This window comes from Gemella haemolysans, assembly GCF_901873445.1.
GTDB lineage: Bacteria > Bacillota > Bacilli > Staphylococcales > Gemellaceae > Gemella > Gemella haemolysans_C.
On the sequence record NZ_CABFLN010000064.1, the window covers coordinates 1 to 57,671 of the forward strand.

Here is a 57,671-nt window from a genome sequence, read left to right on the forward strand (position 1 = left end):
CTTATATTATAGATATTAAAATAATACAATACTAATTTTAAAGTCTTTCTATACTTTTGTCAAGCGAGTTGCATGAATTTTAAGTTCATTTTAAGTAATTATAAAAATAATATTAATAATAATAAAATTATGTAAAACAACATTAATTGGAAATATGAAAAAGAGATTTTTTTACTCAAACACTGTAAATTTCGCGTAAGAAAAAACAATAGCTTTTTCATAGCTATTGTTCTAAAATTTTCTTTTCTAAATAATCACAATATTTCATCTCTATATTCTGAATATATAAATTTGGTGCTTTATTTTTTATTTTTCTAGCTTCTTCAATTAGGAGCATAGCTTTTTCATCATCTAATTTTATTCCCCATTCATATGTCGCGAGTATATTTTTTGTCTGTGGATTTTTTTGTTTAAGTCGAACTTTCAAATTTTTATCATTTATTAGTTCTTCCAATAATTCATCTTCAGGATTAACCAAGCTTATTAATTTCACTAATAATGCCATAAGTTCAACTTTATAAACTGGCAACAAATCCTCTCTTTCAATATATAGTTTTCTTGATTCATTATATAAAGCATCAAATTCAAAAAAATATTCTAGTCCATCTAATTTAATAAATTCTAATGAATCAGTTAGATAATTGGTATTGATTATTTCTAATGAATTTATTTTCTCTACTACTTCTGGTTTTTCTATCAGTAAATTCTTACCAATACTTTGATAATATACGTATTCTAATTGTAAGTATAAAACAAATCTAGTAGTTTCATCTTTACTAGCGTGATAAAAAGTCATACCATCGTTGAATCCCATTGGAATCAGGTTTAGAAAAGCTAATGCAAATCCTATTAAGGCGAATAATAATATATAATAACTTGGTAAAACTAACCAAAATACAATAGAAAATACTAGATTAAACGTTACTCCACCTAATAAATAGAATTTATACTTAAATTTTCCTTCAACATATTCAGGAGCCCTCAGCAGACACTGACCACCAGTTCCTGCCAGTCTTTCAAATCTAAGTTTAAGTTTTCCGTTTTCGTCCCTTATAATTTTGAAATCAAACACTCTAAAACTTATAAATTTATATCCTGATAGTAATCCAAAAACTAAATGCCCCACTTCATGAACTATGACTTGTAAAATAAATGCTATTACTCCTGCTATTAATAACGATATGATATTTGGAGTATCCACTTTCGAAAGTGAACCAACCGCAAGTTTTCCTACACAGTATCCAACCAAAGCACCAATAGCCGTAATTCCTACTATTTGTAGAAGAGCACTAATAATCTTTTTCTTCACAAATTATCCTCCTATTCGTTTTTTTCATGAATATATGTCATCATTTCACTAAGTTTTTCAATTTTCTCATCTACCAATATATATGCCCATTCCCCCATAGCTGTTGCAAATACTTCCGGCACTCTATCAATTAGACGAAGTTCTTCAGAATATCTATTATAAATATCTTCATTAGAATATTTGTAAGTATATTTATCACGTCTTGATAAAGCGATACCATTATAGTTGTTCTGGACTTTTTTCGGTGAATTACCAACTACAACATCAGCATACATTTCAAACAAATCGCATTCGTAAGTATGGTTATACAAATCAACTGTATATCCTCCCGCTATTCGATTATTATATTCTAGCGCAATATAATCGTTATTCGGTAATTTGAAAAATTCAATATGGAAGAACCTTTCCTTCATTCCAAATTCTTTAACAATTTTTCTACCGTATTCTTTTAGTTTAGGATTAATTTCTTTAGAAATTATATTTCCATAATCTAGACTGTCATTTAGTAAATCTAAAGTAGGTTTTGTATAATAAAAACTTGTCTCAAATACAACTTCACCTTTGGAATCGATTAGACCATCGTATGTACAAAGGATACCGTTATCTACATAACTTTCAATAAAGTACACAACATCTTGAGTCCATTGAGTTTTAAAATCTTCTACATCTTCTTTTGATAATAGTTTAAATGTATTATTTGCTCCTACTCCATTATCCGGTTTAGCTATTACTGGTAAATTAATTTCTTTAATCGCTTTTTCTAGTTCTTTAATATTTTTTACAGCAATTCCCTTGGCTACTGGAACATTAGCTTTAATAAATCTTTTTTTCATTTTTGATTTATATTTAGTAAAATCTAATTTTTTGGACTTTACACCTGGAATATTAAATTGTTCACGAATAATTGCATCCAACATCAGCCAATGTTCATTATTAGATTCAACTCTATCTATAACACCATGTTTATAGATTAAGAATGCTACACCTCTTAATACTTCTTCATAATTTTCTAAATCATTTACTCTGTAATATTCAGTTAAAGTATTTTTTAAATCATTTGAAAGATTATCATAACTTTCACTACCTATTCCTAATACTCTAACTCCTTTTTCAGCTAACTTCCTTGCAAAATTTTCTTGAGAAGTTGGAAAATTTGGTGATACTAATAAATAATTCATAATAATCCCTTCTTTCCTCATTTTATACATTAGTTTACCATAAACTTCACTAATTTTCCAATGAAAAAATAAAAAAAATATGAATCATCTTCTTAACGTTCGGAAAATGATTCATATTATATTTTATTATTTTACATTTACTGTTAGATTTTGTAGATATGTCTTAAATGTTGAGTTAACCTCTTCACTTAACCCTTTTGTCGCATTTAAGTCTACTATAATTTCTACTTTTTCGTTATATGTTTGTGTCATAATAATATTACTTAATACACAGATATTAGAAACTAAACCACAAAATTCCACTTCTTTATAGTCACTACGTGAGATATAATGCGCTAAATCAATACTACCAAAAGATGTTTTATTAAATACTTTTTTCGCATAACTTTCATAATTAGCAACCTCTCCATATAAATTATGACCTTCACTATCTATAATACAATGTTCGATTGGTAAATGTTTACCTTCACGAGTTGAAAGATAGTTTGTGTAATGTGTATCTTTTGTAAATATTACATCTTGACCAGCTTTTAGATATTCATCAATTTTATTTGCAATAACTTTATCAAGTTGATCAGCAGTTTCAAACCCTAATGCACCATCAACAAAATCTTTTTGATAATCAACAACTACAAGTAACTTCTCAGATGTATCATGTTTTAAAGTTACTCTTAGATATAGTAAAAATGCTACAAAGGCTAAAAATCCTAAGCAATAAAAGATTATATCTGATTTAAATTTTGGATGAGCTCTTTCATCTAATACTACAAATTTCAATAATACAGCAGCCTCTACAATTAAAAGTACCACTATATATTTAATTCGTTTTTTAAAGAACACCGCAAAATCTTTTGCACCTAATTTTTTAAATATTAAGTAAATAAACAACGCAGCAATACCTACAATGAACAACATTGTTCCATATTTATGTAATAATTTGAATGCATGCGGAGCACTAGGCCCTAATACATATCCTAGCGTAATAAACACTACTACCCAAAAGATACCACCAACTGTTGAATATACATGGAATCTTTTAGCATTAATACGTGAAATACCAGAGAAATATCCAAGTATGTGTCTAACTCCTGGTAAAAAGTACGCAATTACTATTACTACGTTACCAAATCTATTAAAAAACTCAGCTGCTTTCGTCATTCTATATGGTGTAAGTCCAATATATGAACCATACTTATCAACTGCCTTAGTTCCTAACCTTCTACCAACTTCATAAGAAAATTGCATCCCTAAAACAGTTCCTAATGCACTTGCAACAATCATCCCTATATAACTTCCATGATTATTATATGCCATTATTCCAGCTACTACCATCATCGTCTCACCTGGTAGAGGAAGGGCCGCAAACTCCAAGATAAGCGACACAAATAATATTAAATATACATGTTCAGCTAATAGTTTAAATAACATTTCCATATATAAACTATTCTCCTTTTTATTTATTTTCTAATAAATTATATCATATTTTACTTTCACTTAAAAGCTAAAAAGGTAAATTCTATATGATAAAAATAATATTGAAAATTATCTTATCACATAAAACTTACAACTAGTTTAAATAATAACTTTTGTAATTGTAGTAAAGCAATTTAATAAAAAACTAGAGTCATACTTAAAGTAAAACTCTAGCTCTTATTTATATTATTTTCTTTCTTCAATAACTCTTACTAAGTCTTTGATTTCTACAATGTTTTCTGCATCTTCATCTGAAAATTCAAAACCATATTTTTCTTCAATATCCATTACTACATCTGCAACATCAATTGAATCAGCATCTAGATCTTCGTTTAGTCTTGATTCTAACGTAATTTTATCTGCATCAACTTTAATATATTTAGTAATAATTTCTTTTACTTCTTCGAAAATTGCCATTACTTTTATTCTCCTTTTTCCATCGTTTCTATCATTATATCATAAAGTTTTGTTTTGTGTATTTGTTTTGCTTGTTGAACTGCATAATATAATGCATTTTCATCGGCCGAACCATGAACTTTTATACTTGGTTTCTTAATCCCTAGTAGGAATGCTCCCCCGTATTCACTATAATCAAATTTCTTTTTAAATTTTGTAATTCCACTTTTTACAAGTAATGCTGAAATTTTTGTTTTTATATTCTCCATAAAGATTCCTTTTATCATAGAACCTAATGTACTAGCGACACCTTCAATTGTTTTTAATAAAACATTACCAGCAAAACCATCCGCTATGACAACGTCATATTTATGTTCAAGTATATTTCTAGCTTCTATATTCCCTTTGAAATTAGAAATATCTTCTTTGATTATTTTATGAGCTTCTTTATATACTTTATTACCTTTACTTTCTTCAACTCCAACATTTAATAATGCAACAGATGGTACTTCAATTTCATATATATATTTCATATATAGTTGACCAAGTCTAGCATAATTTACCAGATCATCTGGTTTTGCTTCGACATTTGCACCTAAATCTGTTAATAAGAACTTATGGTCTGTTTTGGTAGGTAACATAGAAGCTAATCCTGGTTTTGAAATTCCCTCTATGCGACCTAACATAAATAGTGAACTCGCCATGAAAGCTCCTGTACTTCCACCAGAAATTGCTACATCAATAACACCATTATTCAAATCAGATAACATTCTGATCATTGAGGCATCTTTTTTCTTTCTGTGAACACGTGCTGCATCATCAGACATCAACACCTCTTCTGTACAAATATTCTTAATAATATTTTCTGTTTTAGTTATTTGTTTTAAGTTATCTTCAAGACCATAAACATAAAGTTCAACTGCATTGTCTTTATAACCATTTACAAAGTTAATAATTCTACCAGGTTCATCAACACCTAATATATCAATACCTATTTTCATAATATTATGCACTTTCTTCTCCTATTAATTTTGCTTCAACTACAAATCTGCTTTCCCATTCACCAGTTTGCGGATTAAAATTATCACATGTAAATAATTTTAATATTTTTGGCTCATTTTCATGTTGTTCTAAAATTTCTACTTGTGTTGGTACTACATCATAAAGTTTATTTACTTCATATGTACGTAACTTATCTTTTGAAATAATTTGAATCTTAGCTCCAGTTTTTATTTTATTTAAATTATTAAATCTTATTCCCACACCTTGAACACTGTGTCCAGCTATTACAACGTTTTGTGCGTCTAGAGTTGATGGCTCTTGTGATGTTGCTACTCCATTAATTAAGTTGATTTCAGTAACATCTTGGAAAATTGGCTCTTCTATTTGTACACTATCAATTTTTAAAATTCCTAACATTGAATCAGTTAGTTTAATTTTTGATTCGTTATCTGTAAACATTTTTTGCCACCATGGTATGTCTACTTCACCTTTACCATTTTTATAAGCTGTTATTATCTTATCGTTAGCATTTCCTGTTAAATATTCTCTAATTTGATTTTTGAATATTAACACTACTGACGTACATAGCAATACTACAATAAGAATATTTAATATTGTATTTTTAAATTTTTTATTCATTGAATCCTCCTAAATTATTGTCTCTTCTAATCCAACATACTGTAATAATCGTTCTTTATTATCGGTTACTTCAATAATTTTCACCGCTAATTTTTTAGCCAAATACATTAAATCTACGTCATTTATTAAATCTGCAACTTTAAAACTAGGAACACCACTTTGTTTCGTACCAAAGAAATCTCCTGGCCCTCGTTGTTTTAAGTCAAATTCTGCAATCTTAAATCCATCATTTTCCAAACACATAATATCAATTCGTTCACTCTTAGAATCTGTCACTAAGATACAGTATGACTGATACTTACTTCTTCCTACTCGACCACGAAGTTGGTGTAAAGTAGCAAGACCAAAACGATGAGCGTCTACTATTATCATAAATGTTGCATTAGGCACATTTACTCCAACTTCAATAACTGTTGTGGAGACTAGTATATGTATTTCTTTATTTAAAAATTTTTCAACAATTGCATCTTTTTCCTTATTACTCATTTTACCATGAAGTATTGCAATTTTATAATCATCTGGTAGATAATTTTTAATATTTTCATATGTTTCTTCAACATTTTGAAGATCCATCTTCTCAGATTCTTCAATCAATGGACAAACAACATAACCTTGTTTTCCATTATCAAGTTCCATTCGAATATTATCTAGTACCTTATAAAAACTCTTATTATTAGCTTTATAAGTCTGAACTTTTTTTCTACCTGCTGGTAACTCATCTATTGTTGAAACTTTAATATCAGTAATTAAAGTGATTGCTAAACTTCTTGGTATTGGTGTTGCTGTCATCATCAATGAATTAACAGCTTCACCTTTATTACTTAATAATTGACGTTGTCTTACTCCGAAACGATGTTGTTCATCTGTAATTACATATTTTAAATTATTAAACTTTACATCTTCTTGAATTAAAGAATGAGTTCCAATTAATAATTCTATCTCACCTACTTCAAGTAGACTTAAAATAGTGTTTCTTTCTTTCTTAGGTGTACTACTTGTCAACAACGCTACTGAAATATTCAAATCTTTAAAAAACTCAAAGAATGTTTCAAAGTGCTGATTTGCTAATATTTCCGTTGGCGCCATAATAGCTGTTTGATATCCTGCTTTTATTGTTGCATATAAAGTTGCCGCTGCAACCGCAGTTTTACCACTACCTACATCACCTTGTAACAATCTATCCATTTTATAAGGTTCATTTAAATCCGTTACTATTTCATCAATAACTCTACTTTGTGCTCCTGTTAATGTAAAAGGTAAACTATCTTTAAATTCTTTAATATCTTTCTCATTGACACCTACAGAATATCTATTATCTTCAATTCTACTATTGATATTTTGAAGTTGCAATTTCAACTGATAATTAAACAACTCATGAAAAGCAAACATCTTTCTTGCTTTATCAAACTCTTCTGAATTTTTTGGGTAATGTAAAGTGTAAAGTATTCTTTCTAACTTCCAAATCCCTTTAAAATTTTCAGGAACCAAATCTAATATTACATTTTCACCATCTATCATTTTAAATGATTCTTCAACAAGTTTTATAAACTTTTTTTGTGTAATTCCTTGTTTCAGATGATAAAAGACTTCGATAGTATCACCTTTAGGTTTTTCTTCAGTTATATTGAAACTTACGCTAGAAGCAGTTATCGTACTATTAGTTGCATTATATGTACCTTTAACTACTACATCTCTACCTTCAACAAGATTTTTTTTCAAATAATGCTGATTAAAAAATACTATTTTAATACTTCCCGATGAAGTTGACAATGTAAAAAAAGATCTACTTCTTCTATTTCCATAAAACTGTGTACTTACTCTAGTTTCTACTTTTCCTGTAGTTATTACTTTCTCATTATCTTTTACAGAAGAAGAAAAATCAGTAGAACTAGATACTCTGTAAGGAATATTGTACAGAATATCACGAATTGTATATATTTCTAATTCATTTAAAGTCTGTAAATATTTCTTTCCAACACCTTTTATAGTTTCTACCGATTTTTCTAAAATATTAATCATTACCGAATAATAAACTCCTATATCTTTCTCCAGTTTTTGTGATTGCTAAACCACCCTTAGCAGTTTCTTTTAATGTAGTAGACATTTCAAGTCCTATCTTATACATTGCTTCTAACACTTCATCAGCTGGAATACGACTTTTTATTCCTGCTAGAGCTAAATCTGCTGCCATTAAAGCTGTAGAAGCTCCAGCCGCATTTCTTTTTACACAAGGTACCTCTACTAATCCTGCTACTGGATCACAAACAAGTCCTAACATATTTTTTAAAGCAATGGCGAATGCATGAGCACTCATCTCTGCATCCCCTCCCATAGCTTCTACTATAGCTGCTGCTGCCATTGCGCTAGCCGAACCAATTTCAGCTTGGCATCCACCTTCTGCCCCTGAACATGAAGCATTATTAGCTACTACAAATCCAAATGCACCAGCTGTAAATAACATTCTTAACTGTGTTTCTTCATCAATATTGAATTTCTCTTTAAGAGCATGAATACAACCAGGTAGAACTCCCGCTGATCCTGCAGTAGGAGTTGCACAAATTAATCCAAGCGAAGCATTTACTTCGTTTGTTGCTATTGCTGCTGCAACTCCATTTAAAAAATCACTACCTGTGATTGACTCACCACTATTGATGTATTCTTGTAATTTCTTAGCATCTCCACCTGTTAGTCCTGTTTTTGAACTTACTCCAGCTAAGCCTTCTTCAACAGCTTGCATCATAACAGCTAAATTTCTTTTCATCAATTTTTCAACTGCAGATCTAGTTACTCCATTCACTTCTATCTCTTGCTCAATCATTAATTCAGAAACAGGTTTTTGTTCTAATTTTGATTTTTCTACGATTTCTTCTAAACTAGTAAACATTTCTGTACCCTCTACAATTTATCTGCAAATTTTACTTCATTAACAAATTCTAGTTCAGTTAATTTATTTATACTTTCTTCATCTAACTTTTCTAGCGACTCAACTACAAGTAAATTAGTTCCCTCTAAAATAGAACTAGAGTACTTCTCACTTACTTTTTTATCACCGAATACTTCATCAATTTTCATAGAAAGAGTTTTTTTATATTCATCTTTGAACTTATAAAAAATGAAATAAGTTGGGAAGTCTCCTGATAAATTCACATCAAAACCTAATAATTCAAAAATAACCATCTTACCTCCACCTATTGATTTACCAATAAGATCGAGACTATATCGACCAGCTTGAACTTCGATTTTCGCTGTATTCGGATGGATATGTTCAATTCCACTTTCAATGAACTCGAACTCCATTCCTACTAATTTTGCATCATCTATACTTGTTCTTATACGTTTGTCAGATGTATTATATCCTAATAAGCCTCCAATAAGAGCAATATCTGTTCCGTGCCCTTTATATGTTTCTTTAAACGAACCATATAATGTTATTTTTACATCTTCTGGTTGTCTTCCAAAAATATATCTCGTAAAAAGACCTATGCGGACTGCACCAGCCGTATGTGAACTTGACGGTCCTACCATTACCGGACCTATAATATCAAATACACTTCTGTATTTCATATTTACACCTCCAATATTGTTGGTAAAATAACAGGTTTTCTTCCTATCTCACTTTCTAAAAATTCCCCTAGAGATTCTAAAATTTGTTGTCTTACTTGGTACACTCCACATTCTTCGCTTGATAATGCTGATAAAACAGCTTCTTTAACCACTGCTTTAGATTGTCCAAATAATTCCATCGACTCATTAACATTAACGAATCCTCGACTTATTATATCCGGATTATTCATTAATTTTTTATTTTCAAAGTCGATTGCAATTGAAACTACGATAACACCTTCTTCAGATAGTTCTTTTCTATCTTTAATTACAACACTTCCGATATCACCAATTCCAAGTCCATCAACATAAACATCTGATGCATCAAACTTACCAGCTACTCTTGCACTATCACTTGTTAATGCTAATACTTCTCCATTTTCCATAATAAATGAATTTTCTAATGGAATATCACATTCTGCTGCTGTTTGAGCATGAATAACCTGCATTCTATATTCACCGTGAATTGGCATGAAGTATTTCGGCTTAATAAGTCTAAACATTAATTTTTGTTCTTCTTTCGAACCGTGCCCAGACGTATGAACATTGTTAACACTTGATGTAATAACATTCGCTCCAAGTTTTGATAATAAATCTATATTTTTATTAATAGAAAGTGTATTCCCTGGAATTGCCGAACTCGCAAAAATTACAGTATCCGTTGGCATTATTGTAATTTTCTTATGTGTTCCATTTGCTATTCTACTTAACGCTGCTAATTCTTCTCCTTGAGTTCCAGTACATAAAATAAGTAGTTTATTAGGATCTACTTGATTTAAGTACTTACTATTTACAAATGTTTCCTTAGGCGCTTTAATATACCCTAATTCTGTACCAATTTTAATAGCTTTCTCCATAGAGCGACCAAATACAACAATCTTTCTGCCATGTTCAATACAAGCTTCAACAACTTGTTTTACACGATATACGTTTGATGCGAATGTTGCAAATATTACCCTATGTTTTTCTTTACGAAGAATATTAGAAATAGTTTTACCTACTTCTTTTTCACTTTGAGTAAATTCTGTTCTTTCTGAGTTTGTTGAATCAGAAAGTAAACACAATACTCCTTTTTCTCCTATTGCTGCCATTTTGTGTAAATTTGATCCTTGCCCAACTGGAGTAAAGTCAAATTTAAAATCACCTGTATGAACAATATTCCCTTGTGGAGTATTTACAATAACTCCAAATGAATCTGGAATAGAGTGAGTTGTGTTATGGAATGATACTTTTAAATATTTAAAACTTAACACAGTATCTTCATCAATAACATTAAGCTCAGCCTTAGCCAGTAGGTTATGTTCTTCTAATTTTGATCTAATTAATCCTATTGCTAATGGTCCACCATAAATCGGTAAATTAACTTTTCTAAGTAAAAATGGTAATCCACCAATATGATCTTCGTGACCATGAGTAATAATCAATGCTTTTATTTTATCGACATTCTTTTCAATATATGAGTAATCTGGTATTACATAGTCAATTCCCAGTATATTATCTCCTGGGAACTTAACTCCAGCATCGATTATTATTATCTCATCTCGATATTGGATAGCATAGGTGTTTTTCCCGATTTCTCCTAAACCACCAATAGCAGCTACACCTACTTCATTTTTTTTAATGATTTTATCCATTAACTTTCTCCACTTTAAAGTCTTCAGATTGTTTTTCGAACTCTAAGTATGCTTCACTTAATTCTTGAACAAGTTCTACATTGTAGTTTCTGTCATCTAAATACTTTCTTACTGCTGGTACTCCATCAGCTTCAACATATAACACTTGTGTGTTTTCTCTTACTGGGATTTCCTTTGAATTTTCTTGGTAAAATACTTTAAATACTGCCATTAATAATCTCCTATCATTTCTTTTAATATATTTAATGTGTAATCTAATTCAGTTTTTGTTGTGTTAATATTTATAAATGAAAACTGTATAATATTTCTCTCTTGAAGATATGAACTCTTATAATGAATGAAAATATTATTTATTGCCAATGAAGCCCCTACATTTAGCGAGCTAATGTTTTCAGGTAATTCTACTGTTACAATTACCGGTGAAACTTCTTTTTCTTTAATTTTCATAATTGGCAGCCCTAATTCTTTAAGTCCAGCCTTCATGTACGAATATTTTTCTTGAACCTTTTCATATCTTTCATCTGTTTTAAAAGCATCTAAAGCTGTATTTAATGCTTCCATTAAAATAGATGGTTGAGTAAAAGGTATTGATGTCATTTTATTAGCATAGTGTAAATCTAGATATAGCGGAGTGTTTCCCAATGGAACTAACTCGCAATTAGTACCTACAATTGCCAATCCAGCCACAGAACAAAAAGCCTTACCTGATGAACATGCTACATAATCAACATCTTTATAACTATATTTAATAGCACCTACTGCAGATACTGCATCAACTGCAAGCACTAAATTATTTTGTTTAACAATTTTTGTTATTTCTTCTAAATCATTTAATATTCCAACACTAGTTTCATTATGAACTAAATAAACAAAATCATAATTTCCTGAGTTTAATTTTTCTGCTAAAATATTTAAATCAAAGCTTTCTCCAAACCCTACAGAATAACAATCAATATTTAATCCATGACGTTTTGTTTCACGAACTAGCCTATTACCAAACTCACCGTTGGCTAAAACAAGACCATTATTAAGGTTTCTTCCTTTTAATTGTGCCATTATAGCTTCATTAGCTAATGTAGCTGATCCATGTAATATAGTCGCTGTTTTAACATCTAAAATATTCTCTATTTTTGAAAGTGTATTTTTGGTCAAACTAACAAATTCATTACTTCTATGTGAATATAACTGCTTAGATAGTTTTGCTATTACATCCTGTGATAAATCTACAGGTCCTGGTAAAAAGTTAATTCTTTGAGCTTTCGCCATTCTATCAAGAACCTTATTTTCACTCTTAAATGAAAGATACATCGGCATATATTCAGCATCTTTAGTTCCTACGTTTTCATGGAATTTTGTAAAACCTAAATGCTTGTAAAGTTTCTCTTGTCTAGTTGTGCCTGAAATAAACACAATATCATAGGCATTCTGAATAATATAATTAAATGTTCTTTGTAATAATTCTGTAAAAACTTTAGTTTTTCTATATTTTTCTTTTATTGATAATAATCTTATTTCTACAGGTTTTTTATAACTGCCTTTGTAATATTTATCTATATCATTAAGTTTTAAGTCTAAAGAAAACGGGCGTTGATCTGATAATGCAATCATACCAACTACATCGTTTTTCTTTTTGGCTATTATATATATGTTTTTATCATGAAATTTATCTTTTAATTTTTTAGTTTCATTTTTTTCATGTTGAGGAATTTCTTCGACAAATGTTTCATAGTTTAACTTGAAAATTTGTTCATATTCTTCCGCTGTATTTGCTATTTTATAAATCATAATTTTTCCCCATAACTTTATTTGGTTAAATTTTCTCTACACTATATCTTACCATAATTACAACTATTTTTCAAATTAACATGGTTGAAAAGTCAATAAATAACAAATTTATCAATTTATATTTTTAATATTGAATTTATAATACATTACAAAATAAAGAAGACTCAAATTTACTTGAGTCTTCTAAACAAACATATTTAATAAAAATATTATTAAAGAATACGTTGATTTTTAAGTGCTGTAACGAAGTCTGTTAATTCGTAAATTGCTTTAGCTTCGATAATTTTTTTAAGTTTAGCAGCTTTGAATCCTTTAGCTTTTTTACCACCCATAACATCAGCGATTCCATCTTTGTGTCCTAATGAACATACGACACCACGGTTGATGTATTTGAAGTCTCCAACTTGTTTCCCGCTAATTCTAGCTCCTACGTATGCTCCCATTTGGTTAGCGATTTGAGCTGTTGTTGGGTAAGGTCTTTCTTGACCAGTTTCGATGAATGCAGCACAGTCACCTACGATGTAAATCTCATCGTGTCCTGGTACTGTTAATTGTTGTGTAGTTACTAGACGTCCACGTTTAGCAAGTTCTGGGAAAGCTTCGTCCATAAGTTTGTTACCACGAACTCCAGCAGTCCATACTAGTGTAGAAGCATATAAATCTTTTCTTTCCCCATCAACTTCGATAGTGAAACTATCTTTAGTAGCACCTTTAATTCCAGCACCTAGAATGATTTCAATTCCATTGTCTTCTAAGTATTTTCTTGCATAGTCACTATATTCTTTAGTGAACATTGGTAGTAATGTTGGAGCAGCATCTAATCCGTAAATTTTAACTAATTTTTCATCAATTCCGTATTTAGAACATAATTCTTTTTTACGGTGAACAAGCTCACCAAGGAATTCCATACCAGCTAATCCAGTTCCACCTACGATAACTGAAATATCTTTTACATCTTTTTCTTCACTTGTTGCATATTTTCTAAAGTTATCTTCTAATGTAGCAGCAATTTTTTCTGCAGCATTAACATTAGCGATTGGTAATGCATTTTCAGCCATACCTTCAATTCCAAATGTTTCAGGTTGGAATCCTAATCCAACAACTAGTACATCATAGTCAAGTTCATGTTTTTTAGTTAATACTAATTTTTTCTCTGTATCAATTTTAATTACTTCATCTTGAACAAATTCCACACCTGGAGATACTAAATCTTTAATATCGATACAAATATCTTTTGCTGGAATATTTCCAGCTGAAACTTCGTGTAAGTTTACTGTATCATAGTGGTAAGAGTTTTTATTTACTAAAGTAACTTTCACCTCTCCAGCTTTAGCAGCCTTTTTTAATCCTTTTAATGTCGTAAGTCCTGCGTATCCAGCACCTAAAATAACTACGTTTTTCATAGTATTAATTTCTCCTTTTATCTGTTATTTTGTATTTTATCCACAGCAGCAACCGTTTCCACAGCAACCACCATCTTCGTCATCATAAATTTCAATCATATTTGGATTATGTAGTGTAAATTCACTTCCAAATTCATCTTGAACATAATCGATTTCAAGACCTTTTAAAAGAAGCTCATCTTCTTCATTAACAAGAACTTTAAGGTCTCCAAAGTTAAGTACTTTATCACCGTCTTCTAGTTCATCCTTAATATCAATAGCGTAATGCATTTGTGTTCCTTCTAAAGCGATAGAAATTTTTAAGAAACTATCACGTTTATCAGCATCAAATAACATTTCTTGGAATTTACCAACCGCTACATCTGTTATCAAAATTAATTGATTATCTGTATTAGCCATAAAATGTTTCCCTCTTTATTTTTTATTTTCTATTTATTATTATAACTGTTTTTCTAATAAAATAACAGTATCTTGCTTATATTTTATAAAATAATTTGTGAATATTTTATGAATTTTTTAAAAGCAATTAAATTTACATAATTCTATTTTATTAGTATAGTTACTTATGCTATTTAATAGGTTTCTATTAATATTAATTTCTAATACCAATTACATCAAAATTTACAATTGTAGGTATTTTTTAAAAAATTTGTTTTTCTTTAACTATACATTTAAATATTCACCTTTATCGTTGACTTCCCTCACAATATTATTCTATATTATTTCTATAAAAGATTCTACTACATTCTATTTAATAAAACTTTATCCTTATTTAATATTTATATGTAAACTATTTTGAAATTGTTTGCAATATCAATTATTTATGTCTTCATGCTTTATTGACTTTTTTTGGGGGGACCAGTATAATATCTATAGAGAGGTGGATTCGTTTTGAATAAAGAGTATTATGAAACTGTTGATAAAATTAAATTTGAGTTAGAAAAAATACGCCCTAAACTTATTAAAGATGGTGGAAATATAGAATTTATTAATTTTAAGAATGGGATTTTAAAAATTAGATTTTTAGGTGAATGTGCACATTGCGAACTATCACACATTACATTAAAATATGCAATTGAAAAAACTATTGTTGAAAAAATACCAGAAGTGAATAAAGTAATAGAAGTAAAAATGAGCGTTGTTTAGACGTTCTTTTTTTATTTTCATTAACTATAAAAATAAAAAAAGAGTAGATTTTCATCTACTCTAAGCGACGTCCCAGAAGGGATTCGAACCCCTGACCGACGGCTTAGAAGGCCGTTGCTCTATCCTGCTGAGCTACTGAGACATATTTAATGATTACCTCTCTCTGAAGTACTTTAATAGTATATCAATTTTTCAATATTATGTCAATACTTTTTTGAAGATAAATACAATATTTTTTATATAGAATTTACTTTGGGAATTCACCTATTTTTTATATATAAAATTTAATTTTCATTACATAATTTATATCAAACTTTTAAATATGCTAAGAAAAAAATCGTTACCGTTTCGTTACATTTATAAAAAAAAGGAAAACCGAAGTGTCTCAAACGGCTTTCCTATAAGCTTTTTAAAAATTATCTTCTTAATCCTAGAGCTTTAATTAATTCACGGTATCTTTGGATATCTTTTTTAATTAAGTAATCTAGTAAGTGACGACGACGGAAAACTTTTTTAAGTAATCCACGACGACCTGCGTGATCTTTTTTGTGAGTGTTTAAGTGCTCAGTTAAAGCATCGATTTCTGCAGTTAAAACTGCGATTTGTACTTCTGGAGAACCAGTATCTGATTCGTGAGTACGGAATTTAGCGATAATTTCTTGTTTTCTTTCTTGACTAATTGCTGCCATTGCAATTTCCTCCATATAATTTTATTTTGCGACCTTAATCCTAGTGTAGAACCTGGAGGGTTTCTATACCACGAATAAGGAACATAAGTAATTGTACACTATTTTTTGTAATAATTCAAGAGATAACATTTAAAATCAATATATAAATATGATTTTAATAATCTTTTTCTTCAGAAGCTTTTTTATCAAGTTTAAGTTGCTCTTTAAGATGATCAAAACTCTCAAATTTTTGTTCTTTTCTTAAAAATTCATAGAAAAAAATTTCTATTTTTTCATCATATATATCTTCATCAAAATCTAAAATATGTGTTTCAATAAATTTTTTATTTTTCTCTGTTGAAACAGTTGGATTATACCCAATATTAGTAATTGATTTATAAATTTCACCATGAATTTTTATTTTTGTAATATATACTCCATTTATTTCCGGGAGAAGATACTTCTCTGATAATTGGAGATTAGCTGTCGGAAAATTAATAGTTCTTCCTAACTGTCTACCTTTAACTACTAAACCAGATATAGAATAGTATCTACCAGCATACTCTTTATATTTTTCAAAATCTCCATCTCGAACAAATCTTTTTAAAGCTGTTGTAGATATTTTTTCGCCATTTATAGCTTGTTCTTTTTGAACACTAATTTCTATTCCATTTTCTTCAATTAATTTTGGAGTTCCTAAACCTTTATTTCCAAATCTGTAATCGAATCCGCAAAATACCTTATCTACATTTAACTCTTTTAAAATAAATTCTATAAAATCTTCTGCAGATAAATTTTGCAATTTTTCATTAAATTCTAAATAATAAACTTCATCAACACCTAAACTCTCTAATAACTCATTTTTTTTATTTATTGGCGTTAATAACTCTTCACTAGTCTTTCCAAAGTACTCCTTTGGACTTTTATCAAGTGTTATTACAATAGACTTAAAGCCTTCAGTAGCTGCACTTACTGTATCACCTATAATTTTTTGATGTGCATTGTGAATACCATCAAAAAAACCTAAAGCTGCTACTCTTCTTACATTATCTTTTTTTATTTCACTAATATCTGAAATATTAAATATTTCCATCTTCATCTACCTACTCTATTATTTTTGGAAATGTAGTTTTTACAGATAACAATTCATCATCTTTATCTTCCAAATAATATATTGCTATCGCTTCATTTTCATAAGTAAAAACTATTCCATCTGTAAAATCATGATCCGGAAATTGATTTCTTCTAAATCTTAAACCGTTCATTACTTGTTTTGCTCTAAATTTTGGTATTTCTACAAATTTGTATTCTTCTAGAGCATATTCTTTCCTTAGAAGTTTTTCTTCTAAGGTTTCATCTTTTAGATGTTGTTCTACCTCAGAGAGTGTTAAACAATTATCCAATGTTATTTTACCACTTCTAGTTCTAGTTAATTTACTCATGGTACTTGGTAAATTTAGTTTTTCACCTATACTAGTAGCAATTGTTCTGACATAGGTCCCTTTTCCACAATTTATATCTATAGAAAAATAAAACTTATCATCTTTATAATATTCACTATTTTCTATAAATGAAATGTTATAAATATTTACTTTCCTAGTTGGAATTTCTACATCAAATTGGCCACGTCTAGCATACTCATATAATTTTCTACCATTGACTTTAATAGCTGAATATATAGGTGGCTTTTGCTCTATTTCACCAATCATAGATTTAAGAATTTCTTTAATTTTATCTACGCTAATGTCAGTAACTTTACATTCTTCAACAACTTCTCCTGTAAGATCTTCAGTCGTAGTTTTAATTCCCAAACATACTTCTGCTCTATAACTTTTACCTAAATCCATTGCATAATCACTAACTTTAGTCGCTCCTCCTAATAAGAGAAGCAACACTCCATCTACCTCAGGATCTAATGTACCAGAATGACCTATTTTTTTCATTTGAAGAATTCTTCTAGCTCTAAATACAACATCATGACTAGTAATTCCACGTTCTTTATAAATTGGTAAAATACCTTCAAACATTATTTTTTATCCTCTTTTTTCAAACAATCTGGGCATAAACCATAAACCTCAAATTTATGGCCATCTATTCGATAGCCTTTCAATTCTTCAATTTCTAAATCATCACATACGTGTACATGTATTATTTTTGCTTTTCCACATTTTAAGCATATGTGATGGTGATGGTGATGATCTGTTTCCAAACACCCAATTTTAAAATATTTTTCCCCTTTAATTTCTGTAGTTTCCAAAATACCTATTTCTTCATAAGTACTTAGATTTCTATAAATAGTATCAAAACTTAGTCCAGGATACATTTTACCGACTGTTTCAGATACATATTTTGCATTAATATATCTATCTTCTTTTACTAAAAGTTCAACCATAGCTTTTCTTTTATCAGTATATTTATACCCTTTTTCCTTTAGAAGTTTCATTATTCTATCAACTTTTTCTTCTGATATTTTCATAAGTACCTCCTACATAGTCTATTTTTTAAAGTCCACAAACGTCTTGTTTCTTAACATTTCAATTTCATCTTTATAAGGTGCAATGTCTTTCTTTTCTCCATACCAAGGAGTCTCTAAAATTTTAGGAATATTTGCAAATTCATCTAAATGAACAATTCTATTTATCGTATCGAATCCAATTCCACCGTACCCGATATTTTCATGACGATCTTTATGTGCACCCAATGTATTTTTACTATCATTAATATGAAGCACTTGAATCCTATCTAATCCCACTATTTTATCAAATTCAGTAAGAACACCATCTAAATCATTAACAATATCATATCCACCTTCAAATACATGACAAGTATCAAAAGTTACTGTTAATTTTTCGTTTAAAGTAACTCCATCAATAATTTGTGCAATTTCATCAAAAGTTCTTCCACATTCACTACCTTTACCGGCCATAACTTCCAAGGCAATATTAGGTTTCATATCTTTTGTTAGCACCTCGTTTAAACCTTTAACGATACTTGCTATTCCAACATCAGCACCTACTTTGACATGTGATCCTGGGTGAAGAACAATATTCTTAGCACCAATTTTTTCAGTTCTTTCAATTTCTAATCTTAAGAAATCAACCGCAAGCTGATAGATTTCTGGTTTTACTGTATTTGCTAAATTAATAATATAGGGTGCATGCACTACTATATCACTAATATTTTTTTCTTTCATTAATTTATGCGCTTCTTCGATTCTCAATTCTTCAATAGGTTTTCTTCTTGTATTTTGAGGAGCACCTGTATAAATCATAAATGTATCACTATTATAACTAGCTGCTTCTTTTACGGAACCTAGCATCATTTCTTTTCCTGACATTGATACATGAGATCCAATTTTCAAGTTCTTCATTACTTACCTCTGTTTGCCTTGTTACTACGTTTAGCAAATTTTCTTCTTTCTTTTTGTTTAAGTTTGTCCATTTTATATTTATATTTTTTCTTATAACCTGGTTTAACTTTTTTAGAAACTTTTACTTTTGATTTCAGTTTCTCAGTTAAGTTATGGTCAGCTACGACTTTCTTTCTACTTTGACGTTTGTTTCTGTCTTTAGCTTCAACGAACTCACCATTTCTAATATCTTGGTGATTAAATTCAATACCACGTTTTTCTAAATCTTGTAATTTTTCTTCATCTTTGTTGTTGTAAATTGTAATACAGTCACCGCTTAATCCTGCACGCCCTGTACGCCCTGCTCTGTGGATAAAGAAGTCTAAGTCATTAGGAATATTGTAGTTAATTACATGACTTACTCCTTCAATATCAATCCCACGACTCATTAAATCACTAGCTACAACATAGGTGAAATCTAGATTATTAATTCTTTTTTGCATTTGCTTACGTTCACGTGGTGTTAAATCTCCGTGAAGTACTCCTACATTTAATCCTTTAGAAATTAAATAGCTACTTACTTCCTCTACCTCAGTTTTCTTATTAGCAAAGATAAGAGCTAAATAAGGATTAATAACTGTAGTGATTTCATGTAACTTTTCTAATCGAGATGAACTCTTCTCTGGTATTAAAATATATTCAATTTTACCGAATTTAGCGTTATCAACTTCGATATATTGAGCATTTTTTAAATATTTCTTCAAGAAGTGATTCATTTGAGTTGGAATAGTTGCTGAGAATACTAGAAATTGACAGTGTTCTGCTGCTCTTTTAGAAATTTTATCAACATCTTCCATGAATCCTAAATCGATCATCATATCACATTCATCGATTACAAGACTTTCTACTTCTTTAATTGCTAAAGCACTCGCTCTATCTAACTCTAATACACGTGTTGGTGTACCAATAATAATATGTGGTGCATTAGATACTCTCTCTATATCTCTATTTAAATCTTGACCACCAATACATAATGTTATTTTAATATCTTCTTCAGAAAAACTAGCAATATGTAATGCCATATCATATAGTTGTCTTGATAGTTCTCTAGTTGGAGCTAAAATAATACTTTGTGTTTTTTTCTTAGCTACATCTAATTTGCTAAAAATTGGTAGTAAAAAAGAATGACTTTTCCCACTTCCCGTTTGTGATTTAGCTACTATGTTTTTTCCTTTTAATACTGGTGAAAATACTCTCTCTTGAATTTTTGTAGGATTATCAAACCCTAAATCTATTACTGCCTTATTTACAAATTCATTAAATTTATACTGTTCAAATGACTTTGGTAACATTTAAAATCTCCTTTATGATTTTTCTATCTACTTTATGATTTTTCTATCTAAATATATGGGAGTTTTCCCCATCTTCAATTTCACACGTGAAATGATTGAAAATAACTTTTTATATTTCACGTTATAATAAACCACCCTTTATTATACTATAAATACATAGATTTAGCTATAAAAAACACTATATTATTGCCTATTATTCGTTTTCTATATATATTTTCCTCCTGAAAATAAAAAAGTAATTCAGAAAATATTTTACAATCTTCTGAATTACTTAATAATATTATTTTACTATCTCAATTCCTGAGCTTGTTCCTAACCTTTCAGCTCCTAAGTCAACATATTTTTGAGCAGTTTCTTTATCTCTAACTCCACCACTCGCCTTAACTTTAGCATTATCTCCGACTACAGATTTCATTAATTTTACATCTTCATAAGTTGCACCACCAGTTCCAAATCCTGTTGATGTTTTTACAAAATCAGCTTTGGCAACTAGTGACAATTCACAAGCTTTAACTTTTTCTTCATCAGTTAAATAACATGTTTCGATAATAACTTTCAAGACATTATTACCAATCGCTTCTTTAATTAGTCGAATTTCATTCTCTACGTAATCAAACTCACCATCTTTTAATTTTGCAACATTAATAACCATATCTATTTCACTTGCACCATTTTCGATTGCTTCTTTTGCTTCAAAAACTTTTGATGCTGTTGTCATTGCTCCTAATGGAAATCCAACAACTGCCGCTACTTTAACATCAGTACCTTGTAAAAGATGTTTAGCATCCGCAACGTAACAACCATTAACACAAACACTATAAAATTCATGTTCAATAGCTTCTTCACATAACTTTTGGACATCGGCACTACTTGCCGTAGCTTTTAAAATTGTATGATCAATATATTTATTTAATCCCATTTTTTACCTCTATTCTATTATTTCTAATATATTTTTAATATTTTCTATTTTTTCATTTCCGATAACATAAGCATCTAATAACATATTTTTACTAGATTCTACATTCTTATCATCATTGTAATAAATTTCAGCTATAAGATCACCTTTTTCTACCTTATCTCCTACTTTTTTCTTAAGCTCTATTCCTACAGCATGATCTACTTCATCTTCTTTTGTCGCACGACCTGCTCCTATTACCATAGCTGCTTTACCTACTTCTTCAGCTTTAATTTTAGTAACATATCCATCTTCATGCGCAAATACTTCTAATACTGATTTTGGTGTTGGTAATAACTCATAATTATTCACGACTTCACCGTCTCCACCACTAAGTTCTATAAACTGTTTTAATAATTCTAAAGCACGACCATTATTAATAACTTCATCTATCTTTTCACTAGCTTCTTCGAATGTCTTCACTTCACCTTTATGTTTTAACGCTAAATAAACAATTTCATATACAACTTCCTTAAGATCACTTGACCAATTTCCTTTTAAAGCCTCTATACCTTCAATTATTTCATTAGCATTACCAATATTATAACCTAATGGTTCTTCCATGTTAGTTAGTACTGCTATCGTTTTTCTTCCAACACTATTACCGATTTCTACCATTCGACGTGACAGTTCCCTAGCATCTTCAATAGTTTTCATGAAGGCACCATCACCAACTTTAACATCAAGAATAATTAAATCTGATTGAATAGCTAATTTTTTACTCATAATACTACTAGCGATTAATGGAATGCTATCAACTGTTGCAGTAACATCACGTAAGGCATATATTTTTTTATCTAATGGAACAATATTATCACTATAGCCCATTAATCCAACTCCAGTTTTACTAGCAACTTCTACTAATTCTTCTTTTGTTGTACTAAATTTAAAGTTTCTAATAGACTCAAATTTATCTATTGTCCCTCCTGTATGACCTAGACCTTTACCTGAAAGTTTAGTTGTAGCCATTCCTACAGCTGATAGAATTGGTCCTAATACAACTGTTACTTTGTCCCCAACACCTCCAGTAGAGTGTTTATCTACTAAATAGTGGTCTAAATCATCAAAGAAAATAGTATCTCCTGAATCTCTCATTGTTAATGTAAAGTTTGTAAGCTCATCTTTAGTCATATTATTAAAATATACCGACATTAAAAATGAACTCATCTGATAATCTGGAACTTTACCCAAAAGATATCCTTCCAGTAAAAACTCTATTTCGGCTTTAGTTAGCTCATTATTTTTTTTCTTTTTATCTATGATATCAACAACTCTCATAGCTAATCTCCTTACTTATTAATTTAATTAAAATAAACTTTACAGTATTAGTTAATTCGTCTAGAAATCATTACAATAAAAATTTGTCATACCATACTTCTCATTTTCTATATATATGTTATTAGAGATTTCTAATATCTGCAAACTTTTCTTATCTTTCAATATTTTATATAATTCATTTTGATCTTTTTTACTATATACTATTTTATCACGAATCAAATACATTTTGTAGCCTAATAATATTAATGTATAATTTTTGTACTTAAACAACATACAAAATAATAGATAAAAGATAAATACAAGTATGGCTATTTTAAAAATTAATTGTACTTTTTGATTTATAATTAAGAATGTAATAATTATCATCAAAACTAAATAATAGTAATCTATGCCACTTTGTCTAAAGAGTTCTTTCTTGCTACAAACGAATATATTTGTAGGTTTACTACCATTTTGAATTATTAAAGAAAATATAGAAATTATTATTAATATTGTAGTCAATAAAAGATCGTCCAAATCTTGTTTTACAAAGGTATAAATAAGTAAAACAAAATAAAGAGGCATAAATGAATAGATACAATAACTAATATAGTTAAATGATTTTTTCATCTTATACCTCCTATTTATTATCTTTTACTCTTCGGTTTAGACAGAATCTCTGAAAAAATTATATCGTTAACAACTTTTTCTTTATCAAAAGTTAAAGAATTTGAAAATATTTCTTTTTCTCTATCTACTATAACTCTTTGTTTTTTCTCAAAAGATTTACGAGTTAGAGTTTGTTGATTTGTTACGGGATTTTCTTTTTGCTGTTGATTTTTAGACGCAGTATTTTTTACCTTTGTCTTCCTTTTCTTAACTTTCTTAATAGGCTCTTCTTTAGTTTTATTATTTTCTCTTACTTTATCAATAATAAATGAAACTAATAGAAAGATTAACGGGACATATAAACTACTCATCTTCCCCTCCTAGAGTTCCTATTAAGATACTCGTTAGCAATCAATCCACGAACTATATTTTCTTGTGTAAACTCTAATTTTTTTGAATTATTTTGAACAACATTAGTGTTATCGAAATTTCTTTGCATTGAAAATTTATTTTTACCTCTATTATAATTTTCATTATAATATTGTTGATATTTATTTATAGATGAACTATCAACTTGTTGTTCATAAATATCTTCTTCATACACTTGCTGCTCACTTAATGAACTTTGTCTACTTCTAAGAGCATTAGAGTCTTTACCGTTAGCCTCTTTAATTCTTTTAATCTCTTCAACAGCCTTTAAAGCCTGTGATCGAGCATTGTCTAATTTCATTTGTTTTGAATTATCTAAATTCTTTCTGTATCTTTTACTGTCAGAAGCAAAAACAATTACGAAAATAGCAAAAATTATGATAAATGTTATTGGTGCTGCGAAAATTAAAAATGACATTTCACATCCTCCTTTTTATCTAATTATTTACCTGCTCCTGTATCAGGTTGTGACATACGTTTGATTGAATCTCTCATACCTGTATCAGCTTCTAGATTTTTATAATTCATATAATCCATAATACCTAGATTACCTTGTTGGAAAGCTTTAGCCATAGCAAGTGGTAGTTCTGCTTCAGCTTCTACTACTTTTGCACGCATCTCTTGAATTCTTGCTTTCATTTCCTGCTCAGCTGCAACTGCCATTGCACGACGTTGTTCTGCTTTAGCTTGAGCAATGTTTTTGTCAGCAATAGCTTGCTCAGTTTGTAAGTTAGCACCGATATTTTGACCAATGTCAACATCCAGAATATCAATCGATAAAATTTCAAATGCAGTACCTGCATCTAAACCTTTGTCTAAGATTGTTTTAGAAATACGATCAGGATTTTCTAAAACTACTGTGTGTGATTCAGAAGAACCAATTGTAGAGACGATACCTTCACCTACACGGGCAATAACTGTTTCTTCTCCAGCTCCCCCTACTAAACGTTCAATGTTTGCACGAACTGTGATTCTAGCTTTCGCTTTAACTTCGATACCATTAATTGCAACCCCAGCGATATATGGAGTTTCAATAACTTTCGGATTAACACTCATTTGAACTGCTTGAAGAACATCACGTCCTGCTAAGTCAATAGCTGCACAACGTTCAAAAGTTAAACTTACAATATTAGCTCTGTGAGCTGCAATTAGAGCATTAATTACTCTATCCACATTTCCCCCTGCTAAATAGTGACTTTCCAATTGATTAATAGTAACAGCTAACCCTGCTTTGTGAGCTTTAATCATAGGATTTATTACTCTACTTGGTATAACACGTCTTAATCTCATACCAACAAGTGTAAAAATACTTACCTTAACGCCTGCGGCAATCGCACTAATCCATAGACCAAGTGGAAAGAAAGTAAAGAATATAGATAGCACAATCAACACTACCACCACAATTATACCTGTAAATACTAATTCTGGCATAATACTACCTCCTTATTTTATTTATATTTTCTTAACAACTATACGCATTCCTTCAACACGTATAATTTCAATTTCATTACCTTTTTCTATAAAGTCTCCATCAGTAACTACATCCAATTTTTCATCGCCAAATACAGCGACTCCTGCCGGACGTAAATCTGTATATGCTCGAAGTTTCTTACCTACAAGTTCTAATCTACTTTCACTTGCTACATAGCCATCTTCTGTTGAGATAGCATCAGTTAATACAAGTCTATCTAGAAAAACCAACTTTTTATGAAAAATACTTCTATTTACATAATACAGTATAACTGCAAGTATTAGAGAAACTATTAAAATAAATGCAATATAATATGTTGATTTATTTACATAAATTATTGCATATACTACGGTAATGATACCTACAGTGCCCACTATTCCTCCTGGGACAAACATTTCAAGCCCTATTAAACAAAGTCCACCAATGAACAGCAATAGAACAAAAATACTAAGTCCTGTAGAATAGGAATGTAAGGCAATGTATGTCGCTAAACTGACTATTGACAATATTCCAAATAGATTAAATTTTCTTGAGAATAATTGCTGACAGAAAGTTAATGACATAGTAATTAAAAGAATCCAATCGAGAGACATCATTAAATTCATATATAATCACCTCATTTTTGTATATTCTTTTTCAAGATAATCTAACAATTCCTCTCTTGTAAATATGTTACCATGACCAGGAACAGCATATTCAAAATCAAGAATTGTTATTCTATCTATATAATCACGGAGCTTCTGCTTATTATATGCCATCGGTTTAGTATAATAGTTTTTAGCATGACTATCTCCTAAAAACAATAGTTTTTCCTCTGGAATATAAATTAAAAATGCATCATTAGAATGTGAGTTATCATTATATATACAATTTATTTTAACTCCACCAAGATTCAAATTGAAATCAGCCATTTTTGGCATATCCGGTATTCTAATTTTTATTTCATTATTTTCATAAACTCTTTTTATTACATCCGCACTATATTTTATTTCAGTTCCATCTTTTACCCTTTGATAAAGACTCTCATCATCCCACTTAAGTTGTGATAACTCAATTAAAGAGTCTCTAGCTCTATCTGTAGAGATTACTGGAATATCTAGATAGGCCGCTCCAAAGCTATGATCCCAGTGATGATGGGTCAATATTACATAACTTGGCATCGGCAGGTCATTTTCCTTTAATTCCTTTAGAAAATTCTCAACTTGTGTAGGTCCATTTCCAGAATCTAACATTACAGAAAAATATTCACCTTTTAAATAACCAAGTGTCGGTTCTAAATACATATATCGTTGTTTTGTATAATAAAATCTATCTGAAAATTTAATTAGCATCCTTTTTTCTTCCTTTTGATTATAGCTATATTATAGCATACCTATAATCTATTTACAAACCAACCTTACTAAATAAATAGCAGTAACTAAAACCTTTACAAATTCTAGTTACTACTATGTTCAAAGAAAAAAATTTATACTAAAATAGAGTTGATCCAACAAGGTACAAATAATAGAATATAAATCCTACTCCTACTATTACTGCTACTACATATATCAGCCAGATCAATAGATAATAAGCATACCCTAATGCTTTAACAATATTAGTTAATCCCAACCATAAATGTCTACCTATCGCTAAAAGAATAGAAATTACTCCACCTTCATAAACTTCATCTTGATTATCTAAATTAGTAAATTTAAACATTGTTAATAATTTCATCATAATCACCTCCCCCTTTGGTAATTTATTTCTTACTCTTCAATAATATTATAATACATTTATCAAGCGATTACAATTGAGGAGTTATAATATAATTTGTTAAATTAAGAAGGAGTTTGTATATATAAAAAAGGTGGCTCGTAAATCATTATTGTATAAAATATGATTCCTGAGTCACCTTAATACAGTTTAATAACTGATTATCAATTTTACAAATTTAATCATAGAAATTAAACTTGTTAATATGGAGATGGCGGGATTTGAACCCGCGTCCAAAAATACCTCCCCTTAGCTTCTACATGTTTAGTTTACCTATTGAATTTAATTTTCTACTTAAGCCGATAAACAGGCAATGAAAAACGAGTTTGATTAATCTCTTATTTTTTTCTACAAACGGAAGAAAAAAATCGTAGACTGCTAAGAATGAACCGATTAGCTTTGTCACAGTCAAACAAAGTAATCAGCCTTTAGCTTATTAAGCTGCTAAAGCGTAATTTGTTTTTTCGCCAGTTATATTTAACTGATGTGTTGTTAAAGAAGACAACCCTCCTACATGCCACCAAGAAGACTAGCATCCCTGTCGAATCCTAAACATCCCCTAATTGTGATTATTATATTTTATCATAAAATCAAGATTATGTAAAATTTTATTATTTTATATATACAACGACACTTCCAATTAACTTTCTAACAACAACTATATCAATTATGATATAATTAATATTAAGAAATAAAAACTAAGGAGGTACCATGGAAACACTTATCAATAAATTACGACCTAATAAAATTAGTGATATTATTGGTCAACATCATTTAATTGGAGATGGAAAAGTTCTTACTAAGATAGTAGAAAGCAAAAAAATGTTCTCATTTATTTTATATGGTCCCCCTGGAACAGGAAAAACTTCAATCGCTAACGCCTTAGCTAATGAACTAGACTATAAATTTAAAATATTAAATGCTGTAAATTCTACAAAAAAGGATTTAACTGCAGTAATAGAAGAATCGAGAAGATTCAAAAAAGTAATTTTACTACTTGATGAATTTCATAGACTAACTAAACCTATGCAGGATATACTACTTCCTGAAATCGAGTTTGACAATATTTACGTCATTGGATGCACAACAAACAATCCATATCATACTGTTAACCCTGCAATTAGATCACGTTTAATTATTTTCGAATTACAACAAGTTTCAAACGATGATATTTATGAATATCTTAAAATAATATCAAACAATAAAGAAATATTCCCGAAAGAGTTAAAAATAGAAGATGATGTATTTAAAACAATCGCTCTAAACTCTTCTGGCGATTTAAGATTTTCACTAAATACTTTTGAAATTCTATATAATTTATCAAATGAAGGTGAAATTGTCACAAAAGAGAAGCTATTAAACTTATCCCTAGGAAGATTCAAAGCTTATGACAAAGATGGCGATGCTTTTTATGATATTATTAGCGCCTTTCAAAAATCTATTCGTGGGAGTGATGTAGATGCTTCACTATACTACTTAGCATTATTGATTGATAGTGGTGATTTAGACACTATATATAGAAGAATGAGTGTTATAGCTTATGAAGATATTGGTCTTGCTAATCCAAATATCGGACCTTTTGTTCATGCTGCTATTGAAAGTGCAAAAATGCTTGGACTACCCGAAGCAAGAATACCTTTAGCTAACGCGGTTATCCAACTAGCACTTTCGTTAAAATCTAATAGTGCTTATATGGCAATCGACAATGCACTACACGAAACTAAGACAAATCCAAAATTTATTATTCCTGATCATCTTAGAGATGCACATTATTATGGTGCTGATAAACTAAATCGCGGCGTTGGTTACCAATATCCACACAGTCATCCAACTGGTTATATTAAACAACAATATCTCCCAGATAATTTAATAGGAAGAACATTCTATACTCCAAAAACAAATAACAAAAACGAGCAAAATCTAGCTCAATATAAAAAATTTGTAGATAATATGAAATAAAAAAAGGGCTAATCCAGCCCTGAAATTTAACAAAGTTCATAAGTGAACTCATAGACGCAGTGGTTTATTGATATCTAAATTCGCTTTATAAAAGCTTTTTAGACATCTAATAAACTGTGCGAGGGTGACTCGACAAAATCGATTTCTTCGAAATCACGATTTTTGAGTCACTCCTTTTTTACTCACCTAAAATTTTAACTTCACACTCAAGCTCAACACCTGAATCTTCAAAAACTTTTTTCTGAACTTCTTTAATTAAGTTTTTATAATCTTCACACGTTGCAGAATTTATATTAACCATAAACCCAGCGTGTTTTTTTGATACTTGTACTCCTCCTACAGTTAAACCTTGTAATCCAGCATCTTGAATTAGTTTCCCTGCAAAGTAGCCTTCCGGTCTTTTAAATACAGATCCACATGAAGGGTATTCTAAAGGTTGTTTATCTGAACGCATTTTATTCAATTCATCAACTTTAGAAATGATTTCTTCTTTGTTTCCTTTTTTCATTTGGAAATATACTCTAGAAATAATTTCCTTAGTTTCTTGAACTACAGAATGTCTATATGAGAATTTCATCTGTTCATTAGTATAGATTTTCTTTTCACCATTTTTAGTGAAAACCTCGACTTTGTGAACAACTTCCTTCATCTCACCGCCGTATGCACCAGCATTCATGAAGATTGCCCCACCTACGCTTCCTGGAATACCACATGAAAATTCAAGATTTGTTAGGCTATTTTCTATACAAAAATCAGCAAGTTCTTTTAGTGTTAATCCAGCATAACAAGAAATAATATCACCATCTAATAATTCAATATTATTCATGTCACTAGTCAGAGCGACAATTCCGTTAATTCCATTATCAGAAATTAATACATTTGAACCATTACCTAGTATAGTTAATTCAATGTTATTTTCATAGCTATAAGATATAACATTTTGTAAATCTTCTTCATTTGTTATTTTCACTAATACTTCGGCATTTCCACCCGTTTTTGTAAAACTATATTTTCTTAGAGGTTCATTATATAGTACTTCACTATTTTGAACAATCTCCTCAATATTTTTTATTTTAATCATTATTTTCAATCCTTTTTAACATATCATTTATAAATATTACTTTTTTCGTTGAATAATCTTTAAACGAAAGTTCTTTATTATTATTTTTAAATGAATTATATTCATTTTTTAAAACTTCATCATTAAAAATTTCTTTAATTTTTATAAAATCTTTATGTATTTCCGTATCACGTTGTACAACGTTTAATACAACATCATAGCTCATTGTTAGATAATCGATAATTCTAGCATATTTTATTACACCTTTTGTACCATTATGAGCTATTCTATGATATCTGATATTATTTAGTCTTTTTTCATCGAATGTTGTTATCTCATGTAAATTTTCTACAACAACAAGTATATCAACAATCTTTTCCCCTAATACCTGTGTATCACTCGTAGCTCCAATATGTAAAAACTCACATTTAGGCATTTTAGGAATTTCTTGTATCTTTTTTATCTCTTCTAAAAATGTTTCAACAAACATTTTATTGTCTGCTATTTCTTCAATTTTAATAGTTCTCTTATCCATTTAAAAAATCCAATCTTAAAATTAAACATACTTATATATTATAGACTGTATTTCTTATAAAGTAAAGTTATATCTAAATTTGAACAATTCCCTTATTTATAATACTTTCCATAATATCAATTTAATAACATTTCTTAGCAACATTCTTTATAACAAAAACATCCTTTTTCATGATCATTTATCATTCCAATAGCCTGCATATAGCTATAAATTATCGTACTTCCTACAAAACTAAATCCTCTTTTTTTCAGATCTTTACTTATTCTAGTAGATAACTCTGATTCACTTGCTACATCTTTGTAGCTTTCTAATTTGTTGTTGATTTTTTTATAATCTGTAAATCCCCAGATATACTTATCAAAACTCCCAAATTCTTTTTGAACCTTAAGAAATGCTACAGCATTTTTTCTAACAGAATATATTTTCAATTTATTTCTAATTATGCTAGCATCTTGTCTTAACGATTCTAAGTATTCATCGGTATAATTGGCACAGATATTATAATCAAAATTATCAAAAGCACGTTTGAAATTTTCTCGTTTCTTAAGTATTATCGACCAACTTAAACCAGCTTGCATTCCTTCTAGTATTAGATATTCAAATAACATTCGATCATTATGAGTTTCTCTCCCCCATTCATTATCATGATATTCAATATCTAATGGTCCTATTGCCCAAGGGCATCTATTTTTATTCATCATTCTTCTCCAAATTATTATATACTAAGGCTAACATTTCTCTAATTCGTCTAATGTTATATCTTTCTTTTTTATCTATTTCAAGGAAGAATCCATCTTTTGCAACGATACGTATGTCCTTATGCGGCGTTAAAGCCGTAAATAATTCTTTTCCTTTAAGACTGTTCATAATGTCTTTATCAAAAGTTACAACTACTTTATTGGCTAACTCTTTAATGCTAGTCACCATAGTATTTTTCGCCATAACTTTCAGATAACATATATCTATTAGGTTATTAACTTCTTCTCCAAAATCAGAGAATCTATCAATTAGATCTTCTACAATGCTATCAATCTCTTCATCACTAACTACATTATTTAATCTCTTATAGAAATCTATTTTATCTGCATCACTAGTAATATACTCTTTTGGAATAAATGCATCAACGTTAAGTTTAATTTCTAGATCATCTGTCTTGACTTCAAAAATATCTTTCTTAATTTTCGGAGTAGCTTCTTTAATTATATTTTCATAGTAGCTAACATCTTGTGTTCGATCTTGTTCTAATAACGGTTCTAAAATTCCTTTTTTCTCTTGAATTTCTTGTTCTAACATTTGAGAATACAATGTATAACCTACCGAATCAATGAAACCATGCTGTCTTCCGCCGAGTACATCTCCAGCCCCTCTAATAGATAAGTCCTGCATAGCGATTTTAAAACCACTACCTAAAGAAGTAAAGTTCTTGATCGCAGATAACCTCTTCTCTGAGTTCTCAGTTAATGACTTAAACGGTTCATACATTAAGTATGCATAAGCCTCTCTACTACTACGACCTACTCGTCCACGAAGTTGATACAATTGACTTAATCCGAAGCGATCGGCATCTTCAACTATTAATGTATTTACATTAGAGATATCAATACCTGTCTCAATAATTGTTGTCGATATTAGCATATCATATTTTCTATCTATAACGTCAGACATAATATTTTCAAGTTCTCTTTGACTCATTCTACCATGTGCATATGCTATGTTTATATCAGGCAATAATCGTTTTAGCTCTAAATATTTTTCATCAATAGTTTCTACTCTATTATAAACATAAAACACCTGTCCTCCACGATTAATCTCATTCATAACCGCTTCTTTTATAACCATTTTATTTTGAACTGTCACAAAAGTTTGGATTGGTTGACGTTCTCTTGGAGGTGTCTCAATCACCGATAAATCCCTAATACCTATTAAACTCATATGTAATGTTCTAGGAATTGGAGTAGCACTAAGGGTAAGAACATCTACTGTATTTTTAAGATGTTTTATTTTTTCTTTATGTTTAACTCCAAAACGTTGTTCTTCATCAATTATTAATAAACCTAAATCTTTGTATTTAAATTTGTCATTTAATAGTTTATGAGTTCCAACAATAATATCTATTTTACCTTCTTCAAGTTTTTTACAAATTTCAGTAATATCTTTTGCAGATTTAAATCTACTTACTACTTCTATATTTACTGGGAAATTCGCAAATCTACTTACAAAATTATCATAGTGTTGTTCAGCAAGTAACGTAGTTGGTACTAATAGTGCAACTTGCTTATTGTCAGTAACTGCTTTAAACGCAACTCTCATCGCTACCTCTGTTTTACCGAAACCAACATCTCCACATAGAAGTCTATCCATCGGACGTTGTTTTTCCATATCTCTTTTAATTTCTTCTGTAGCTTTCACCTGGTCATCCGTTGGTGTATATGAAAAATCAGCTTCAAATTCAGACTGCATACTTCCATCTAAGCTATACGCATATCCAGAACTTAATTCACGTTTAATATATAACTTAATAAGATCTTCAGATATATCCTCAATTTCTTTTCGGACTCTACTTTTAGTCTTCTGCCAATTTTTTGTTCCTAGTTTATTTAATACTGGTTTTCTATTATCAGTAGACGTGGTATATTTTTGGATATAGTTCATATTATTTATATCTACATAAATAATATCACCACCGTCATAGACGATTTTTAAGAAATCTTTATATACTCCGCCAACTTCAACATTTTCAATCCCTTCGTATAGCCCTATCCCATGACTAACATGAACGATATAGTCTCCTACATTTAGTTCTTGGTAATTTCTAATTTTTTCTGAGTTAGTATATTTAAATTTTACGCGACGTTTTTTTCTCTCTTCTTCAGTAAAAAGTTCGCGTGGGGTAAGTAAAAATATTTTATTCTTTCTATCCTCTAATCCTTTTAGATGATACTTATTCACATCGATGAAGATTTTCCCTTCTTTAACACCATAATAAATATCATCATAGAAATAATTATCGAATAGTACCTTTTCTACATAATCTTTTTGTTTTTGAGTGTTTAATGAAATAATTACCTTATAATTATCCGTTAATTTTTCACGTATTTCTTTAGCTAAATATTCTTCACTTGAATAATAAGCCAAATCAATTATATCTAAATTGTAGTTTTTTTCTATAAGCTTATTATTAAGTTTTAAGGTAGATAAATAGAATTTTCTTACATCTAAGTTTTGAATTTTTTCAAAAGCTACATTATCTATTACATCTTGATATATATAATTTCTATTCATCTCTTGAAGACTTGTTAAAAAGTATTCTCGTAGTCCTTCTATTTTTTCTAAGATTTTATGATAATTGTCATAGAAGACTATAATATCATCTGTTAAATAGTCGGCAATACTATACGTATTTTCATAAACTAAATTCGAAAAACTTTCTAAATCACTAAAATCGCCAGTTGCTTTATAAATTTCTATCTTCTCTTGAAGATAGGCACTAATCTCTTGATAGTTTTCTTCTTCTCTTAATTTTTTATCATTTAGCTTAGTAAGTATTTTCTCAACAACTACATCTTTTTCTTCAGAAGTAAGGAAAAAATCACTTGTAGGATAAATAACTGCACTATCAATTTTTTCTAACGATCTTTGTGTAATTTCATCAAAAGTTCTCATACTATCAAGTTCATCATCAAAAAAGTCCAATCTAATAGGCTTCTCACTTAGGGGACTGAAAATATCAACTATACTCCCCCTCTTTGAAAATTCTCCTACTACATCGACACTCTCAACACGATGATACCCCATATTTACAAGTTTTCTCTGTAACTCATCAAAACTAATAACTGTATCTTCATTAATTTCAAAGCTATTATTTTTAAAATCACTAGGATTTTTTACAGTTCTATAAATTGCTTCTATCGGAATTATTATTATACTTTTTACATTATGAACTAAATTCTCAAGTACTTTAATAGAATTTTGTACCAAATCGTTACTTTTAGAAGTATGACGTTTTAGTATATCAATTTCTGGATATATATATATTTCACCTTCGAAATCATTTAAAATAGCGAACAATTCTTCAGCTTCTGCTTTACTTTGTGATAACACTACAACTGTCTTATCACCATTTTTATATTCGTTATATATTTCTAAAGCACGTGTTGTTAAATTTTGTCCGTATACGCCTATATTTTTATTCTTTTTTTCAAATTGCAAATTAACAATTTCTAAAAGACTATCTTTTATCATATACGCTCCTTTCTACAACAAATAGCAGCAAAAAGGGAGTGACTCAAAAATCACAATTTCAGAAAAATCGATTTTATCGAGACTCCACAAAGGTTATTAGATATCTAACATACTTTTATAAAGAATACTTAGATATCAATAGTCCACTTCACCTATAAATTACATATAAACTTTTAAAATTTAGGACTTCTGGGATGGCATCTTTTGCTGCAATTATTTTTAATTATATTTATTCATTAAATCTACGAAACTCATTTTTGAGAAATCTTCAATACAGTTTACACTCTTAGAATAAATTTTTTCAATTTCATTCATTTCGTCTTTCAAGAATCTTCCTAAGACATAATCAACTACTTTCATTGGCGGTGTTGGTCTGTCTATTCCAATTTTCAACCTATTGAATTTCTCTGTTCCTAAGTGGCTAATAATACTCTTAATTCCATTATGACCACCACTACTTCCCTTAGCTTTTAATTTAAAGTTTGCAGTTTTTGTATCTAAATCGTCATAAATTATTAATATGTCTTCAATATCAATTTCAAAATAATCATAAAACTTACCTACTGCTTCTCCTGAAAGATTCATATAAGTTGTTGGCTTTACTAATAAATATTTAATTCCATTGTGATATGCTATAGCATATTCAGCGTTAAATTTCGTTTTATCAAAACTTACATTCCAAGATTTAGCTAGTTCATCAAGTACCATAAATCCAATATTATGTCTTGTATTTTCATACTGTTTACCTGGATTACCTAATCCAACTATTAATTTCATAAATTATCCTCACTTTTATTTTTTTTACTATCGAATATACGACTTAAAGAAGGCAACGGACACCGCTGCCTTCTTTAAAGATTAATTTAATTAATGATTATTCAAAAAGAACACTTACAGGTTCGTTATTGTGAATTTTGTAAATTGCTTTAGCAATTAAATCACCTACACATAACGGTACCATTTTATCTAATTTTTTCTCTTCTGGAATATCAATTGTGTTAGCATATACTAACTCTTTAATTGGAGAATTTTCAATTCTATCTAATGCTTGTCCACTTAATACAGCATGTGAGCAACTTGCATAAACTTCTTTTGCTCCTCTATCTTTAAGTGCTTGAGCTCCTAAAGTAATTGTTCCCGCTGTATCAATAATATCATCTATAAGAATGCAAGTTTTTCCTTCAATATTACCTACAATGTTCATTACTTCAGCAACATTTGGTTTTGGTCTTCTCTTATCGATAATTGCGATTGGCGTATTTAATGCATCTGCTAGTTTTCTAGCACGTGTTACACCACCGTGGTCTGGCGATACAACAACAACTTCTTCCATATCTGGAAGTTTTTCTTTGAAATATTTCGCAATAATTGGTACACACATAAGGTGATCAACTGGAATATCAAAGAATCCCTGAATTTGAAGTGCGTGAAGATCTAATGCAATTACACGATCTGCCCCTGCTACTTCTAATAAGTTAGCTACTAATTTAGCAGTAATTGGTTCACGACTTCTTGCTTTTCTATCTTGTCGTGCATATCCGTAATAAGGGATTACAACATTAATTGTGTCCACTGAAGCACGTTTAAGTGCATCTATCATAATTAATAAAGTCATTAAATTGTCATTTACAGGGCCACTAGTTGATTGTAGTACGAATACTTCACTACCACGTACACTTTCCTCTATATTAATTGAAACCTCTCCGTCACTAAATTTTTTAACGCTACATTTACTTAATTCTACTCCTAGTGACTTCGCTACTTGTTTTGCTAATGGAATGTTAGCATTTAATGAAAACAGCTTTAATGGTTTATCTACAAGCATATTAAATTTTTCTCCTTAAAATTTGGTTCGATAGTAATACAGATGTATTCCGTTAATTATTATAGCATAAATATTTGATAATTTCTACTGTTATCAAGTATAGACCAATTAAAATTCACTAATTTTTTTACTATTTATTATTTTCCACAATGCAACTTGTTATAATCTATGTATATTTATTATATAATCTTTTAGAATTTTAAAAATCATTCATAATCTGTATCAGTAATCTATAAAATTCTTTTTCATTTTTGATAAAACGTTCGTGTATTTCTGTTGTTACAGAGAATTTTTTAATTATTTTGAATATTTTTTCTATTTATTAGTTTATTTATTTGTCATAGTATGCTATCATTATAGAATATAGAATGATGACCTGTTATTTAAGATTTTGACTTTTAAATTTCAAAACATTTTTAGTTAACATAGTTTCTAATATACTTATATTTTTTCTTAAGTTTATATTTTAGAAATATAAATACTCATTATTCTTGAAATATATAATTAAAGGAGTGACCTTATGGATAAAATTTTTGAATTAATTGAAAAAGAACAACATAGACAAGATACTAATATTGAGCTTATTGCTAGTGAAAACTTTGTTTCTAAAGATATACTAAAAGCAACTGGTAGTATTTTAACAAACAAATATGCCGAAGGATATCCTGGAAAAAGATATTATGACGGTTGTGAAGTAGTTGACGAAATAGAAACACTTGCTATTGAAAGACTTAAAGAACTTTACGATGCTAAATTCGTAAATGTTCAAGCTCACTCTGGATCAAGTGCAAATATTGCCGTATACCTGTCTTTACTTACACCTGGTGAAACAGTCTTAGGTATGAGTATGGATGCAGGCGGTCACCTAACTCACGGTAGTAAAGTTAGCTTTTCAGGAAAGCTGTTTAATGCAGTTTCATATGGTGTCAACAAAGATACTCATCTTATAGACTACAACGAAGTACTTCGAATCGCTAAAGAACATAAACCAAAAATGATTATCGCTGGATCAAGTGCATACTCTCGTGTAATTGATTTTGCTAAATTCAGAGAAATTGCAGATGAGGTTGGCGCTTACCTTATGGTAGATATGGCTCATATCGCGGGGCTTGTTGCAGCAGGATTACATCCAAACCCAGTACCTTATGCTGATGTAGTTACATCAACTACACACAAAACTTTAAGAGGGCCTCGTGGAGGAATTATCCTTACTAATAACGAAGAAATCGCAGTAAAAATTAATAAAATGATCTTCCCTGGTGCACAAGGTGGTCCATTAGAACACGTTGTCGCAGCTAAAGCAATTTGTTTCGCAGAAGCTCTAAAACCAGAGTTTAAGGTATACCAACAACAAGTTATTAAAAATATGAAAGCCATGGTTGAAGCATTCAAAAATAACAATATTCCTGTAGTTTCTAACGGTAGTGATAACCACCTGTGTCTAATTGATACATATTCTACTTATAACGTGACTGGTCATGATGCTAGTGACTTATTAAGTAAAGCTAAAATTACATGTAATAAAAATGGTATCCCATTCGATACATTACCTCCGATGAAAACTAGTGGTTTACGTCTAGGTGCTGCAGCAATGACTACTAAAGGATACGTAGAAGAAGATTTTGTTGAAATTACAAATATTATTTGTGATTTACTAAGAAATGGAGAAAGTTACTTAGAAAAAGCTCAAGAAAGAGTTGCAACATTAGTTTCTAAAGAAAAAAAAGAATTTAGATAATAATTTTGAGATACATGACTTCTAAAATAGAATTTGTGTATCTCTTCATTTTCAAATTTTATATAGTACTTTATATACTTTTCCTTATATACGTATTTATTTTATATTTTTTTAAAATATAGTATAATTATAAATGTAAATAAAAATTACAGAATTGGAGATATATCGATGACAGAAAAGAAAATGAACGTTGAAAGTTTTAATCTTGATCACACTAAAGTTGTTGCACCTTATATTAGATTAGTTGGAGTATATTCTGGAGATAACGGAGACAAAATTTACAAATATGACATTAGATTTTGCCAACCCAATAAAGAACACTTAGAAATGCCAAATCTTCACTCTTTAGAACATTTAATCGCTGAATTAATCAGAAATCACCTTGATAATGTATTAGATTTCGGACCTATGGGATGCCAAACAGGATTCTACTTATCAGTAATTAATAATGACAGCTACGAAGAAGTTGAAGAAGCTCTAGCAAAAACATTAGAAGATGTTCTTGTTGCTACTGAAGTACCAGCATGTAATGAAGTACAATGTGGTTGGGCTGCGTCTCACTCTTTAGAAGGTGCTCAAATGGAAGCTAAAAAATTCTTAGAAAAACGCTCTGAATGGAAAAACGTTTTTAGTAAATAAATATAAATAAAAATCAAACTGATATTTTTCACCAGTTTGATTTTTATTTTTTATCTATCTATATTGTATTTTCTAATACCTAAAACTCCTATAATTAAACCTAAACCTGTTATAATAGGAATTGTGTTTGAAGAGTTCCCTCCTGTTTTCGGAAGGATTGTATTTTGTTTGAAATTATTATTTAAAGAGTCAAGTTTATCGACTTTTATATTACTTCTAGAATTTTCTCGGTTATTTCTTACATTATATTTTTCCTCAACAACCTGTGCTACCTCTTTTGGTTTAGAATTTAATTCTTTACTAATTGTAGTTATATTTTCTTGCTCATTTATTTTATTCGTAGTGCTTATCTCTTTCTTAGCATCCAATGAAATTTCTTTTAGTTTATCATTTTCATTTCTTGGTACAGTTTTACTAAAATCAACAATTACAAATAAACTAAAATGATTTATATTAAACTTAACTATTCCATTTTTGACTTCTGATGGAATTAATGTTAGACTTCCATTTTTCTCAACATGATAAATCTTTATCTCACTACTTTCATTTTCTAATAAAGCTATACGAACTATTCTGTCATTTTCAAGTTGTACTTCATTATTATCTTTAGATAATTTTAAATCTAATACCCTAATTTTATCTTTTTCTACAGATAATTTCCTACTAATCATTTTTATTTGATTGCTATTTTCAATTTTTTTAACATTCAATGATATATTATTGATATTAGCTAACAACTCGACTTCCACGCCAAATTTTGAACTATTTAGTAATTCAAGAGTGGATTTAGGATTTTCCTCTTGTACTAGTGGCTCGCCTTTTTCACTTATTACTAGTTCTGGATTCTCTTCTTGTACTAGTGGCTCACCTTTTTCTGCATGAAATTCAGGTAACTCAGGTTGAACTAACGATTCGCCTTTCTCACTTATCACTAATTCTGGGTTCTCCTCTTGTACTATTGATTCACCTTTTTCACTTATTACTAGTTCTGGATTCTCTTCTTGTACTAGTGGCTCACCTTTTTCACTTATCACTAATTCTGGATTCTCTTCTTGTACTAGTGGCTCGTCTTTAGAATCTTTATAAACTCTAATAGGTACATTAATTATGTCACTTGAACCATCAGAATATGTTACTTTTACCCTTGCATTGACATCCCCTAATTCTGCAAGATCTGTAGAATTTAATATTTCATAGTTTATATTTTGTGGGAGATTTCCTTTAATAATTTTATTAAGCACCTCATTAATATTTAAACCATTCCCCTGACGCAATAATAATTTTTCGTCATTTAAAATCTTAGGCTCGTATTTTCCCGCTTCTGTTAGTTCTAAGGTAGTACGTGAATTTATAACATCCAGGCCTAAGCTAGCTAGTTCTCTAGTAATATTATTAATAGTAAGTTGTGGAGAAAGTGTATTCGAAATTGTAGCTTCCGCTTCTTTCAATTTTTCTGTTAAAGTTGATTTTGATAAATTATAATTTTCAGCTGATTTTTTAGTCTTATCTGACAAATCTACAACTGACTCTACTAATTTTTGAGCAACATTGACTACAGATATCAACTCTTTTTTATCTGCTTCATTTACTGATATAGGAATATTGATGTCATTACTACTATTATCATCTAAATACGCAACTCTTACTGTAGCATGTTTCGTACCCAAAGATGTTAATTCATCTTTATAAACTAATGATAACTTAGTATTAACTGGTAATAAATTTCTATTAACTTTACTAATTATATCCTTATCTTTAAGTTTGTCTCCTATCATTATAGATACTGGTTTATCATCTACTAAAGTTGGTAAGAATGTCTTACTCAATGTTCCATTTTCTGGATCAATTATGCTTAAATTATTTATATTTTCATCACGATATCCGACTCCATCCATTCCTTGACGTTTTCCAAAATTAAAGTCTGGATTTGAATTCACTCTATTTTCAAAATAAGACGTCGATGAATGAGCTCCTGCACTTTTACCTATACTTATTTTATTTTCAGGTTGAAGATTTCCCGGGATTATATTATCATTATCAGTATAATAATTTTTTATCTTTCCAGATTTTGCAAGTTCTTCAGAAATCTTTACATCATCCTTTGGAACTCCCCATAACCAACCACTCTTAACTTTTGGTGCATTAAACGTATAAGTTTGTTTATACTTCCCAAATTTTTCCTTTTCAGCTGTTGCTGTAGCTCTTAATGAGAGATAACCACCTAATGAGTGTCCAGTAATATATAAATTTGTAATTGTACTATCTTTTTTTATTTTTTTCATTAATTGAATAGCTGCTTCACTTTGATTTGATTCATTACCAAAGAACAATGCTAAATCGGCTTTTAAATCCCCTGCTTGTACAACATTTGTGCCTGCAAAAGCAAGAACTTGGATATTATCACCTTTTAAAAATGGAAAATTATTAGTTGTTTCAAATAATACCGCGTCTAGACCATTATCCTGATGAAATGTTTCTTTTACTCTCCAATATGGTCCAAGCTCATTATTAGTCATCTTTTGAATATTGTTTGAAAGAGTACCTGCTGGAGCTTGCTTTTTAAGAATATCATCTATTTTTTTATCATTCTCATAAACTAAATTTATAAACATAGCCATATCCCTTGCTGATACATTCCAGATTAATTTATCTTTATCTTCTTTATCGTTTAATCCATCTCCATCAGTATCGGCAAGTCTTGGATGAATATCATATCCAAGATAAGTACGTCCGTCTTTTTTATAAATATATAATTCATCTTTATTTGCTATACCATCTCCATCGTCATCTCCATCAGGATTTAATATTGCCTTTTTATAAATTAAACTGTCGTACTTACCTCCCTCTAATCCTATATAACCCTTTGCTATATCTTCAGCATATTTGCTAGTGAGTCTAGAAATAATTTTTGTTCCTTTTTCTACAGGTTCTACAATATTTTCTACTTCCTCAGTTGTAACTTTATTTTCTTCTAAGTTTTTATTAATTATCTTCGTCAGTAAATTAGCAATATCACTACTATCATCTATTCGCTTATCTAGAACATTTAAATTACTATTTTGAGAATCTGAGTTTATTTCAACCTCTTTGTTATCTGTTTTCCCTATAAATTCAGTAGTTAAAGTTGAATCCGTAGCTATATTTTTATTTTCTGTATTTTTTTCACTTACTGAAGTTGTCGTACTACCAGTAGAAATATTATTACTTTCTTTATTATTCTTATTATCTAAATTATTAGTAGTCTCTAAATTTATCTCTACATTTTTAAGCTTTTCATGAACCAGTGAAACATTATCATTTACTCTACTTTCTCCGTGTGCACTTGCTGTTCCACCTAAAAATACTAATGTACCAATAGCTACTGATGCTATTCCAAAACTAAGTTTCTTTATTCCATATTTCACTAATTTTCTTTCAATATTATTTTTAAACATATTCCCTCCAAGATTCCATCTTAAATATATGTATTTAGATTTTAATTAGCATTATTTTTAGTTAACTAATTACTCTATATTATTTAAGTATACATGAAAATATCAAACATAACAAACTTAAATTCAATAGTATTTTTATATTAATTCACCTTTTAGAAGTGACGTAATTCTTACCTATCTAATTTATTTATTACAATTTTTATTTAGTTTTTATCTTTTTTTTATAATATTGCATATATATACTTACAAACAAACTTTTAGAAATTATAACATTTCAAAATATTTAATACACTATGTACTTAACAAAACTCCCATCAAATTAAAAAATTTTTCAAAAAAAATAAGCAGATTACTAATATAATCCGCTTAAATTTTTATTATTTTGCAACTAAGCTACGAATAGCGTTACGATCTATTTCGATTTCTACTTTTGGTGCAATTCTTACTTTTACTGTTACTGTCCCTACTTCAACGATATCTCCGTAAATTCCAGCGAAAGTTACGATTCTATCTCCTTCTTTTAATGAATCTTGTAGAAGTTTTAATTCTTTATTTCTTTTAGATTGTGGTCTAATAATCATGAAGTACATGAATCCAAAAAGAAATACTATCATAATAATATTAATATATGAACCTTGCATGTTTTACCTCCGTTTATTTATAATATATGTTTATTCTACTATATACTTAGTAAAAAATAAACCTTTTATCATATTTTTTTACTAGATTATTAGAAATTCTTAGGATTTTCTTGATTTAATCCATATTTTTCAAAGAATTCTTCTTTGAAATCTAGTAATCTATCTTCTCTAATAGCTTGACGAATATCTTTCATCATATTAATTAAGAAATGAATATTATGAGTAGTCGCTAGTCTAGCACCAAATATTTCATCAGCTTTAAATAAATGACGAAGATATGCTTTTGTATAATTTTTACAGCAATAGCATGAACATTCTGGATCAAGTGGTGTAAAGTCCTCTGCATACTTAGCATTTTTCACTACAACACGTCCAGCAGATGTCATACATGTTCCATTACGTGCAATACGAGTAGGTAGCACACAGTCAAACATATCTACTCCTCTTAGTACTCCTTCAAATAGAGCATCAGGAGATCCTACTCCCATTAAATATCTTGCTTTATTAGCTGGTAATAAAGGTGTAATATGTTCTAAAACTCTATACATTTCATGTTTTGGTTCTCCAACTGATAAACCACCAATAGCATATCCTGGAAAATCCATACTTACTAAATCCTTAGCACTTTGTTCACGAAGGTCATTAAATCCTGCACCTTGAACTATACCAAAAATACTTTGAGTTTTTGGATTTTTATGTGCTGCTAAACATCTTTCTGCCCAACGACTAGTTCTTTCCACTGATTGACGGATATATTTATAGTCGTGATTATAATCAGGACATTCATCAAAAGCCATCATTATGTCTGAACCTAAAGCATTTTGAATATGCATTGCTTTTTCAGGTGATAAGAATAATTTTTCTCCTGACAGGTGGTTTTTAAAATGAACTCCTTCTTCCTCGATTTTTCTCATTTCACTAAGAGAAAATACTTGAAATCCTCCTGAATCTGTTAGGATACTTCCATCCCAATTCATAAATTTGTGAAGTCCTCCTGCTTTTTCAACAATTTCTTCACCAGGACGTAACCAAAGGTGATATGTATTTGATAAAATAATATCAGCACCCATACCTTTTACTTCTTCTGGTGACATTGCTTTTACTGTAGCTTGTGTCCCAACCGGCATAAATACTGGTGTTTCAAAGCTACCGTGTGGTGTATGAACAATACCTAATCTCGCCCCTGACTGTTTACATGTTTTTATATGTTCATACCAAACTGCATTTTCTTTTACATCTCTCATATGAAAATTTCCTTTCAATAATTATATTATTATCATCGCATCCCCAAAACTAAAGAAGCGATATTTATTTTCAACTGCTGTATTATATAATTCTAAAACTTTTTCTCTATCATAAAATGCACTAACAAGCATTATTAATGATGATTTTGGTAGATGGAAGTTGGTGATTAATCCATCAACACATTTAAATTCAAATCCCGGATAGATGAAAATATTTGTCCAACCTGAGGCTGCAACTATTTTTCCATTATTATCTCTAGCAATTGTTTCTAATGTTCTTGTTGAAGTAGTACCTACAGAAAATACTCTTCCCCCATTTTCTTTTGTTTTATTAATAATATCCGCTGTTTTTTCATCTAGTGTATAATATTCTGAGTGCATATCATGATCTTCAATATTTTCTACAGCAACAGGTCTAAATGTTCCTAGTCCAACATGAAGAGTTAAATATGCTATATTTACGCCTTTTTCTTTTATTTTATCTAATAGTTCATTTGTAAAGTGAAGACCAGCAGTTGGAGCAGCCGAACTTCCCACTTCTTTAGAATAAACTGTTTGATATCTTTCTTTATCAGTCAATCGTTCTTTAATATATGGTGGTAAAGGCATTGTACCAAGTTCATCTAATCTTTCCTGGAATATTCCTTCATAGACAAATTCAAAATGTCTAAATCCATCATCAAGGACCTTCGTACACACTGCTTCCATAATACCGTCACCAAATGATACAATACTTCCCTCTTTTATTCTTTTGGCTGGTTTAACTAGACATTCCCAATCATTATGTCCTAGATTTTTTAATAATAATATTTCTATTGCAGCTCCAGTATCCTTTTTAGCACCATATAAACGAGCTGGCATAACCCTAGTATTATTTAATACCAAAGTATCTCCAAGATTAAAATAATCTATAATATCTGAAAAAACTTTATGTTCATGTGTATTGTTTCTTCTATCTACACACAGTAATTTACTAGTATCTCTTTTTAAAAGAGGAGTTTGTGCAATAAGTTCCTCTGGCAAATAAAAATCAAATTGTTCTAATTTCATCTATAATCTCCTTTAAAAGTTACCTTTACTATTATAGCTTGATTATCATAAGTTAGCAAGTCACATCATAATAAATTGTAATTTTTTCAATTTCTAGCAATACTAAAATATAATAAATAAAAATTCGAATCAATACTATAAATAATGTCAATTCGAATTTCCATTTTATTTTTTGTTACTTCTTAAATATTTAACATGAGCTAAAATATTAGTAGCTATTCCTAATCCTATACTTAATACAAGAATTGAACTACCACCGTTACTTATAAATGGTAATGGAACTCCAGTCATCGGGATAGATGCCGTAACTCCACCAATATTTACTACTCCCTGTACTACTAATAGACTTGCGAATCCTAATGAGTACATAGCTGAAAAAGTATTTCTTGATTTTGTACCAGAAAATATTACTTTTCCAATAATAATTAATAATAAAGTTACTACGAATAAAACTCCTATAAAACCTAACTCCTCAGCAATGATAGCAAGAATAAAGTCTGTATGCGCTTCTGGTAAGTAACCTAATTTTTGAATAGAATTTCCTAATCCTCTACCAAATAATCCTCCATTACCAAATGCAACATATGAATTTATTACCTGATCTGCCGCAGCTGCTAAATCCTCCGAAAATGGATTTAAAAATACTTTTAGACGATTTGTTCTATATGAAGTTCCGCTATTAAACAATGCACTCTTCAACATAAATAACATCAATACTGCTGCACCTGCGATTATCGCAAGCGTTAGTATTTTTTTTATATTTTGTGAATGCATATTAGAACATAGCGTCATTATACCTATTACAGATAATGTAATAAGCATCATTCCAGTGTCATTTTGAATTGCTATAATGGCTACTAAACCTAATGGAATATTAAACATTTTTAATAACTCTGAGCTTGTACAAATTTGTCTTAATTTTACTTTCCTTGTTTCTAATATATATGCCATGTACATAATGATAAATAACTGTGCTAAAGTTGATGGCTGAAAACTGAACGCACCTATTCTTATCCAAGATCTAGCACCATTTATTGCTGGCATAAATAAAGGAACAAAAAGTAAAACTGCAATAACTATACATCCCTTCATTAAAAAGCTTTTATCTTTAAAAACTTCAAAAGGTATTGCAACAGAGAATACTAGGAACGTTATATAAGCGAGTACTACCCACATTGCCTGTCTTTGTAAGAAGTATGTTTCACTTACTGGAATACCCGATGTGAAAGTTCCATACTTATTACCAATCATACTAGCACTATAGACCATCATACAACTTAAGACTAACAATACTAGAAGTGTTAATGCAACTACCCAATCTAATCTTACATGTCTACGCTCATGCTTAATTGATCTATGTATCCTTCTTACAAAATTCATATTAATTTGCTTTGCTTTCTTCTACTATATTCGAGTACATTTCACTAGCTTTATTTTCTAAATCTGCTAGGATTATACGTCCTGCTTCTTGAGAAATACAACCTATCTCTACTGCTAAATTTATTTCTTTAGTTAGACCATAAATTTGAGTATCAATAACATCTTGGTAAAGTGGACATTTTCTCTGACCTTTTACTGATACACATGCACTAATCATCTCTTCAATCTTCACAACGTCTTCTTCTATTCTTCTACGAACCTTAATAAAAATTAGGTTATTTTCCATTTTTTATCACCTATCCTTTTGATAATTCATAATTAACTTCATGTCTTATTATAGCAATAGCTCTAATAAAATCCTCTTTTGAAATTAATTCTAAACGTTTTAATTCTCTCACTTCATATTCTACCATACTTAATGTATGTTTTCTATCCTTCATATATATAATTATACCAAATGATTTCAAAAATTGTTGTAAATCATAAAAATTTTTCATTTATATCACCTTAAAAATTACTCAATTCATCGACTAGGTTTTTATTTGTTTCTCTACTATCTAACTCATAAGCTTTTTTCGCATATTCTTTTGCTTTTGAATAATTACTTTCTTGTCGTTCAATTATTGCTAAATTATAGTAAAGTGGAGCAAAAGAATCATCAAAATTTATTCCATCAAGAAAAACTTTTTTAGCATCTTGTTTAGTTGCAGTCGTCATTTTTACCATACCTAACTCATAATAAGTTAAAGCTGATTTATTCTTAGAGTTTAATTCTTTTTCTAAATTGAAAATATCTTCATCACTATAATGTTTTAACAACCTACTATCTACCCTCGATACTCTAAATCTATTAATTGAACTTTTTGTATTAACACCTGCAAATAATAATGTTTCACCAAGTAAACTAAAAACTATCATGCAAATTAATGCTATATAGGTTCTTTTCTTCATCAAGAATAATTCTAAAAATACTCCCAATACGAAAGAAAAAATATATAGAACTATAGAAGTATCAAACAATAATGTAACTAAAGCTAAATAGATAATAGATATCACACCAGAATACATAAATTTCAAATTATCATTTTTCTTGCTAAGTAATCCCATAAAAATAGATCCTAAAAGCGAAATATTTGCGACCAATGCTATATCTAATGTTTCAGAATAACCAAATATCAATAAGAGATTAAATACTAAAGAAACTATAAATAATAATCCAAAACTCTTCAATACATTAAGTGATTTATTAAAGAGTACTGAGCTAACACCAATTGTTACCAATATTATCAATAATTTCATTGAATTATCTACAGTAAAGACACTGGTGAACATTCTATAAAATTGACCGCTTATAATTTTTTGGTAACTATATTCGATATTTTGGTATGCTGAACTCTTATTATTCGATAAATAAATAATAAAATAATTTAATAAGAATAAAAATAAATATATTCCCAACAATATATTATACTTTACATTAAATACAGTTCTATCTAGTGTCTGTCTCTTATATAGTTCAACCACTCTGTTTTTATATCTTAAAGTATCAGGCGTTCCTTCTACAAAGCTTTTATCTTTTTCTTTTAAAAATAACTTACTGTTTTTTTCATTATATAGAATACGTTCAATAATTATACTATTTGATATTCTATATTTTTTGTAATCTTCTATAATATCATCAAATTCAGGAGAAACGTATAGGATTTTCATTTTTAAACTACTCAGTTTAAACATTTTTTTCAGTCTAACTTCATTTCTAATAACATTAGAAACAATGCTATCGATTTCTGTTGATTTAAAACTATCTCCGTATATAAATCTTATTAATTCATTATCTTCATTAATAAGCCACACATCTTTTTTTTCTGGACGATAATATAATATACTATAATTATATTTCGTTATGTACAGATATATAATCTTCCAAAATTTTTTATCATTCATAATTTCGCCACTAATAGTAAAACTTAAATAGACCTATGTCTATTTAAGTTTTACTTTTGCTACTTCTTGTGAGAAATCAACAGTTTCATTAAATTTTAATACTTCGATATTTTCCACTGCATCCATGTTTGTGATAACACAAGGAGTAATAATGTCTTTAGCTTTTTCTTTAACTAACTCTAAGTCATAAGTTAATAATGTTTGACCTACTTCAACTCTATCTCCTGCAGATACTGCTACATCGAAACCTTCACCTTTCATAGCAACTGTTTCTAATCCAACGTGAATAAGAATTTCTACATCTCCTGATTTAATTCCAAAAGCATGTTTTGTTGGGAATACTTGGATAATCTCTCCGGCTACTGGTGAAATAAGTTTCCCTTCTTCAGGAATAATAGCGAATCCGTCTCCCATCATTTTTTGAGCAAATACTGGATCAGGTACTTCTGTAATATCTACTACTTTACCTTTCATGTATGAGCTTAATACAACCTCATTTACTTGCACTTCTTTTTTTCCGAATAATTTAGATAAAAATCCCATCTTAATCCTCCATATATATTTACCTTCTTAATATATATATTATATACTTTTATTACAATTTTTTCAATTAATTTTCGGAAATAATTTCAAATTTAATACTAAAATATTTCTATTTAATTATTGATTTTAAAATACTACAAAAAAGAGAGATTTTCCAAATATAATTTTGAAAATCAAATTTATGAAAAATCTCTCTTAAATATTTATTAAAGCTGACAATTTTAAAAAATTTTATAACTTTTTAGTTTTTTAAAATCTCATTAATCAAACTATTTCTAAATTACTATTCTGCTTCTGGTTGCTCTCCAGTTTTATCAGCGTTTTCTTGATAAAATAGTCCGTAGATATACTGTTCAGGATCAAACACTTCTAAATCATCAATATTTTCTCCTAAACCAACTAGTTTAACTGGTATTCCTAATTCTTTCTTAATAGCAATAACTATACCACCTTTAGCTGTTCCATCTAGTTTAGTAAGGATAACACCTGTAACATCACTTACTTCTTTAAATGTTTTCGCTTGTAGTATACCGTTTTGGCCTGTTGTCGCATCTATTGTTAAAAGTACTTCCTGTGGTCCTTCTAGAACTTCTTTTTTAATTACACGGACAATTTTTTCAAGCTCTTTCATAAGATGATCTTTATTTTGCAGACGACCTGCTGTATCACAAAGTAATACATCATAACCTTTTGCTTTAGCAGATTGAATAGCATCAAAGATAATCGCTGCTGAATCGGCACCCTCATGTGATTTCACAATGTCTGCACCACTACGTTTTGCCCAAACATCAAGCTGGTCAATAGCTCCCGCTCTAAATGTATCTCCGGCAGCTATAAGTACTTTTTTTCCTTCTTTTTTAAGGTTATGAGCTAATTTACCGATAGATGTAGTTTTTCCTACTCCATTTACCCCCACGAATAAGAATACTGAAAGTTCTTTTTCTGGTGCATAGTTTAATTCAGATTTTACAGTTCCTTCCATGTAAACATCTACCAACTTCTCAATAATCATACTTTGAAGCTCACTTGGTTCTTTTAGATTCTGTCTTTGTGACTCAACTTTTAGATAATCAACTAATTCTAATACAGTATTATAACTAACATCTGATTGAATAAGTAATTCCTCTAAATCTTCAAAAAATTCTTCGTTAATTTCTCTATATGAACTAATTAAGTTATTAAGTGCATTAGAGAAGTTATCACGTGATTTTTTTAGTCCTTTTTTAAATTTTTCAGTTACAAACTGACTCTCGACGAACTCTTCATATTCATCAAGTGAAATCAGTTCTTCATTTAATTCTTCCTTAGCAGAGAATTTTTCTTTTAGTCTTTCAAAAAAGCTTGCCATTGGATACTCCTTATATTTCTTTTTTATATAATAAAAGGGAGACTAAGCTCCCTTTAATTTTCTATTAAAGCTTCCTAAATTTTAGGGAGTTTTAATTTTTGTTATTACAAATAATATTTTTATAGATTTTGATAAATCAATAATCAATTTATTTATGTTTCATGTATGGGAACAGAAGCACGTCACGGATTGAAGCTGAGTTAGTTAATAACATAACTAATCTATCAATTCCGATTCCTAAACCACCTGTAGGAGGCATACCGTACTCTAATGCTTCTACGAAGTCTTCATCCATTTCATAAACTTCTTCGTTACCAGCATCTTTTTCATCCATTTGAGCTAAGAATCTTTCTTTTTGATCAATTGGGTCGTTTAACTCACTGAATGCGTTCGCATGTTCACGTCTAACGATAAATAACTCGAAACGATCTGTGAATCTTGTATCTTCAGTATTAGTTTTAGCTAATGGAGATACTTCTACTGGATGACCGTAAACGAATGTCGGTTGAACTAATGTTTCTTCTACAAATGTTTCGAAGAATTCATTAATAATGTGTCCAACTTTCATATCTTTTCTAACTGGAACGTTGTGTTCTTTAGCTAATGCATGAGCTTGTTCATCTGTCATTTCTGGCCAGAAGTCAACACCTGTTACTTCTTTAATAGCATCTACCATATGTACACGACGCCATTTTGGTGTTAAATCAATTTCATCTTCACCGTACATAATTTTTGTAGTACCATGAATTTCATTACAGATGTATGCAATCATAGATTCTGTTAAATCCATAATATCATTGTAATCTGCATAAGCTTCATATAATTCAATCATTGTGAATTCTGGATTGTGTCTTGTAGATACACCTTCGTTACGGAATGCACGACCGATTTCATATACTTTTTCTAATCCACCAACGATTAAACGTTTTAAAGGTAATTCAAGTGCGATACGCATGAATAATTGCATATCAAGTGCATTGTGGTGAGTCACGAATGGACGAGCAGCAGCTCCACCGGCAACTGAGTGCATCATAGGAGTTTCTACTTCTAGGTATCCACGTTCATTTAAGTAACTACGCATGATTTGAATGATTTTAGAACGTAAAATAAATGTTTCTTTACTTTCTTCATTCATAATTAAGTCTACATATCTTCTTCTATAACGTTCTTCAACGTCTTTAAGTCCGTGGAATTTATCTGGTAGTGGACGTAGTGCTTTTGTTAAAATTTCAAATTTATCAGCTTTAACAGATAATTCACCTACGTTAGTCTTAAATAACACTCCAGTTACGCCAACGATATCACCAAGGTCAAGAGTTTTGAAATATTCATAAGAATCTCCAACTCTATCTTGACGAACATAAATTTGAACTTGACCACCTAAATCTTGAACGTGCGCAAATCCTGCTTTACCTTTACCACGTTTTGTCATAATACGTCCTGCAATTGTTACAGAAATATTTTTTTCTTCTAATTCTTCTTTACTAAATTTATCATATTCAGCTACGATTTCATTTGATAAATGAGTTCTTTCAAATTTAGTTCCAAATGGATCTAAACCACTTTCTCTCATAGCTTCCATTTTTTCACGACGAACAAGCATTTGATCATTTAAATCTTGTACATCTACTTTAATTTCTTCTGTCATGTTAAATTCCTTTCTAGTATAATCTAGTAATTTTATTCAGATACTCCTTATTATAACACATTTTCACCCATTTTGTTAAATCTTTAAGAAGAATTTTACTATTTTTTTAACTAATAAATTTTACATTTAGAATTAATCTTCTAATATATTTTCATCTAAATTTCACTTTCTTTATTCATTGAAATTATAATGTAAAATTTTCTGACATAATTCGTTAAATTTTCCTTCTAAAACTATTGTTTAGGTATAAAAAATAAGATATAATGAGTACGCCTAGAAAATAATTAAGCAAAATTACTGTTAACATTTTAAAAACTAAATATTATTTAAAAATATTCCATGTTATAAGGGGGAGATTCTTTTGGAAAATTTAAAAAAAGAAATTGGATTTTTTGGAGCATTTTCTACAGTAGTTGGTGTAGTAATTGGTTCTGGTGTGTTTTTCAAAGCAGCCGTCATATATAAGACTACAGGAAATGTTAACCTCGGCTTACTCGCATGGATTCTTGCAGGAATTATTAGTATTTGTGCAGGATTAACTACTGCTGAGCTTGCCGCTGCTATACCGGAAACCGGAGGCATGATAATTTGGGTTGAAAAAGCTTATGGTAAAACAGTATCATATTTACTCGGATGGGCTCAAGCTGTAATATACTATCCTGCTAGTATAGCTGCCGCTGCCGCTATTTTTTCAACACAATTTCTAAATCTTTTTGGTGTAGATAAAAAATACTCAATTCTTATAGGTGCTTGTGCTGCTACTACTGTGACAGGATTAAATTTACTTGGTAGCAAGGCTAGTGGTCGCATTCAAACTGTAGCGACAATTTGTAAACTTATACCAATTATTGCAATTATTATTTTCGGATTATTACAATCTAAACCAACAACAATCGAACTTTTTCCTAGTAGTTCATCATCTAGTTCTACACCTCTAGCTGCTCTTGGTGCTGCAATGTTAGCTGCCATGTATGGTTATGATGGTTGGAGTAATGTTGGAACTATTGCTGGGGAAATGAAAAATCCAAAAAAAGATTTACCACGAGCAATTTTATATGGTTTACTAGTAATAACTGCAATTTATCTACTTATCAATGTAGCATATTTACTTACTATGCCTATGGAACAAATAGCTGGTAACAGTAATGTTCCTAATGATGTAGCTACTAAATTATTTGGACCAAACGGTGGGAAAATAATAACTATTGGTATTATGATTAGTGTTTATGGAACTATGAATGGCTTTACTATGACCGCTATTCGCGTTCCTTATGCAATGGCAATGAAAGATCAGATTCCATTTAAAAACTTCTGGATCAAACTAAATAGATTCTCAATTCCATATTTCTCAGCTTTAGTAACTTTAGTTTTAACTATTGCGATGATGTTTACAGGAGAATTTGACACTCTTACAGATTTTCTTTTATTTACAATTTGGATTTTCTTTATAGCGACATTTTTCGCTGTATTTGTCCTTAGAAAAAGAGAACCTAATATGCCACGTCCATACAAAGTCCCATTTTACCCTATAGTTCCTTGGATTTCTATAATAGGTGGAGCTTACATAGTACTTGCTGCTATTATTACTCAATTTACATTAGCTATAAGTGGTGTTATTATTACATTACTTGGTTTAGTATTTTACACAGAAACTCATAAAAAATTCAAAAAATAACTATTCTAAATAAAATATATCAAAATAAAACTAAACTAGAAAATGGATCTTAAAAGACTTTCTTTAATAATGAATGACTTTTAAGGTCCATTCATTTTATTGATATTCAATTTTTTTTTTGATAAAATATGATTATAACTTCTTTCGCTTTGTAAAGAAGATTGGAGTTATCTAACTAGTATTTTGCAACAGATAACTTCAATATTTTTTTATCAAAATCACGGTTATTGTAGTAGTAAGGAGGAAACTTTATCTTGAATTTTATTTTAAAAAAAGAGACCATTCTAACGTCCTTTTATACAATTTCATTGTCTTTATTAATAAGTAAATTCTCAGTAGATTATTTATTTTCAGATAAATCAATATACGACTTTTTTCACTTTATACTGCTTTTTATTATTTTCTTTAATAGTTGGCTGTTGGAAGTTGTTCATCTAAATAGATACGGAAAAGATAGTTTTATAAATTACTTCTTTTTAACTTCACAAATAATTGTTATATTGAATTTACTAGTGAGAAATTCTTTAAATATTAAATATATACTTGCTACATTAATCCTACTATCAGTAATATTAAGTATCCAGCATATAACCGAATATATTCTGACTGATAAAAAAGACCTAATGATAAAAAAACTAACAGAACCATTCTGTTATATTCACACAGGTCGTACACTTTCTTTATTATTATGTTTAATAATTATAGATTATTGTTACTGGTTTATATTTCTTGCTTTTACGATAAGTCAGCTATTCCCAAGCTTTATCTCTAGAAGTATTCATGTAAGAGATATAAATTTTTATCATTTAACTACTCATTTATTTATAATTACTAACACTATAGCCATTAGTTTGTGGTTAAGTGATTTAAAAATAAATATTACTGCAAAGATAATTTTATTAATTAGTATAGTATTTATTCTTTTATTAACTGTCTATCGAAAAATATTTAAAACAATCGATAGAACTTTAACAAAACAATCAGGTAATACGTATATAATTGGTATGTATTTTACAATATTAGAGTTAATATTTATCAATTTATTTTTCGTTTTAGAATACGACTGGAAATACTTTCTACCGTGTTACGCTTGTGGCATCATAAGTAATCGATGTTTTAACCAATATAAAAAATAAAAAGGTAGTAAACTCTCTAAGTTAGAAAGTTTACTACTTTTTTATTTATCTTGCTTCTTCGTAATCCAAGACTTCTGCAACTTTACTAGCAATATACTTCGCTAATTTTTCATGATTTTTTTCATCTAAGTGAATGCAGTCAATTAATGAAGTCTCTGCAACACGCCCCGCATTTAAGAAGTCTACTTCATATTTATCACTTACTTCTTTGAATGTTTGAGCTAAGAATTTTGATTGTTTTAAACTATTTTCGTCAAATTCCCCAAATAAGCTTTGTCTTTCTACTATTTCATCACGTAAAGGAACTGGTGAAACGACAAGAATTTTCGGAATTTTATATCCCGCGATTAAGTGTGGATTTCTTATATATTTAATATATTCTTCGACTCCTCTTGCTATATGTTTTGCACTCGGATTAAATTGTTTTTTCAAATCATTAGTACCTAACATGATTATTACCAAGTCCACAGGTACATGACTTAACATTAAAATTGGTAGTGTATCAATACCACATCTAACCGGTACAATTGTATCTTTTGCAGTAACTGTTCTTCCGCAAAGAGCTTCTTCTATAATAGTATCATTAGGACGAAATTCTGCTAGTAATTTAGTCCAACGTTTGTCAGTTCTTACTCCATCCTCACCTGGGACATATCCCCAAGTGTTGCTATCCCCAATACATAAAATACGCATAATTTTCTCCACCTTTTTTCTTCTAAATTCTTCTTAATTTTATCAAACTAATATAAAAAATGCAATAGAGCCAGATGATAAAAGTACTAATAATTGTTATCAGTGCAGTATTTTTGTAATATCCTCTCTCTTAAATTATAATAACAATATTATAATTTAAGGAGGACAAAATGATACAAACAAATTTCCATCATAAAAAACATTATAAAATTCAAGCATACTCAAAAAAAGTACTTTATACAACATTAATTTTAACAATAAGTTTTGCATTATTAGAATATATCGGAGGACTTCTATCTAATTCATTAGCACTATTAGGTGATTCATTCCATATGTTTTCTGATGTTATTGCATTAGGATTCAGTTTAATAGCCTTACTATTCAGTTCAAAAAAGCCAAATAAAAAATACACTTTTGGTTTTGTGAGATTAGAAGTACTAGCCGCCTTTATTAATGGTTTAATGCTAGTTGGTATTTCTATTTATTTAATTTTCGAAGGATTTATGAGATTCTTCAATCCGAAAGATATTGATTTCAAATCTATGCTGATAATTTCAACAATAGGTTTAATCTTTAATATTGTAGTAACGATAATTTTAACAAAAAGTTTAAAAGAAGAAGACAATCTTAATATCCAAAGTGCTTTATGGCATTTCCTTGGTGATTTAATCAGTTCAATCGGAATTATAATTTCATCTACAATTATTTACTTTACAAACTATCAAATTGTTGATGTTATTATGAGTATTATAATCAGTATAATTCTTTTCAAAGGTGGATATAAAATTACAAAATCATCATTTGTAATTTTAATGGAAGCTACTACTTTAGATACTGAAGAAATTTACAATAAGATTAAAGAGATAGAAGGTATTGCAGATATTCATGAGTTTCATATTTGGCATACAGATACAAATGAAATTAACGCAGCAATGCATATCCTTTTAGATGAGTATAATACTGCTAAAGATTATATAATAGTAGAAAATGTAAAAATTCTTCTTAAAGAACAATACGATATTGAACACTGTTTTATTGCTTTAGAAAATATTAAATACAACGATCATAGTTTATAAAAGAAGGAGCCTAAGTTGAATAAATATCAACTTAGACTCCTTTTTATAATTTCAATAAATCTATAGTTTTCTCTATTTTATACGTAGGTACTATCTCTGGATTAGAAATTTTATGAATATCTACTAAACAACTGTCTATCCCGGCATTATTAGCACCTAGTATATCCGATGTAAGAGTATCCCCTATCATTAAAACTTCATCCTTATTTTCTACATCTATTTCTTTTAAGATAATATCAAAAAATTCTTTATCTGGCTTTTTGCTACCAATTTCTTCGGAAATAAAAATTCTCTCAAAATATTTATTAAGATTATTATTTTTTAGTCTTGTATGTTGAGTAATTCCAATTCCATTAGAAGCTACATATAATTTATGAGTTGATGTTAACTTCTCTAACATTTCAATTATTCCATCAAAAAGTTGATTTCCTTCAGCAAGATATCCTCTATA

General features: G+C 29.4%; 54 protein-coding genes, 1 tRNA gene and 1 other RNA gene (1 of these 56 running past the window's edge). 6 read left to right on the forward strand and 50 right to left on the reverse strand.

What is annotated here, in order from left to right:
- Positions 1 to 223: 223 nt before the first annotated feature.
- From JX287_RS07410 to JX287_RS07475, 14 genes are all read right to left on the reverse strand, one after another.
- Complete coding sequence (locus JX287_RS07410) at positions 224 to 1,309, reverse strand: hypothetical protein (RefSeq protein ID WP_204644259.1); 1,086 nt, start codon at positions 1,307 to 1,309, stop codon at positions 224 to 226.
- An 11-nt stretch (positions 1,310 to 1,320) separates the two neighbouring features.
- Entirely contained in the window at positions 1,321 to 2,487 is a 1,167-nt protein-coding gene (locus JX287_RS07415) for an ATP-grasp domain-containing protein (RefSeq protein ID WP_204644260.1), read from the reverse strand.
- Positions 2,488 to 2,613: 126 nt separating this feature from the next.
- The gene (locus tag JX287_RS07420) at positions 2,614 to 3,921 is read right to left on the reverse strand and encodes an isochorismatase family protein (RefSeq protein WP_204644261.1); all 1,308 of its coding nucleotides are present in this window, start codon (positions 3,919 to 3,921) and stop codon (positions 2,614 to 2,616) included.
- A 225-nt stretch (positions 3,922 to 4,146) separates the two neighbouring features.
- Complete coding sequence (locus tag JX287_RS07425) at positions 4,147 to 4,377, reverse strand: acyl carrier protein (protein ID WP_003144982.1); 231 nt, start codon at positions 4,375 to 4,377, stop codon at positions 4,147 to 4,149.
- A gap of 5 nt (positions 4,378 to 4,382) precedes the next feature.
- Positions 4,383 to 5,369, reverse strand: a complete 987-nt coding sequence (gene plsX, locus JX287_RS07430; RefSeq protein WP_204644262.1) for a phosphate acyltransferase PlsX — start codon at positions 5,367 to 5,369, stop codon at positions 4,383 to 4,385.
- A complete protein-coding gene (locus JX287_RS07435) occupies positions 5,362 to 5,997 on the reverse strand; it encodes a class A sortase (RefSeq protein ID WP_204644263.1) in 636 nt (211 codons plus the stop codon). Before JX287_RS07435 ends, plsX begins: the two co-directional genes overlap by 8 nt.
- 9 nt (positions 5,998 to 6,006) lie before the next feature.
- Positions 6,007 to 8,016, reverse strand: a complete 2,010-nt coding sequence (gene recG, locus JX287_RS07440; RefSeq protein ID WP_204644264.1) for an ATP-dependent DNA helicase RecG — start codon at positions 8,014 to 8,016, stop codon at positions 6,007 to 6,009.
- On the reverse strand, positions 8,009 to 8,881 hold the full coding sequence (gene sdaAA / locus JX287_RS07445; RefSeq protein WP_204644265.1) for an L-serine ammonia-lyase, iron-sulfur-dependent, subunit alpha: 873 nt from the start codon (positions 8,879 to 8,881) through the stop codon (positions 8,009 to 8,011). The genes recG and sdaAA overlap by 8 nt, the downstream gene beginning before the upstream one ends.
- Before the next feature lie 11 nt (positions 8,882 to 8,892).
- Positions 8,893 to 9,561, reverse strand: a complete 669-nt coding sequence (gene sdaAB, locus JX287_RS07450) for an L-serine ammonia-lyase, iron-sulfur-dependent subunit beta (RefSeq protein ID WP_204644266.1) — start codon at positions 9,559 to 9,561, stop codon at positions 8,893 to 8,895.
- Between the two features lie 2 nt (positions 9,562 to 9,563).
- Complete coding sequence (rnjA, locus tag JX287_RS07455; protein ID WP_204644267.1) at positions 9,564 to 11,234, reverse strand: ribonuclease J1; 1,671 nt, start codon at positions 11,232 to 11,234, stop codon at positions 9,564 to 9,566.
- The gene (locus JX287_RS07460; RefSeq protein WP_003144942.1) at positions 11,227 to 11,445 is read right to left on the reverse strand and encodes a DNA-dependent RNA polymerase subunit epsilon; all 219 of its coding nucleotides are present in this window, start codon (positions 11,443 to 11,445) and stop codon (positions 11,227 to 11,229) included. The genes rnjA and JX287_RS07460 overlap by 8 nt, the downstream gene beginning before the upstream one ends.
- Entirely contained in the window at positions 11,445 to 13,019 is a 1,575-nt protein-coding gene (locus JX287_RS07465) for an aminotransferase class V-fold PLP-dependent enzyme (RefSeq protein ID WP_204644268.1), read from the reverse strand. The genes JX287_RS07460 and JX287_RS07465 overlap by 1 nt, the downstream gene beginning before the upstream one ends.
- A 212-nt stretch (positions 13,020 to 13,231) precedes the next feature.
- On the reverse strand, positions 13,232 to 14,422 hold the full coding sequence (locus JX287_RS07470; protein WP_204644269.1) for an NAD(P)/FAD-dependent oxidoreductase: 1,191 nt from the start codon (positions 14,420 to 14,422) through the stop codon (positions 13,232 to 13,234).
- A gap of 36 nt (positions 14,423 to 14,458) precedes the next feature.
- Positions 14,459 to 14,821: a HesB/IscA family protein gene (locus tag JX287_RS07475; protein WP_204644270.1), complete on the reverse strand. Its 363-nt coding sequence runs from the start codon at positions 14,819 to 14,821 to the stop codon at positions 14,459 to 14,461.
- A gap of 492 nt (positions 14,822 to 15,313) precedes the next feature.
- On the opposite strand from JX287_RS07475, the gene JX287_RS07480 reads away from it, so the two are divergent.
- Positions 15,314 to 15,568, forward strand: coding sequence for a NifU family protein (locus JX287_RS07480; protein ID WP_003146384.1), 255 nt, complete (start codon positions 15,314 to 15,316; stop codon positions 15,566 to 15,568).
- Between the two features lie 68 nt (positions 15,569 to 15,636).
- Here JX287_RS07480 and JX287_RS07485 read toward each other — a convergent pair.
- The 17 genes from JX287_RS07485 to ssrA all read right to left on the reverse strand — a co-directional run bounded on the left by JX287_RS07485 (position 15,637) and on the right by ssrA (position 27,970).
- Positions 15,637 to 15,710, reverse strand: a tRNA-Arg gene (locus JX287_RS07485).
- A 274-nt stretch (positions 15,711 to 15,984) separates the two neighbouring features.
- Positions 15,985 to 16,257 carry a 30S ribosomal protein S15 gene (rpsO, locus tag JX287_RS07490; RefSeq protein ID WP_003146386.1) on the reverse strand — a complete coding sequence of 91 codons (273 nt, stop codon included), beginning with the start codon at positions 16,255 to 16,257 and terminating at the stop codon, positions 15,985 to 15,987.
- Between the two features lie 154 nt (positions 16,258 to 16,411).
- Complete coding sequence (locus JX287_RS07495) at positions 16,412 to 17,329, reverse strand: bifunctional riboflavin kinase/FAD synthetase (protein WP_204644271.1); 918 nt, start codon at positions 17,327 to 17,329, stop codon at positions 16,412 to 16,414.
- A gap of 10 nt (positions 17,330 to 17,339) precedes the next feature.
- The gene (gene truB, locus JX287_RS07500; RefSeq protein WP_204644272.1) at positions 17,340 to 18,263 is read right to left on the reverse strand and encodes a tRNA pseudouridine(55) synthase TruB; all 924 of its coding nucleotides are present in this window, start codon (positions 18,261 to 18,263) and stop codon (positions 17,340 to 17,342) included.
- Positions 18,263 to 18,712: a Fur family transcriptional regulator gene (locus JX287_RS07505; RefSeq protein WP_204644273.1), complete on the reverse strand. Its 450-nt coding sequence runs from the start codon at positions 18,710 to 18,712 to the stop codon at positions 18,263 to 18,265. The genes truB and JX287_RS07505 overlap by 1 nt, the downstream gene beginning before the upstream one ends.
- An 18-nt stretch (positions 18,713 to 18,730) precedes the next feature.
- Complete coding sequence (locus JX287_RS07510; RefSeq protein WP_204644274.1) at positions 18,731 to 19,606, reverse strand: deoxyribonuclease IV; 876 nt, start codon at positions 19,604 to 19,606, stop codon at positions 18,731 to 18,733.
- The gene (locus tag JX287_RS07515; RefSeq protein WP_204644275.1) at positions 19,606 to 20,937 is read right to left on the reverse strand and encodes a DEAD/DEAH box helicase; all 1,332 of its coding nucleotides are present in this window, start codon (positions 20,935 to 20,937) and stop codon (positions 19,606 to 19,608) included. The genes JX287_RS07510 and JX287_RS07515 overlap by 1 nt, the downstream gene beginning before the upstream one ends.
- 280 nt (positions 20,938 to 21,217) lie before the next feature.
- Positions 21,218 to 21,856 carry a deoxyribose-phosphate aldolase gene (deoC, locus tag JX287_RS07520; RefSeq protein ID WP_204644276.1) on the reverse strand — a complete coding sequence of 213 codons (639 nt, stop codon included), beginning with the start codon at positions 21,854 to 21,856 and terminating at the stop codon, positions 21,218 to 21,220.
- A 9-nt stretch (positions 21,857 to 21,865) separates the two neighbouring features.
- Complete coding sequence (locus JX287_RS07525; RefSeq protein ID WP_204644277.1) at positions 21,866 to 23,170, reverse strand: thymidine phosphorylase; 1,305 nt, start codon at positions 23,168 to 23,170, stop codon at positions 21,866 to 21,868.
- A gap of 60 nt (positions 23,171 to 23,230) precedes the next feature.
- Positions 23,231 to 23,779: a hypothetical protein gene (locus JX287_RS07530; protein ID WP_204644278.1), complete on the reverse strand. Its 549-nt coding sequence runs from the start codon at positions 23,777 to 23,779 to the stop codon at positions 23,231 to 23,233.
- A gap of 17 nt (positions 23,780 to 23,796) precedes the next feature.
- Positions 23,797 to 24,129, reverse strand: a complete 333-nt coding sequence (locus JX287_RS07535; RefSeq protein WP_204644279.1) for a hypothetical protein — start codon at positions 24,127 to 24,129, stop codon at positions 23,797 to 23,799.
- Entirely contained in the window at positions 24,126 to 24,605 is a 480-nt protein-coding gene (locus JX287_RS07540) for a crotonobetainyl-CoA--carnitine CoA-transferase (RefSeq protein WP_204644280.1), read from the reverse strand. The genes JX287_RS07535 and JX287_RS07540 overlap by 4 nt, the downstream gene beginning before the upstream one ends.
- 23 nt (positions 24,606 to 24,628) lie before the next feature.
- Complete coding sequence (gene floA / locus JX287_RS07545; protein WP_204644281.1) at positions 24,629 to 25,618, reverse strand: flotillin-like protein FloA; 990 nt, start codon at positions 25,616 to 25,618, stop codon at positions 24,629 to 24,631.
- A gap of 21 nt (positions 25,619 to 25,639) precedes the next feature.
- Positions 25,640 to 26,263, reverse strand: coding sequence for an NfeD family protein (locus JX287_RS07550; protein WP_204644282.1), 624 nt, complete (start codon positions 26,261 to 26,263; stop codon positions 25,640 to 25,642).
- A gap of 6 nt (positions 26,264 to 26,269) precedes the next feature.
- Positions 26,270 to 26,989, reverse strand: coding sequence for an MBL fold metallo-hydrolase (locus JX287_RS07555; RefSeq protein ID WP_204644283.1), 720 nt, complete (start codon positions 26,987 to 26,989; stop codon positions 26,270 to 26,272).
- Between the two features lie 139 nt (positions 26,990 to 27,128).
- Entirely contained in the window at positions 27,129 to 27,374 is a 246-nt protein-coding gene (locus tag JX287_RS07560; RefSeq protein ID WP_204644284.1) for a hypothetical protein, read from the reverse strand.
- A gap of 239 nt (positions 27,375 to 27,613) precedes the next feature.
- Positions 27,614 to 27,970, reverse strand: a transfer-messenger RNA (tmRNA) gene (ssrA, locus tag JX287_RS07565).
- A gap of 151 nt (positions 27,971 to 28,121) precedes the next feature.
- Here ssrA and JX287_RS07570 point away from each other — a divergent pair.
- On the forward strand, positions 28,122 to 29,369 hold the full coding sequence (locus JX287_RS07570; RefSeq protein ID WP_204644285.1) for a replication-associated recombination protein A: 1,248 nt from the start codon (positions 28,122 to 28,124) through the stop codon (positions 29,367 to 29,369).
- A 178-nt stretch (positions 29,370 to 29,547) separates the two neighbouring features.
- Here the strand turns inward: JX287_RS07570 and murB are convergent, their stop codons facing one another.
- From murB to JX287_RS07600, 6 genes are all read right to left on the reverse strand, one after another.
- Positions 29,548 to 30,450, reverse strand: coding sequence for a UDP-N-acetylmuramate dehydrogenase (gene murB, locus JX287_RS07575; protein WP_204644286.1), 903 nt, complete (start codon positions 30,448 to 30,450; stop codon positions 29,548 to 29,550).
- On the reverse strand, positions 30,443 to 30,964 hold the full coding sequence (locus JX287_RS07580) for a GrpB family protein (RefSeq protein WP_204644287.1): 522 nt from the start codon (positions 30,962 to 30,964) through the stop codon (positions 30,443 to 30,445). The genes murB and JX287_RS07580 overlap by 8 nt, the downstream gene beginning before the upstream one ends.
- 134 nt (positions 30,965 to 31,098) lie before the next feature.
- Positions 31,099 to 31,662: a DNA-3-methyladenine glycosylase I gene (locus JX287_RS07585; protein ID WP_204644288.1), complete on the reverse strand. Its 564-nt coding sequence runs from the start codon at positions 31,660 to 31,662 to the stop codon at positions 31,099 to 31,101.
- Positions 31,655 to 35,206: a transcription-repair coupling factor gene (mfd, locus tag JX287_RS07590; RefSeq protein WP_204644289.1), complete on the reverse strand. Its 3,552-nt coding sequence runs from the start codon at positions 35,204 to 35,206 to the stop codon at positions 31,655 to 31,657. The genes JX287_RS07585 and mfd overlap by 8 nt, the downstream gene beginning before the upstream one ends.
- 219 nt (positions 35,207 to 35,425) lie before the next feature.
- Positions 35,426 to 35,983, reverse strand: coding sequence for an aminoacyl-tRNA hydrolase (gene pth / locus JX287_RS07595; protein WP_204644290.1), 558 nt, complete (start codon positions 35,981 to 35,983; stop codon positions 35,426 to 35,428).
- Between the two features lie 97 nt (positions 35,984 to 36,080).
- A complete protein-coding gene (locus tag JX287_RS07600) occupies positions 36,081 to 37,031 on the reverse strand; it encodes a ribose-phosphate diphosphokinase (RefSeq protein WP_003146418.1) in 951 nt (316 codons plus the stop codon).
- Positions 37,032 to 37,551: 520 nt separating this feature from the next.
- Here JX287_RS07600 and glyA point away from each other — a divergent pair.
- A complete protein-coding gene (gene glyA / locus JX287_RS07605; protein WP_204644291.1) occupies positions 37,552 to 38,769 on the forward strand; it encodes a serine hydroxymethyltransferase in 1,218 nt (405 codons plus the stop codon).
- A 168-nt stretch (positions 38,770 to 38,937) separates the two neighbouring features.
- The gene (locus JX287_RS07610; protein ID WP_048802077.1) at positions 38,938 to 39,408 is read left to right on the forward strand and encodes an S-ribosylhomocysteine lyase; all 471 of its coding nucleotides are present in this window, start codon (positions 38,938 to 38,940) and stop codon (positions 39,406 to 39,408) included.
- Positions 39,409 to 39,458: 50 nt separating this feature from the next.
- Here JX287_RS07610 and JX287_RS07615 read toward each other — a convergent pair whose 3' ends face one another.
- From JX287_RS07615 to lysS, 11 genes are all read right to left on the reverse strand, one after another.
- Positions 39,459 to 42,842 (reverse strand): Rib/alpha-like domain-containing protein, encoded by a 3,384-nt coding sequence (locus JX287_RS07615; protein ID WP_204644292.1) that lies wholly within the window; start codon positions 42,840 to 42,842, stop codon positions 39,459 to 39,461.
- A gap of 377 nt (positions 42,843 to 43,219) precedes the next feature.
- Entirely contained in the window at positions 43,220 to 43,483 is a 264-nt protein-coding gene (gene yajC / locus JX287_RS07620; protein WP_003146429.1) for a preprotein translocase subunit YajC, read from the reverse strand.
- Positions 43,484 to 43,572: 89 nt separating this feature from the next.
- Positions 43,573 to 44,727, reverse strand: coding sequence for a tRNA guanosine(34) transglycosylase Tgt (gene tgt / locus JX287_RS07625; protein WP_204644293.1), 1,155 nt, complete (start codon positions 44,725 to 44,727; stop codon positions 43,573 to 43,575).
- Positions 44,728 to 44,748: 21 nt separating this feature from the next.
- Positions 44,749 to 45,777, reverse strand: a complete 1,029-nt coding sequence (queA, locus tag JX287_RS07630) for a tRNA preQ1(34) S-adenosylmethionine ribosyltransferase-isomerase QueA (protein WP_204644294.1) — start codon at positions 45,775 to 45,777, stop codon at positions 44,749 to 44,751.
- A 165-nt stretch (positions 45,778 to 45,942) separates the two neighbouring features.
- Complete coding sequence (locus tag JX287_RS07635) at positions 45,943 to 47,157, reverse strand: FtsW/RodA/SpoVE family cell cycle protein (protein WP_204644295.1); 1,215 nt, start codon at positions 47,155 to 47,157, stop codon at positions 45,943 to 45,945.
- A 1-nt stretch (position 47,158) separates the two neighbouring features.
- Positions 47,159 to 47,443 (reverse strand): DUF1507 family protein, encoded by a 285-nt coding sequence (locus JX287_RS07640; RefSeq protein ID WP_204644296.1) that lies wholly within the window; start codon positions 47,441 to 47,443, stop codon positions 47,159 to 47,161.
- A gap of 10 nt (positions 47,444 to 47,453) precedes the next feature.
- Positions 47,454 to 47,654: a YqgQ family protein gene (locus JX287_RS07645; protein ID WP_204644297.1), complete on the reverse strand. Its 201-nt coding sequence runs from the start codon at positions 47,652 to 47,654 to the stop codon at positions 47,454 to 47,456.
- Between the two features lie 10 nt (positions 47,655 to 47,664).
- The gene (locus JX287_RS07650) at positions 47,665 to 49,101 is read right to left on the reverse strand and encodes a tetratricopeptide repeat protein (protein WP_204644298.1); all 1,437 of its coding nucleotides are present in this window, start codon (positions 49,099 to 49,101) and stop codon (positions 47,665 to 47,667) included.
- Between the two features lie 39 nt (positions 49,102 to 49,140).
- Entirely contained in the window at positions 49,141 to 49,644 is a 504-nt protein-coding gene (locus JX287_RS07655; protein WP_204644299.1) for a PTS sugar transporter subunit IIA, read from the reverse strand.
- A gap of 283 nt (positions 49,645 to 49,927) precedes the next feature.
- Positions 49,928 to 50,992 (reverse strand): signal recognition particle-docking protein FtsY, encoded by a 1,065-nt coding sequence (gene ftsY, locus JX287_RS07660; protein ID WP_204644300.1) that lies wholly within the window; start codon positions 50,990 to 50,992, stop codon positions 49,928 to 49,930.
- 148 nt (positions 50,993 to 51,140) lie between these two features.
- The gene (lysS, locus tag JX287_RS07665) at positions 51,141 to 52,640 is read right to left on the reverse strand and encodes a lysine--tRNA ligase (RefSeq protein WP_204644301.1); all 1,500 of its coding nucleotides are present in this window, start codon (positions 52,638 to 52,640) and stop codon (positions 51,141 to 51,143) included.
- Between the two features lie 361 nt (positions 52,641 to 53,001).
- Between lysS and JX287_RS07670 the strand changes: the two genes are divergently transcribed.
- Complete coding sequence (locus JX287_RS07670; RefSeq protein ID WP_204644302.1) at positions 53,002 to 54,315, forward strand: APC family permease; 1,314 nt, start codon at positions 53,002 to 53,004, stop codon at positions 54,313 to 54,315.
- Positions 54,316 to 55,496: 1,181 nt separating this feature from the next.
- Here JX287_RS07670 and JX287_RS07675 read toward each other — a convergent pair.
- A complete protein-coding gene (locus JX287_RS07675; RefSeq protein WP_204644303.1) occupies positions 55,497 to 56,144 on the reverse strand; it encodes a GDSL-type esterase/lipase family protein in 648 nt (215 codons plus the stop codon).
- A 170-nt stretch (positions 56,145 to 56,314) separates the two neighbouring features.
- On the opposite strand from JX287_RS07675, the gene JX287_RS07680 reads away from it, so the two are divergent.
- Positions 56,315 to 57,220: a cation diffusion facilitator family transporter gene (locus JX287_RS07680; RefSeq protein ID WP_204644304.1), complete on the forward strand. Its 906-nt coding sequence runs from the start codon at positions 56,315 to 56,317 to the stop codon at positions 57,218 to 57,220.
- 43 nt (positions 57,221 to 57,263) lie between these two features.
- Here the strand turns inward: JX287_RS07680 and JX287_RS07685 are convergent, their stop codons facing one another.
- Positions 57,264 to 57,671 carry the 3' portion of a YjjG family noncanonical pyrimidine nucleotidase gene (locus JX287_RS07685; protein ID WP_204644305.1) on the reverse strand. It continues 276 nt past the right edge of the window, so only the last 408 of its 684 coding nucleotides appear in the window; its start codon lies beyond the right edge, outside the window; its stop codon occupies positions 57,264 to 57,266.

Bases quoted from the DNA above. Each gene is read 5' to 3' on its own strand.
- JX287_RS07415 (WP_204644260.1), bottom strand. From the start codon at position 2,487: ATGAATTATTTATTAGTATCACCAAATTTTCCAACTTCTCAAGAAAAT.
- JX287_RS07420 (WP_204644261.1), bottom strand. From the start codon at position 3,921: ATGGAAATGTTATTTAAACTATTAGCTGAACATGTATATTTAATATTA.
- JX287_RS07425 (WP_003144982.1), bottom strand. From the start codon at position 4,377: ATGGCAATTTTCGAAGAAGTAAAAGAAATTATTACTAAATATATTAAA.
- JX287_RS07435 (WP_204644263.1), bottom strand. From the start codon at position 5,997: ATGAATAAAAAATTTAAAAATACAATATTAAATATTCTTATTGTAGTA.
- recG (WP_204644264.1), bottom strand. From the start codon at position 8,016: ATGATTAATATTTTAGAAAAATCGGTAGAAACTATAAAAGGTGTTGGA.
- sdaAA (WP_204644265.1), bottom strand. From the start codon at position 8,881: ATGTTTACTAGTTTAGAAGAAATCGTAGAAAAATCAAAATTAGAACAA.
- sdaAB (WP_204644266.1), bottom strand. From the start codon at position 9,561: ATGAAATACAGAAGTGTATTTGATATTATAGGTCCGGTAATGGTAGGA.
- rnjA (WP_204644267.1), bottom strand. From the start codon at position 11,234: ATGGATAAAATCATTAAAAAAAATGAAGTAGGTGTAGCTGCTATTGGT.
- JX287_RS07460 (WP_003144942.1), bottom strand. From the start codon at position 11,445: ATGGCAGTATTTAAAGTATTTTACCAAGAAAATTCAAAGGAAATCCCA.
- JX287_RS07465 (WP_204644268.1), bottom strand. From the start codon at position 13,019: ATGATTTATAAAATAGCAAATACAGCGGAAGAATATGAACAAATTTTC.
- JX287_RS07470 (WP_204644269.1), bottom strand. From the start codon at position 14,422: ATGAAAAACGTAGTTATTTTAGGTGCTGGATACGCAGGACTTACGACA.
- JX287_RS07475 (WP_204644270.1), bottom strand. From the start codon at position 14,821: ATGGCTAATACAGATAATCAATTAATTTTGATAACAGATGTAGCGGTT.
- rpsO (WP_003146386.1), bottom strand. From the start codon at position 16,257: ATGGCAGCAATTAGTCAAGAAAGAAAACAAGAAATTATCGCTAAATTC.
- JX287_RS07495 (WP_204644271.1), bottom strand. From the start codon at position 17,329: ATGGAAATATTTAATATTTCAGATATTAGTGAAATAAAAAAAGATAAT.
- truB (WP_204644272.1), bottom strand. From the start codon at position 18,263: ATGTTTGAAGGTATTTTACCAATTTATAAAGAACGTGGAATTACTAGT.
- JX287_RS07505 (WP_204644273.1), bottom strand. From the start codon at position 18,712: ATGAAAATATCAGAAGAAAAAGTTGATAGAATAATGAAACTTCTAAAG.
- JX287_RS07510 (WP_204644274.1), bottom strand. From the start codon at position 19,606: ATGAAGAACTTGAAAATTGGATCTCATGTATCAATGTCAGGAAAAGAA.
- JX287_RS07515 (WP_204644275.1), bottom strand. From the start codon at position 20,937: ATGTTACCAAAGTCATTTGAACAGTATAAATTTAATGAATTTGTAAAT.
- deoC (WP_204644276.1), bottom strand. From the start codon at position 21,856: ATGGGATTAAATAAATATATTGATCATACAATTTTAAAAGCTACGGCA.
- JX287_RS07525 (WP_204644277.1), bottom strand. From the start codon at position 23,170: ATGAGAGTTGTTGATATCATAGATAAAAAGAAAAAAAATAATGAGCTA.
- JX287_RS07530 (WP_204644278.1), bottom strand. From the start codon at position 23,779: ATGAAAAAATCATTTAACTATATTAGTTATTGTATCTATTCATTTATG.
- JX287_RS07535 (WP_204644279.1), bottom strand. From the start codon at position 24,129: ATGAGTAGTTTATATGTCCCGTTAATCTTTCTATTAGTTTCATTTATT.
- JX287_RS07540 (WP_204644280.1), bottom strand. From the start codon at position 24,605: ATGTCATTTTTAATTTTCGCAGCACCAATAACATTTATCATAATTTTT.
- floA (WP_204644281.1), bottom strand. From the start codon at position 25,618: ATGCCAGAATTAGTATTTACAGGTATAATTGTGGTGGTAGTGTTGATT.
- JX287_RS07550 (WP_204644282.1), bottom strand. From the start codon at position 26,263: ATGAATTTAATGATGTCTCTCGATTGGATTCTTTTAATTACTATGTCA.
- JX287_RS07555 (WP_204644283.1), bottom strand. From the start codon at position 26,989: ATGCTAATTAAATTTTCAGATAGATTTTATTATACAAAACAACGATAT.
- JX287_RS07560 (WP_204644284.1), bottom strand. From the start codon at position 27,374: ATGATGAAATTATTAACAATGTTTAAATTTACTAATTTAGATAATCAA.
- JX287_RS07570 (WP_204644285.1), top strand. From the start codon at position 28,122: ATGGAAACACTTATCAATAAATTACGACCTAATAAAATTAGTGATATT.
- murB (WP_204644286.1), bottom strand. From the start codon at position 30,450: ATGATTAAAATAAAAAATATTGAGGAGATTGTTCAAAATAGTGAAGTA.
- JX287_RS07580 (WP_204644287.1), bottom strand. From the start codon at position 30,964: ATGGATAAGAGAACTATTAAAATTGAAGAAATAGCAGACAATAAAATG.
- JX287_RS07585 (WP_204644288.1), bottom strand. From the start codon at position 31,662: ATGAATAAAAATAGATGCCCTTGGGCAATAGGACCATTAGATATTGAA.
- mfd (WP_204644289.1), bottom strand. From the start codon at position 35,206: ATGATAAAAGATAGTCTTTTAGAAATTGTTAATTTGCAATTTGAAAAA.
- pth (WP_204644290.1), bottom strand. From the start codon at position 35,983: ATGAAATTAATAGTTGGATTAGGTAATCCAGGTAAACAGTATGAAAAT.
- JX287_RS07600 (WP_003146418.1), bottom strand. From the start codon at position 37,031: ATGCTTGTAGATAAACCATTAAAGCTGTTTTCATTAAATGCTAACATT.
- glyA (WP_204644291.1), top strand. From the start codon at position 37,552: ATGGATAAAATTTTTGAATTAATTGAAAAAGAACAACATAGACAAGAT.
- JX287_RS07610 (WP_048802077.1), top strand. From the start codon at position 38,938: ATGACAGAAAAGAAAATGAACGTTGAAAGTTTTAATCTTGATCACACT.
- JX287_RS07615 (WP_204644292.1), bottom strand. From the start codon at position 42,842: ATGTTTAAAAATAATATTGAAAGAAAATTAGTGAAATATGGAATAAAG.
- yajC (WP_003146429.1), bottom strand. From the start codon at position 43,483: ATGCAAGGTTCATATATTAATATTATTATGATAGTATTTCTTTTTGGA.
- tgt (WP_204644293.1), bottom strand. From the start codon at position 44,727: ATGAGAGATGTAAAAGAAAATGCAGTTTGGTATGAACATATAAAAACA.
- queA (WP_204644294.1), bottom strand. From the start codon at position 45,777: ATGAAATTAGAACAATTTGATTTTTATTTGCCAGAGGAACTTATTGCA.
- JX287_RS07635 (WP_204644295.1), bottom strand. From the start codon at position 47,157: ATGAATTTTGTAAGAAGGATACATAGATCAATTAAGCATGAGCGTAGA.
- JX287_RS07640 (WP_204644296.1), bottom strand. From the start codon at position 47,443: ATGGAAAATAACCTAATTTTTATTAAGGTTCGTAGAAGAATAGAAGAA.
- JX287_RS07645 (WP_204644297.1), bottom strand. From the start codon at position 47,654: ATGAAAAATTTTTATGATTTACAACAATTTTTGAAATCATTTGGTATA.
- JX287_RS07650 (WP_204644298.1), bottom strand. From the start codon at position 49,101: ATGAATGATAAAAAATTTTGGAAGATTATATATCTGTACATAACGAAA.
- JX287_RS07655 (WP_204644299.1), bottom strand. From the start codon at position 49,644: ATGGGATTTTTATCTAAATTATTCGGAAAAAAAGAAGTGCAAGTAAAT.
- ftsY (WP_204644300.1), bottom strand. From the start codon at position 50,992: ATGGCAAGCTTTTTTGAAAGACTAAAAGAAAAATTCTCTGCTAAGGAA.
- lysS (WP_204644301.1), bottom strand. From the start codon at position 52,640: ATGACAGAAGAAATTAAAGTAGATGTACAAGATTTAAATGATCAAATG.
- JX287_RS07675 (WP_204644303.1), bottom strand. From the start codon at position 56,144: ATGCGTATTTTATGTATTGGGGATAGCAACACTTGGGGATATGTCCCA.
- JX287_RS07680 (WP_204644304.1), top strand. From the start codon at position 56,315: ATGATACAAACAAATTTCCATCATAAAAAACATTATAAAATTCAAGCA.